Source organism: Parabacteroides sp. PH5-46, assembly GCF_029892785.1.
Taxonomy (GTDB): Bacteria; Bacteroidota; Bacteroidia; order Bacteroidales; family Tannerellaceae; genus DFXE01.
Genome location: NZ_JARXXA010000015.1, coordinates 1 through 57,671 on the forward strand (window position 1 = coordinate 1; position 57,671 = coordinate 57,671).

A 57,671-nucleotide genomic window follows, 5' to 3' on the forward strand; every position below is an offset into this window, starting at 1 on the left:
CAGATAAAGATACTAATTCTTGCAGATATAAACAAGAAATAATCAAACTAATATATTGTCAATCAAATAAATGAAATGCTTTTAAGGATAGACTACTTATTTCCTGCTTTTCCCGAAACGTATTAAACGACTCCAACAGCAGAATGTCTTCCTGCTTAACAGGTGCGTTATTCGGGATATGACTCAAAATTTCATATTTGCACAGCATAACTTGTTTAGCCACCTCTCCAATATATTGCTCAATGCTTTCAGGTACGTACTTAAATAGCTCAACATGATCTCCATGATAGTGTGTATAGAAGATAGCATCCACTCCCTCTGTTAGGTTTCTGATGCTCTCTTTGTTTGCTTTATCATCCTGAGCAGGATTGTCACCTTCAGGAAGATTCTGTCCTAAGTCGATAATTACCTTACACTTATCAGTCGCTATCTCTGTAATACAGCCACCGATTTGATTGATACCTCTGTGAATGGTTATACGCAGCATATTAGTCTATTTTATCAAATTTATATCCCTCATAATATTGATACTCTGTAATATCCTTATATTTATCAGTTGATTTTCTTGTTCTTTTATTCTCTTTTGGCCACACAATTGCGCATGTAACATTGCCATTCCAAGTTCTGTCAGTCATTAGTTTTGCTAATTCCATAAAAAAGTCCTTATCAGACTCTATCACCTCTTTAAAGTCTATCGCTTGGTCTTTCACTTTGTTTACTCTTGATGATTTCAATTCGATTATCACAAGATTATCCTCTTTATCGATAGCTAAAATGTCATTTACTATTTTCCTACCAGCCTTTATCATTACCAATTCTGAAGTTATAAAAGTCAGATTATCACCAAAAGGCAATAAATGGTTGTTATTAATGGCATAAGATATAATCCATGCTTGCAATGATTTTTCAGGAGTAGTACGACCTAAACCTTTGGGTGAAAAGTTCAAAATATCGTTTTCCGAACATTCTTCTCCCAAATCAGACGTTCCTAACTCTGGAGTTTCCGGATTTAGAGATATTAGAGAATATGAATTTTTATTTCCTCTGAAATGTGCCTGTTTTTCAAGTAGCACATCCTTGTATAAATTGTTATACTTTTTCGCTAATTGGAAATACTTAAATTCATTCTTTTCCATGATTCCTTTTTATAATTAGCCTTATTTATATTCCGCAATATAGTTATTTGTGAAATATAAAAAGACAGCCGCAAAGGAATAACTCTTTGCGGCTGCTGATTTATCTAATAGATAGTTGTGTGTAGGATAAATTTGTGTTTATCGAACTACTACTTTTTGGTTAAATCCGCTTTCGAACACTACTATATAAATACCTTTTGCTAATGGAAGGTTTTGTGTTTCCTTCGCTGATAAGACAAGTTGTTTGTACAACTGTCCGGTAAGTGTATAGATGCGTGCTTTATCGGCTTGTGGAGTACAGATGTACAACTGTCCACCTGATGACCATACTTTCTGAGCGTTAGACAATTCTTCGATACCGGTAGGTATGTCGTTGCTTGTCCATGCTGCATAGAGTGTAATATTTTCGGTTACAATAGTAGAAGCTGTATACTGTGTACCTGAAGCGTTTGGTCCGGTAAACCAGCCGTTGAATGTATGGTCTGCACGTGTAGGTACAGGTAATGTTCCTGCAGCAGCACCTTCGGCAACTGTCATTGCAGAAGGAGATACCGAGCCACCGTCCGCATCAAAAGTCAGCGTGTATGTAATGGTTACCGGAGGCTGCGCGCTGGAAATAGTAGTGAAACTATTGCCATTGTTCGGAAGCATTTCATCATCAGCCATATTCTTGAAGCCGGATATCTGTATTGTATACGTTTCACTGTTTGCCAAAGCGCTATACGAAATCGTATAAGCATTGCCAGCCCATATTGCAGCAGCGGCATCTAATGTTACAGGTGTTGTACCATTATCAAGTGTAACGACTCCTGCTACAGTAGTATTCATCGCTTCGTTGAAGGTAATCACGATATTGCCACTGATGGCTACATCGGTAGCATTATTAGCCGGAGAAACAGAGAGTACCATAGGCAATGCTGCAGCACCCGGAATAAATTTAAAGTTTACAACATCTGGCAATGCATTGTATGACGCATCTCTGAAGCCTGTAAAATTAACTGTGTATTCCTGTGTAGGCACAAAATCGTTACACTCTATTGTATAGACGGTGTTATTTTCCGACCAGAATCCCGGATAGTAAAGAGTTAATCCGGCAGGAGTAATTGATATGGATGCAGGAATGTCTGTTCCATCCATTGACTCATTGAAGGTCAATACGATTTTGTCTTTGCCTACTTCCGGAGTAATAACACCAACAAGGCTAAACGACGGTGCGGTGATATCATCTCCACCTGCCGTGAACTTGTTATCCGGGTTGTTATTAGCATCCATGATATTTCCGGCTACATCTCTGAAATCGTGGATAGAAATAGCATACTCCGTACCGCTGGTAAGACCTTCATACCGGATGGTATAAGCAGTAGAATCGGCCGACCATGTACCTGCTAAAGGTAATGTTCCCACACCTTGATCTAGAGTTACCGCACCATAGATAGTGCTCATGGGCTCATTAAATGTAATTGTTATATTCCCGCTGGTAGCGCCGGAGATATAGATACTGTCAGCTGAGTTCGTGTATGTACGCGCTACTCCCGGTTTAATGGCATCTCCCATCGCAGAAGCGGCTGTAAGCGTAGTGAAGCTGTTTTCCTTATTGGTTGTCAATACATTGTTTGCTGCATCCCGGAAACCTTCGATGCGGATGGTGTAAGTCGTATTGTATGCAAGACCGCTATACGGAATCTGGCAGGTAGCTCCTGCAAGAGTAGGTGTGCCTGTAAGTTCGATATCATTCAGGAATACCTTGCCGACAATAGCTATATCTTTACTGAATGTAATTTCAATCGTACCATCAATGGCAAGGTCTAGTGTTGCATTAGCCGGAGTTACAGCCGTAACGATAGGTGCAATCACATCTGCAGCTTCCTGATAAGAAGCACTCAAAGGAGCAACATTATCATCATCTTCTACTACTACTGCCAAATAAGGGCGTGAGAGGTCGATACTTGTGTAAGTCGTTGTTCCCGTCAATGTAGCTTCTGGGGTAGCCGTATTTACATCAACAGGAGAAGTAGCCGATTGATATACTTTGTATGTCAATGCCGAAGCCACCGTTACGTCATCCGATGCTGGCGCCCAGCTCCATGTAACAGAAGCTGCAGCTGCGTCAAAAGCAGCGAGGATTACACCACCGGGAACAGGAGCTGCATTCCCTGCTGCATCTGCGAATGCACCGTTTACATCTATAGCGTTGGCAGGATTAGTAATGATGCGAGAAGTTGTTCCATCAATGTAGTTGGCATAGATGGTAGCACCTGACAATCCATAGTCAGCCGAAGCATCATAATTAAATGCTGGAGTACCAGCTGTTCCGTCTGCTTTTTTCCACAGATTGTTTGTTAAGTCTGCAAAATAAACATTGCCTGAAGCATCTTTAGCTACCAAGGTACCTGCATTGGCAACATTGTTGGTTCCGGTAACACTTGTGATTTCATCCACAAATGTTAATGTTGCTCCAAATGTAGAGTAGGCAGCTTTTGCCTTTACTGATCCCGAGTACCCACTAATATTATCATCAACGTTAGCAGCACCCTCGTTATCAAGCACCCGGCTATTTAAGAGAATGGCACCTTCGTTCCATCTTAGATAAACTCCACCTCCTTTACCGCCTGCTGTATTTTTTTTAATAATCGAATTAGCAATCGTTAAGTTTTTCCCAGTGCCATTAGCGAAAATAGCACCACCGTTTGCTTCTGTTGTATTCTCTTCGAATATGCAATTGACAATAATATCCCTTTTGGCAATGTTACTTGTAGCATTCGCCGTATAAATAGCGCCACCTCCATAGTTGATGCTAGAACCAGTCGTTTTATTGCCTGTAAAGAGGGCATTTTGGACAGTCATAGTACTTGTGCTGCTATTATAAATAGCACCGCCTTGTCCGCTGGTATTATCACTTTTATGGTATGCTTTGTTTTTAGCAAAGGTTCCACCGTCAACCGTTATAGATGTTCCTGCGTTCATAATAGCACCGCCTAATCCAGGAGTAGTACCACCCGCTAAAGAACCTACTTCATTACCGATAAAGTCGGTATTCGTAAGAACCAATATGGAGTTGGCAACATCTATTGCGCCACCATGCTGACCGGCAGCCTTATTGTTCTCAAACAAGCTATTTGTAATCGTGATTTCGCAATCTGTCATACTTGATGTACTTTCAATAGCTCCACCATTGGTTCCGGCTGTATTACCTTTAAACACAGTTCCTGTTATGTTCATCGGTTTTGTACTATTATAGTTGTATATCGCACCACCACTTTCATCGGCCGAGTTACCTTCGAACTTGCCGCCATTGACGGTCAGCACAACATTCTGTCCTTTGAAGTAAACTGCTCCGCCATCTCCTGTGGAGGGAGCCGAATTCTCTATAAAATCTACATTGGTAAGATTTACATTGCCATCAAAATTCTGTGTCCCTACATTTACATAAATCGCACCGCCGCCGAAAGGAGAAGGGTTGGTAAGCGTATTCTTATAAAACCTGGTATCTGATACGTTCAGCGTAGCGCTATAAGTTGCGATGGCGCCTCCTTCGTTTTCGGCTTTGTTATTCTGGAAAACGCATCCGTCGTTTATTGTAAGTACAGTAACAGTAGCATCGGCACTTGCATTACCATCGTTGTATATAGCACCGCCACCGCCAACTAGATTTGTTGTTTCACTAATGTTTCCATTAAAAAAAGAATGGCTGATGGTAAGGACTCCGTTATCGTTGTGAATAGCTACAGCCTTCGTGTTAGCTGAAAAATCGGAGTCTTTGATAACATTCTGCGTATTTTTGCTACTATTATATAATACAGAGGCGAACAGGGTTCCTGTTCCGGTAAGACTATGCGCCTCGAACTTAGTAGCTGCTATATCTATCAAACCTGCATTCCATATAGCTCCACCAAAATTGGTAGATTTGTTGTCAATAAAGGTTGTAACGTTACCCGCAGCTTCTTTTATATAAAGTGCACCACCATTTTCGTTATAAATAGCACCGCCACCTTTGCTTTTGTCATCGCCTCCGGTAAATTTATTAATTGTAAAAAATCCATCATAAATCGTCAACATACCACCATTATAAATGGCGCCGCCGCCGGTAGACGTAGCTTCATTCTCTGAGAAGACTACTCCTTTAAGCTTAAGCTCTGTTTTGTTATAAATGGCACCACCATTTTCGGCCTTCCCTTGAGCAAGAGTGATATTTTCGATGGTTACATTGATAGGATAGCCGTCTGAACCGATAATATCAGGTATATTAAATATACCGCCTTCACTCGGAACGGGCGTAACACCGGAACCACCAATGATTACATCATCCGCTAAAGCACTGCTGTTATAAATCCAGATATGGTTTCCAATCGAAATATTGCCACTGGTTAGCGTGATAGTACCAGCGGTACCGTCAAACACAGATGGATCGAAAGTTATCACAACAGGCCGATCCACCTTTACATCAGGGTTTGTAACCAAAAGATTGGCTGAATCAACAGCTGCACGCAAGGAACCAGGCCCAGCGTCACTTGTGGTTGATACTGTGAACAAATAGGTGTTCTTATCCGCAGCAGAGGCGGGTATAGCACTAAGGCTAATCAATAAAAACAGAAAAGCTCCCCAAAAGAGTTTTTTCTTAAATAACGTTGTAAAATTCATTTCCATACTTCCTTTTTAATTAGTAATTAGTAGTAAAATCTGTTAGAATAGGTTTTTAAAACAAGGGACGAAATTATCGTAGGAGCTCCTAAAAAAGGCGACAATTCGTCTTTTTTACCCGACAATTCGTCCAAAATGAGGAATTTATGGAATAAGGTCTGGATTTAACAGAAGTAGGAATATTTTAATTTCGGCTCATCTTACGATAGTTGCGAGGAGACATACCATATTCCTTCTGAAACTGGCGTTGGAAAGTACGGGCAGTACCGAAACCGGCCATTTCGGCTATTTCTTCCATCGACAGGTCGGAATTTTCTAATAAAGCTATAGCATCTTTTAGTCGCAAACTATTAATGTAAATAGGAAAAGTAGTACCAAAACAATATTGGAAAGCGTCGATAAACATCGTTTTATTGACCCCCAGGCGAGTAATCAAATCATCACGCACAAGATCGGAATTACGATATAAATGCTCTTTGAGGATCAGGGTGCGAATCTCGTTGCATAGTTTATCCCGTCTGCTTTCCGGACAAAGGATGTCACCATCAGCATCAGGCAAAGGTTTGTTCAGGATTTCCTGCTCCTGTGCTTTCCACTGCTCTTGCATTTCCTTGATTTGCTTTACCATAGCGCGATTCTTTATCCGTATCTTCCGCCAGTTGAGTGTTATAAGGATAATGATTGCGAGGAGCAATACCAGTCCAATAGCAGCAGCTATTAATTCTGTTTCACGTTGTTGAAGAGCCGATTGCGTTTTCTGGATGAGCATTTCCTTTTGATTGGTTTCATAGATGACAGCCATTTCTAAGGCATCACTCTCTTTTTGCAAGATACGCATGCTGTCTGTAACAGCAATTTGTTTTTGCGCATAGTCTAATGCCGTCCGGTAATCATTCAGTCCGGTATAAACAGAGGATAATAGCGAATAGGCTGTTTCTCGGGCTTCTCCACTATTTTCATTTCTTTCTTGCAAGTAAATTTCATGTTCTTTCAGTGTTGCCAGCGCTTCATCGTATTTTTTTGTACGGATAAGATAATCAACAATAAGTCTTGTAAAATAGAGGTGGTTGCCCGTTTCATGATACAGCTTTTCGTCCGCAATATTCAAGGAACGGAATTTCTGGTACCATTGTTCCGCCTCGTTTTCTCTTCCCATGATATGCAAAACTGTTGTCATTCTCGGGATATATTCGCCTTGTAGTACCTGAACCGCACTTCTGTGGTTAGGTGAATCTAACCGGATAAGCTCCGTCACAGTCGAATCTACTACCAGGAGATAGTGACAGGCTTGCTCATATTGCTCCATTTCCATCAGCCATTCCGCTGCCCTGGTCCATAGGGACGACTTGGTAACCAAGGCATAAGGAGCATCTCCACTGATCATCTGAATGCCTTTATTAAGGTACTCTTCTGCCTTATCCTTATCACCCAGTTTGAAATGCGTCTCGGCTAAATGAGAAAGTGCCCGTCCAATGTAAGGCTGGTGTCGAGGGTCTGTTTCATCGGCCAGTTCCAGTATATATTCGGAATAGCGCACCACATTTTCGTAGTCCTCCAGGTTATTATAATTACTCAATAAGGCTGAACCGATAAATATCTGTGTCCAATTGGCTTGGGGTGCGGTTTCCAAAGCCCGTTTATAATAATGAAGGCTTATTCTGTACTTCCCCTGGTCACTATAAATCCGGCCTTGTAAATAGTCTATCTCATATGAGGTGCACAATTTTCGTTCCTTCATTATATTCAACAGTTTCTGAGCCTTATCTGAAGTATCTCTAATTGCAGCTCGTACGGTGGTAGGAGTAATTAAACTATCAGGAAGGCTTTGGTAATCTATCTCTACTGTTTCTTTTTGTTCTTGTGCAACAGCACAATAGGAGACAATAAGTAGCAGAGATACATATATATATCTACGAAGAAGAGTTTGCATTTCTATCATTTTTGGCAAATTTTGGCAAATGTACAAAACTTCATAAAAGTTTAACAATTTTTTCTTAGCTTTGTGTGGAATCATCTATCTGTGAAATAAAAGCTCAATATATAACCTTATAATCATACATATGGAAACACGCAGACAATTCCTGAAAACGTCGGCAACTGTCCTTGCTGCCGGGGTAACATCATCTACTTGGGGAAATACGCTCTTGAATTTTCAAGGGAATGGGGCTAATGATAAGATTCGTGTAGGTCTTATCGGGTGCCGGAATATGGGGTGGGCTAATCTTTCTGATTTCTTGCTTCATAAAGATGTGGAGTGCATCGCTTTATGTGATATTGATCGTAATATACTGAATGAAAAGGCGGCTGAGTTGGAAAAAACAACTCAACGCAAGCCTCAACTGTTCTCAGACTACCGGAGAATGCTTGAGATAAAAGAGCTGGATGTTGTGATTATCGGAACTCCGGATCATTGGCATTGTTTGCAATTTACAGATGCTTGCTCGGCCGGGAAGGATGTGTATGTGGAAAAACCGATTGCCAATTATATTGCCGAATGTGACGCGATGGTCAATGCTGCCCGCAGGTATGGACGTGTCGCCATTGTGGGACAGCAGCAACGGAGTGGTAATCACTGGAAAGCGATGGTAGACTACCTCAAAAGCGGCAAGCTGGGAACCATCGCTTCTGCCGATATATGGGCAAACTTTAATTATGGGGCTTTGAGCCTTCCCGTTCCAAACACTGCTGTTCCGGAAGGAGTAGATTATGATATGTGGCAGGGGCCGGCACAGGAAAGGCCTTTCAACAAACAACATTTTCATGGTTCCTGGCGGATGTTCTGGGCATACGGAGGGGGATTAATGACAGACTGGGGTGTACATTTACTGGATATGGTGCTCTGGGGGATGGATATCAAACGAATGCCTCAACGTATCGTAGGACTGGGGGGCAAATTCGCTTATCCCGAAAATTGTCCGGAAACGTTCGATACCCAAAAAGTAGTGTATGAATTTGATTCTTTCCTGATGAGTTGGAGTCATGTCGGAGGTACGGAAACAGGCCCTTACAACCGGAATTATGGTATTGCATTTAAAGGAACCAACGGTACGCTGGTAGCCAATCGCGATAATTGGGAAATTATACCCGAATGGGATAACGCCAAGAAACTCAACAAAGCTGAGGTAATCAAGGTTGAGGCCGATTTCCAGGATCATAAAGACCACGTCAGCAACTTCCTTGAATGTATGAAAAACCGGCATTTCGAGACGGCCTGTACCATTGAGAATGGTAGTCTTTGTGCCAAATACGCACACCTGGGGAATATTGCGGCTCGCACTGGTTCGGCTTTGGTTTATGACGATTTCAACCAATGTTTTATCAATAATGCAGAAGCCGATAAATACCTGCGGCCTTCTTATCGCTCACCATGGAAATTTCCTAACACCTAATAAAGAAACGATATGAACAGACGACATTTTATCAGCACAACGGCCTATTTATCCGGTCTTTGCCTTTTGCCTAAATTCTTATCGGCTTGCAGTATGCAGGCAAAACTACCCTCTTTTGGGATTATTACAGGGAATACAGCAGGCAAATGGCTGGAAGCTGATCCCCAAAAGGCCTTGGAAACAATCGCTTCCCTTGGTTATAAAGAACTGGAGTTTGGGGGCACAATGGGTATGCCTTTAGACAAATTAAAAGCCCTCTTAAAAGACTTGAAGCTTCAGGCGCTGATCGGGCCTACCAGCATGGGGGCAATGAACAATCCGGAGCAATTAGCCAAAGACATCAATGCCTGCCACGAAAGGGGACAGAAATTCATTGTTTGCTACTGGCCCTGGACAGACGACGGACAAAACAAACAAGCGGATGACTGGAAAATAGTAGCCGACAACCTGAACCGTGGAGGAGAAATCTGCCGGAAAGAAGGACTTACGCTTCTCTACCATAATCACGATATGGAGTTTTTGCCGCTGCCTGACGGTCAGATACCCTTTGACGTATTGATGCCCCAGCTCAATCCGGACGATGTATCTATCGAACTCGATCTTTACTGGATTGCAAAAGGAAACCAATCTGCCGTAGAGTACATTCAGAAATACCCCGGACGCTACCCCGTTTTCCACATAAAGGATATGGACAAAACGGCTGAAAGGAGTTTTGAATACGTGGGCGAAGGCTGTATAGATTTCCCGTCTATTTTCCGTCTCAACAAAGTAGCCGGAGTTAAGCACTTTATCGTCGAACACGACAATCCAGCCGATCCGGAGCTATGCGTACGGACAGCCGCTAACTACCTGTCAAAAATAACTTACTAGCAAAAAATAACAGGACGTATCTTATTATTCTTCACATACGTCCTGTTTTATAAACGATCATTTATCCTTCATCATACCTTTTTAAGTTTTAAATTGAAACCACAATTGCTAATTTCAGCCTGTTTTTTTGTTTTTTTGAGGTAATATCGGCTTGTTTATCGCTTTTACAAAGTAATATATTTCAAATTATCACACTATTAAATTACTGAATACTAACTATTAATTAGAGTTTTGTCGTATATTTTAGGAATATTTGCGAAAATTATTAATGAAATATTTCTTTAATTGAATATAATAACTATATTTACACCGTTATGAACTTATAACTCAACTAAATCATTTAGCGATGAAGCCAAAATTGAAAGTAAGGGATCTGACCCTTCGTGACGGACAACAATCTTCGTTTGCCACCCGAATGACACAACAACAGATTGATCGTGTTTTACCATTCTATAAAGACGCAGGTTTTTATGCAATGGAAGTATGGGGTGGCGCCGTGCCCGACTCAGTAATGAGGTATCTGAATGAGAATCCGTGGAACAGACTGGAAAAAATTAAAGCTGCCGTAGGGGATGCTTCCAAGCTGACAGCTTTATCGCGTGGACGTAATCTTTTTGGTTATAATCCGTATCCTGATAGTGTGATCGACGGATTCTGCCGGGAAGCGATAGACTCCGGGCTTGGAATCATGCGTATTTTTGATGCTCTTAACGACATTAATAACATCAAGTCTACGATCAAATCAGTCAAAAAATACGGAGGAATCGCTGATTGTGCCGTTTGCTACACCATCGACCCCCATTTCTCTACAGCAGAACGCTTGAAAGCTCAGCTGAAAGGGAAGAAACTACCGCATAAGATCTTCACCAATGAGTATTTCCTCAACAAGGCAAAGCAGATGGAGGAACTGGGCGCTGATATGATCACCATCAAAGACATGAGCGGATTGATACCCCCCAGCCGGGTAGCTGCCCTGATCAAACTTTTCAAGAAACACTTATCCATTCCGATTGATTTTCATACACATTGTACGCCGGGTTACGGATTGGCATCTGTCCTTTCCTCTATCGTAAACGGGGTTGATATAGTAGATACCAACATTTGGTATTTCGCTGGTGGGCCAGCAGCTCCGGCTATAGAACTGATCTATGTTTTCTGCCAGAAAATGGGTATTGATCTCGACCTGGATATGGAAGCCATCGAGAAGATAAACGGCGAATTGATCTATATACGGAAAGAGTTGGAAGCCTACGATGTAGTGAAGCAATTCCCGAATAAGTTTTCCCCACTGAGAGACCAACTGCCGAAGCATATCGAGCAACAGTTTGATGCTGCCATAAAAGCCGCCCGGGAAGACCATGAAGAGGCCTTGATAAAAGCCTGTCATGCGATTGAAGACTATTTTGGATTCCCCAAACCCGATGAATTGGTAAAGAAAGCCGAAATACCCGGTGGCATGTACACCAATATGGTAGCCCAGTTGAAACAGTTGAAAAGCGAGTTCATTCTGGAACGTGCGATGGAACTGATCCCTCGCGTACGCCTGGATGCCGGTTTGCCTCCGCTGGTTACACCTACCAGCCAGATTGTAGGTGTACAGGCTGTAAACTGCGCACTGGACGAAAAGAACGGAAAACCCAAATACAGTAACGTTTCCAACCAGTTCAGAAACCTCGTAAAAGGCGAATATGGCGAAACACCCGTACCTATCGATCCTGAGTTCAGACTGAAGATAGCAGGCATGCGCGAAGAAACGCCTTACGATACCTCCTCCTACGAAATGCAGCCCAATCCGGTACTGGAAGACTGCGGAGGCGTAAAACTGGCTGAAAACGAAAAAGAACAGCTTTTATTGGAGCTATTCCCCATCGTAGCGAAAGACTATCTGACAAAGTATAAAAAAGAAGCGTATCAAAAGGCTCATGCCGACACAGAAGAAAAGGGGCAAAATGCAGCTTCTGATACCAAACAAACAGATAAAATAACAGGCCATGTGATCTGTTCACCCATGCCCGGACGCATTTATCAGTTCCTGGTAAAACCGGGAGATATGCTGAAAGAAGGAGAGAATGTATTGGTGCTTGAAGCCATGAAAATGGAAAACAACATCACCACTCCATACTCCGGTAAAGTAAAACAGGTATTAGTCAATCTCGGTGATTTCGTGACAGAAGAAACGCCTATGCTCGAAATCGAATAGCAAGCAAGAGGAGAGGCTGTCCGGCCGGATAGCCTCTCTTTATTTTCTATAATTTGGGAGCGGGATTGGATATGGCTACACGATAGCTCTGAAGGGTAACCGTCAGTATAGTAAGGATGGCTATTGCCGCCAAGGCAATAAAGAATACCCACAGGTAAAGAGGAGTTTTGTAGGCAAAGCTTTGCAACCACTGATTGACACCATAATAGGCAATAGGAGCCGAAATGATAAAGCCTACCACTACCACCCGTAAAAAAGATGAATTAAACATCCAGAGTATCTGCCGGATAGTTGCTCCAAACACCTTGCGTATGGCAATCTCCTTTTCGCGTCCCTGGGATTCAAATATAACCAAGCCGAATACGCCTACCAACGACAGAATAACAGCCAGCAAACAGAGTAAAGCTACCAATAAGCCTTGCTGATGGCTTTTGTTGTAAAGCTCGTCTAATGCCTTGTCGAAGAAATGAACGTCGGCAGGATAGCCCGGATTTAGCTCGTTGATCACTTCCCGAATGTGGTTTATCGTTTCCGGAATATTCCCTCCGGCTATTTTTACATACGAATAGTTCTCCGGCAACACGCGGCGATATTGGTTCTTGGCAGATACCCAGAAGCCGAGAGGGCGTACTTCCTTATACAAAGACTCGTAATGAACATCCTTGAATATACCGATAATTTGCACCGGTATGTTATTATCCTCAATGCTTGTTCCTATCAGGTCGGAGATGTCTCCTATCTCATCGGATGTAAAGCGGGAAGCGATCTCCCGTGCGGCAGTTTCATTGATAATACAAACAGCCCGTGTATTATCCGGCGCTTCATCCAAGGCACGGAAATTACGCCCTGCAAGCATCTTGAAATCCATCATCTGAGGAAAATTAGGAGATACTCCCAGCCAACTCATATAGTAATGCTGCCCTTTGTAGTTGTACCCAATATTGGAACGGGATTCGTCGGAAACAAACTTAAATTCATTAAAGGCTACCTCTTTAATGTCGGGATACTCCAGCAAACGTGTTTTATACAAGTCGCTTTTAGCCAAGGCTGTTCCCATGCTCAGCTTTATTTCCAGGACGTTTTCCTTTTCAAATCCCAGATTGACATTGTCTATGTATTTGTTCTGCAGGAAGACAAACAGCGAACCTATTATCAGGGTAATGGAGATAACAAACTGAACGCCTATCAATAGTTTACGGGTATTCTTAGCTCTTCCGCTTAATGAAAAAGATCCGTTCAGAGCCATCACAGGAGGGAAAGAAGTAATATAGAAAGCAGGATAAAGGCCGGCTAGCAGACCGGCTCCTGCGATCAATGCAAAGGTCCAGGCAATGATCATCCAGTTTGCATACAGATTCACAGGATGCCCAAGCATGTCCGTTACCCATTGTGTGTCTTTTAGCAAGACAAGAAACATAAAGGCAACAAGAAAGGCAAGAAAAGAAATACCTATAGACTCTGAAACCAGGTATTTACGAAGAACCGTCTGCGAGCATCCCAGCACCTTTTGAGTGGTGATAGACTTCATGCGTACCGGAGCCAATGCGACGGAAAGGTTGATATAATTGACTAATGCTATTACAATGATCAATATGGCAATGAAAAGCAACATATTGGTTCGCAGTTTATTGCCTGTAGGAGCGGCATCTGCCCGGACTTGCTTGCCGAAATACAGATATGACAAAGCCCTAACCCTGATATCATCAATGCCGAAGTTCCTAAGGAAATCCGCATTTTCGCTCGCATATTCTTCAACAGATGCCGGAGCTGTTTTCGGAGACGACATCAACAGGTAACAATAGTAAGGTCCTGTGTTCCAATCCTCCATCATTTCTTTCTCCTGGATTGGGGTGTACAAGGCGTTCTTCACACGCGTATTTTCCGGGAAGTCGCGATAGACTCCGCCCACTGTATAATGAGGCCCGAACTCAAGTCCATACATCGCAAAGCTATCCACTCCCTTAAACTCAGAAATATAGATGGACTTCCCTATCGGATCCTCTTCGCCGAACAGCTTTTTGGCCGTATTTTCCGAAATCAACATACCATTCGGTTGCCTGAGGCAATCGGTACTACCGGCAAGTATCTCAAAGCCAAACACCTCGGTATAGCCCGGAGTAATCCGGTCTAATGCCTCAATATAGCTTACGGCATCCGGCCCGGAACTCGTTGAAACGCCAAAGCGGAACGACGTATACGATAAATTATTCGTAATACCGGCAGCTTCTATATAGGGCGAAGCAGCAATGAAACGCTCCAACTGCGGACGCGAGAAATTAGACTCCCATATCCCGTCGTCGCGTAAATTTTCAAGCTGAAAAACCCTATCCTTATCTGCAATCGAAGCATCAAAGCCATATTCATAATTCACATGAATGCTAATCAGCATAAACAGGAAAAAAGAAAGACTCAGCCCGACAAGGTTAGTAACCGATGCCAACTTAAAACGCCTGAGTATATGAAACAAGTTTCTAAATGTGCTACCCATAATTATACCTCATAATATAAAAACATTTCAAAATCCATGCCACAAACATATCCACCTGTTAATAAATAACATACAATTATTTCAAATGTAAATTCTGTCCAAAAACTTAACACCTCTGTCTAAATATTTGACAATTTGACAATTTGTTAATTCAGCCCCTTGTAGCAGACGATATTTCGGAGCAAGCTATGGAAAGCGCGTAAAAAACGGCTGGAATTGATACTTCAGGTTTATCAAAAAGTCCTCCAAATCCTCTATTAGCAGGGCTTTTTGATAGTTCAAATAGAATCGCCTTTTAGGCTGCATTTTTAGTTAACAAATCCTTCGTATTATATTTTTCGGACAGTACTTTTCGGATTGGCAAGAATGTGTAAGAAAATAACCAAGGCCATTCTATAAATGATCTAAATGACTTGACAAAATCACTTGGATAATTTAGTAAAATGACCTTGATGAATCGGAAGAAAACGCTCGATTTAACCAAATAATAGTTAAATCCGATTTGATTTCTATTAATATTTGTTTCTTTTCTTATTTTTCCAACACTTCCTGACAAAATAGAAGTTAGCTAAAAATACCATTTTCCGAAATTATGCATCGATATAAGGTATTTTAACATCAAAAAGATCAGCTACCATGTTTCATTACTTCGTTTATGGCTTCCGAGGGGAGGTGCTTGCCTACTTCTTTGTCGAAAGAGATCTTGAAAGCGTAGGCGTATTCGCAGGGTTTGTATGGGGGGAAACGGAGTTTTAAGCCTTCGTTTGTTTGTTCCCAGCTGATTTTTTCGTCTGAGCCTAACAAGGTAACGTTTAGTATTTTTGCATCTGCAATAGCTTCTTTATTTAGTGATTTGATGAGGGTTCCGGCATCGTCCCAGTTAAGGACAATGGCGTAAAAATCGTTACCTTTTGTTGTAAAGCGGATGTCTTGTGCCGTATAGGCGGTTGCCTCATTGTCGGTAAAGGAGCCCTTGGTGGGTTCGGCATTGCCTTCGCCGAACTTCTTCCAGCAACGGGTTCCATAGATAGCTTCTCCATTCACTTTCAGCCATTCTCCGATGGATAGTAATACCTCTTTTTGTCCTTTGGTGATTGTTCCGTCGGCACGGGGACCGATATTCAATAGCAGATTTCCGTTTTTGCTGACGATGTCAATCAGGTCGTGTACAATCTGTTCGGGGGTTTTGTTTTCTTCTCCTTCAACGTATGACCAGGACTTCTTTCCTACAGAAGTATCTGTTTGCCAAGGGAATTGCATCATCTGTCCAGACTTGCCACGTTCTACGTCCCATACATGCACATTGGTAGGATAGCCTTGCTTGGTGTTCACTACTACGTGCTGCCCCCAGTCCAGGGCATTGTTGTAATAGTAAGCCATAAACTTGTTGAAGTAGGGCATCAGAACAGGGTTGTTTACCGTCCAGTCAAACCAGATCAGTTTGGGTTCGTATTTGTTTATCAACTCATAGGTATGTGTAAGCCATTCCCTGGCCAGTTCTTCGGTGTAGGATTCGTCGGCATACCTTCTGCCATACAAGGAGATATTCATGTCTTGCACATCGGAAGGGAAGTTCATTCCCCCGTTATAAAACCAGGCATTCTCTGCCCGGTGGGTAGACAGTCCGAATACAAGTCCCTGCGCTTCTATCTCTTTCTTCAGCAAGCCAAGGATGTCTTTCTGAGGGCCTTTTGCAACAGCATTCCATTCATTCAATTCGCTATCATACATTGAGAAGCCGTCGTGATGCTCTGCCACAGGAACAACATACTTCGCTCCTGCTTCCTTAAACAGGGCAGCCCATTCGGCGGCATCAAACTTTTCGGCCTTGAACATCGGGACAAAGTCCTTATAGCCAAACTCATCATGAGGCCCCCATTTCTCTATATGATGCTTATATGCCCGGCTGTCTTGCTGGTACATATTCCGTGGATACCACTCGCTGTCAAAGGCTGGTACAGCGTACACTCCCCAATGGATAAAAATACCGAATTTAGCATCTGTAAACCAGGTAGGAAACTGATAGTTTTCAGCAATATTCTCCCAAGTGGGCTGAAAAACAGCTGTTCCTTTGGGTGAAGCAACAGAATCGATATCATAAACCGTCTTACCCGCCTGCTGGCACGAGGCACACAATAGTATCAGAAGTAGATAAACAGATTTTTTAATCATACTATATTATTTTAAAGTACATAGAATCAAAGAGGGTGTGCCCAACTGTGAGCACACCCCAAAAGTATAGAATGATTCCTGTCTTTTTATTATTCCTTATCGACCTTAAATAGTACTATATCGATAACTTTACGATTTCTTTTCTACAATAGCTTGCATTACGTTAATGATATAGTCGCCCATTTTCTCGCATTCGGAGATAAGGTCTATGTAATACACGCCGTCCTGATAGTCGTATTTTTTGTTGTTTACATCTTCCAAGTTGTTAAGTTTCAACTGGTTGCGATAATTGTTGATTTCGTTTTCCAGGTTGTACGAGGGATTGATATCATCGGGTACAATCTCTATTTTGTGAAGAACGTTATTCATCTGTGCAAGAGCCTTGTCTACCAGTGAAAGCATATAGTCGAAATTGTGGTTCAGCTCATCCGTGAAGACCGATTTGCCTTCGTTGCGCCTCTTGATGCCACGTGCCAGGTTATGGCATGAATCCGCTACGCTTTCTATCTCAGTTACGGCACGAAGCATTACCCGTATTTCTTCCTTACTTTCAGAACTCAGGCGTCCTTCCGATACCAATGTCAGGTAGTTGGCTATCTCTATCTCCATCCTGTCGCAGATATTCTCATACTTTACGATGCGGTTGAATATATTCAGGAACTCCTCCTCATTTTTTTCATAGAACAACTGTCGTACCATTCCGAGCATGCGATACGTCCTATCACCGTATACCGCTATTTCCTTCTTAGCTTGCATCATCGAAAGCTCGGAAGTAGAAAGCATGGAAGATGTGATGTAGGTAAGCTGAAACTCTTCTTCTTCGCCTTCCTTACGAGGTTTGATCAATGCCGAGCAAATATATACATAGAACTTCACAAACCAGATCATAATACATACATTACAGATATTGAACAACGTATGGAAAAGTGATAATCCATAAGAAACAGAGACCTGCAAGGATGTTAATTGGCTCTGATATTCAAGCAGTTTAGGATCGGTAAGCTCTTGACCGGAAGTGATCTGCGCGATTGTATTGGAGTCCAACGTAGCCAGAAAATTCGTTATTTCATTAGGATTACCCGGACCGTAGTTGGTTACTATCCATGAAACCAAACTGGTAAAAGGATAGAACAGGAGCAATACCCAAAATACCCCGAATACGTTAAACATCAAATGCGCCAGTGCGGCACGCTTTGCAGAAACATTGGCTGAAAAAGCCGCCAGATTAGCTGTAATCGTCGTACCAATATTTTCGCCCAGAATCATAGCAGCTGCCATTTCAAAAGGAATCCAGCCCTTTGTACACATAATCAGCGTAATGGCTACCGTAGCACTGGAGGATTGCACAATAACGGTAAGAATACTACCCAAAGCCAGAAATATAAACAAAGAAGGATAACCTAAATTGGTATAATTCTGAAGAAAAGCAAGCGCTTCGGGGTTTTTCTGAAGGTCGGGCACATTCTCTTTCAGGAAAGAGAGCCCCAAAAATAAAAGAGCAAATCCTATTATAAACTCACCCCATGATTTCCGCTTGCTCTTTTGTGAAAATACCAACGGAAGAGCCAATCCGACAAGCGGAAGAGCAAACAAACTGATATCTACTTTAAAGCCAAACAGTGAAATAATCCAGGCTGTTACGGTAGTACCCACATTGGCTCCCATAATCACACTGATGGATTGGGTTAAGGTAAGCAAACCAGCGTTTACAAAACTAACTACCATTACAGTAGTAGCACTTGAAGACTGAATTAAGGCGGTTATTAATACACCGGTCAATACTCCCGTAAACCGGTTTGTAGTCATGGCGGACAGGATACTCCGCATTTTATCTCCTGCGACCTTCTGCAATCCTTCGCTCATTATCTTCATTCCATACAGGAACATACCTAAAGAACCAACGAGAGTAAGAAAGTCAAAAAATGAGTATTCCATTTAAAAAAAGTTGTAAGGATGGTCTATCCAATTAATATTCTTATTTTTATCCGGCAAAACTACAAATAATAAGTGAAAAACTATGTCTGCAACTATTACAATTTATTGCAAAAACAATAGCCAATACAAAGAAATTCCGGTAGGATCATCATTATTGGAAATTTATCAGTCGTTCGGGTCGCCATTGGATTACCCCCCAATGAATGCCTTGGTTAATAATAAGGTAGAAGGCTTGAATTATCGCTGCTGGCAGCCTAAGGATATGGAGTTTATGGACTATACCAACCAGTCCGGCATGCGTACATACGTGCGTTCGCTCTGTCACATTTTCTCCAAAGCGGTAAATGATATACTCCCTACCGCCACGTTAAACCTGGAACACCCCATCTCCAAAGGATATTATTGTGTGATCCATAACGGGAAGTCAATCGATGAAGAAACCATCGGCAAGATCAAAAGACGGATGCAAACTATCATCGATGAAGATATCCCCTTCCACCATAAAAGCGTACGTACCTCAGACGCGGCTATCTTATTCCGCGAACGAGGGATGGAAGACAAAGCCCGTCTGATAGAAACAGCCGGTATGGCCTATACCTCTTATTACGAGCTGGACGGTTATATCAACTTCTTCTATGGCTGCCTTACACCTTCATCCGGTTATATTCATTTGTTTGATATCGTGCCGTATTTTGACGGCGTATTGCTGCGTGTGCCTCAGCGGAACAATCCGGCAGAGCTGGAACCGGTTATCAAGCAGGATCAAATGTTCGGAGCTTATAAGGAGCACCTTACCCTTCAGCGGACATTAAACCTCAGCAATGTAGGCGACCTCAACAAAGCCGTAGCCGATGGCTTTACATCCGAAATCGTAATGGTATCGGAAGCTATGCAGGAAAAACAAATCGCTAAAATAGCGGAGCAGATAGCCAATCGTTACGACGAGGGGGTACGGATTGTCCTGATCTCGGGCCCTTCCTCATCCGGAAAAACAACATTCTCCAAACGCTTAGAGATACAGTTGATTACACATTTGTTCCATCCGGTTAGTATCTCGCTGGACGACTATTTCCTGAACCGTGTGGATACCCCTCGCGACGAAAAGGGAGATTACGATTTTGAATCGCTCTATGCCTTAGACTTGCCCTACTTTAACAGCGATATGCAAAAGCTATTGAGTGGCGAAGAGATAGATTTGCCAACCTATAGTTTTACTACCGGGACACGCATCTACAAAGGCAAGAAACTCAAACTAAAAAAGAATTCTCTGCTGATTATAGAAGGCATCCACGCCTTGAATCCTGAACTGACAGCTCATATCGAAAGCAAATATAAATATCGTGTATATGTTTCAGCTCTGACGTCTATTTCACTGGACAACCATAACTGGATACCTACTACTGACAACCGCTTGCTGCGCCGTATCATTCGTGATTACCGTTTCCGAGGCTATTCTGCCAAGGATACTATCTCCCGCTGGGCCAGTGTGCGCAAGGGCGAAGACAAGTGGATATTCCCCTATCAGGAAGAGGCCGACGCTATGTTCAACAGTGCCATGCTATACGAATTGGCAGCCTTGCGGCGGTATGCCGAACCGATTCTTTCTGAAGTAAAGGAATATGACAAAGAAAACGCAGAGGCCTATCGTTTGATGCGTTTCCTGAAATACTTTACCCCTATCACAGATCAGGCATTACCCGGTACTTCGCTGCTTCGTGAATTCCTGGGTGGCGGTAGTTTCCACTACTAAGCAAACATATGCGACAAGCCTTCATTAAACTGCATATCTCTATCCTATTAGCCGGTTTTACCGGTATTTTCGGAAAGATAATCACGTTAAATGAAGGCTTGTTGGTTTGGTACCGTATGCTGATAACCGCGATTATCATGTTATTGGTACTATTCACACCCCCCAACCCCCTGAAGGGGGGGCTTGAGAAACGCCCTTCTTTCCCCCCCTTTAGGGGGTCGGGGGGTGAATCGGGAGGTGGAATGAGCTTTCGCATGTTCGGTGTAGGTGCTTTGTTGGCACTTCATTGGGTTTTCTTCTTCGGCAGTATCAAAGCCTCCAATGTGTCTATCGGTGTTATCTGTTTTGCTCTTACCGGTTTCTTTACAGCCTTGCTGGAGCCGCTGATGAACAAGCGCCGCATCTCCCTCAAGGAAGTAGCCTTCAGTCTGATCACCTTATTGGGCATTCTGCTGATCTTCCATTTCGATGCCCGCTACCGCACGGGGATTTTGCTAGGGATTGTATCTGCCTTGCTGGCTGCTCTGTTTACGATAACCAACAAGCAACTGGGTAAGGAATACCCTTCTTCCGTGATGTTGTTGTACGAAATGATTGGGGGTTTTCTGTTGCTTAGCTTTCTGATGCCTTTTTACCTTTATTTTTTTCCAACCGAAAGTATCATTCCCACAGGGAAAGACTTTCTCTATCTGCTGGTATTTTCTGTCTTCTGTACAGCCCTTCTTTATCTTCTGCAGATTGATGTGTTGAAGACTATCTCGGCTTTTACCGTCAACCTCAGCTACAACCTCGAACCCGTCTACAGCATCATTATAGCCATGCTTTTTCTGGGAGAAGCAAAAGAACTCAACCTCTATTTCTATATCGGCTTAGGACTCATTATCCTCTCCGTCTTATTACAAAGCTGGAATGTCTGGCGCACATCACAGCCTATCGCCAGTATCTAACTAAAGATTTCTTTCTACTTTTGTATTAAAATAAACTTCTAAGCAAAATATGGTAAAAATAACCGTAAAAGACACAGATATAACTGTTATTCAACAAAAAGACATGGATTATGTTTCTATCACTGATATAGCCAAGTTCAAAACAGATGAACCAAATGTAGTGATTGCCAACTGGATGCGAAACAGAAACACCATAGAATATTTGGGAGTTTGGGAATGTCTTTATAACCCGGATTTTAAACCCCTCGAATTCGAGGGGTTTAAAAAAGAAGCCGGATTAAATGCTTTTACCCTTTCGCCTCAAAAATGGATTGAGAAAACAAATGCCATCGGTCTTATTTCAAAATCAGGTCGTTATGGTGGAACATATGCTCACAAAGACATTGCTTTCAAATTTGCAAGCTGGATTTCAATAGAATTTGAATTATATATTGTAAAAGAATTCCAACGCCTCAAAGAAGAAGAGCAGAAGTCGTTGGGGTGGTCGGCAAAGCGCGAGTTGGCAAAAATAAACTATCGCATTCATACCGATGCAATCAGACAAAACCTTATCCCTAATGAACTTACGCCACAGCAGACTTCAATTATTTATGCCAGTGAAGCCGATGTACTGAATGTCGCACTATTCAGCATTACAGCTAAAGAGTGGAGAGATATTAATCCCGATCTCAAAGGCAATATTCGCGACTATGCAACAATAAATGAACTGATCTGCTTGTCAAATATGGAAAACCTTAACGCCGTTTTCATTAATGAGGGTCTTCCACAACGGGAAAGGTTAATAAGACTGAACCAAATCGCTATACAGCAAATGAAAGTATTACAAGAAGTGGAAGAAAGAAAAATATTAAAGTAAATTCTATGTTGGCAATTATCTCACCGGCTAAGACGATGGCCGGAACGTCTAAAATAAAAGCACCTGAGGGTACTACGCCTCGCTTTCTGAAAGAAGCGAAGGAAATAGCCTTGAATATGACACAGTTTTCTGCCGAAGAATTGAGCAGTATGTTAAAAATCAATGCCAAACTAGCAGCCGAGAACTATCTGCGCTTCCAGCATTTCCACTCCGAAACAACTCCTGCATTACAGGCTATACTGGCATATACAGGTGTTGTATTCAAGAATATCAATCCCAAAGATTTTTCGCAGGAAGACTTCCTTTTTACACAGGATATGCTCCGCATTGCATCCTTTGGCTACGGCTTGCTCCGCCCCTTAGACAAGATTAAGCCCTACCGCATGGAAGGCGACATAAAGATACCCGAACTGGGCGACAGCAACATGTACACCTACTGGCGCGACAAGCAAACGGAAACCTTTATAAACGATATCAAACAAGCGGGCAACATCCTGATAAACCTTGCCAGTATGGACATACAGCCTGCCTTCCGGTGGAAAAAAATAGAAGAAAAAACACGCGTAATCACCCCCGACTTCAAAGTATTAAAAGGAGATAAAGCCAAAACAATCGTAATCTACGCCAAGATGGCTCGTGGACAAATGGTACGTTACATCATCAAAAACAAAATTACTCAGCCCGAAGACCTCAAAAACTTCACCTGGGAAGGCTTCAGCTACAACGAAGAAATGTCTACCAAGGACAACTGGGTATTCCTACAAAGCTGACTTATTGTATTATCCCTCATCAACGAACCTATACGAACGAGTGAAATACATTTACTTATATATCAAATGATTATATAAACCAAAAAACGCATGTGTATTTTGTCTAAATCACACCCATGCGTTTTCAAAATTGCACCCATGCGATCGGCAAAACGCACCTATGCAATTTTTCCTTCATATAGCTTATTGTATAAACAGACCCTCAAATACTATAAAAGAAAGGGGCAATCATAGCGAAAAAGCAATATAATAGCTTGATACCTGTTCCCAGAATGAAACCACCGAAAGCGCCCAGAGCAACCTTCAAAGCATTACCGGGACCTTGCTTGGCAAAGAAGAGCTCGCCCAGGAAAGCACCCAGCAACATACCGGTAAGCATGCCAATAGGTGTAAAGAAGATTCCGGCAATCATGCCTATAATGGATCCGGTAGTGGCATACTTTGAGCCTCCCGTACTTTTAGTTATAATAGGAGGCAACAAATAATCAGCTACCGAAATAATAGCCATAATAACTCCTGTCCACACCAAAAAAGACGTAGAAAATTCCGCATACTTAGTCCAATGGATCAACCACAGCCCCAAATAAGAAAAAGGCGGCCCCGCAAGACCCGGCAAAATAGACCCGGCAATCCCCACCAGCAAACAAATAATCCCCAGAATAATCAATAAAATATCCATACGCTAGTCATCTATTTATTTACAGCCGCCTAAGTTAAGAAAAGATTAGAAACGCCTATTATACAAGGTTCATTAAAATTCCGTATCTTTGCATGTTTTTATTGAAAGGTAGGAAGCTGTATGACTAATGAACACAATATTCTGATCAAAGGCGCACGCGTCAACAATCTTAAAAATATAGATGTAGAAATCCCCCGTGACAAGTTGGTGGTTATTACCGGACTGTCGGGAAGTGGCAAGTCATCACTGGCTTTTGATACATTATATGCGGAAGGACAACGCCGCTACGTGGAAAGCCTTTCATCCTATGCCCGTCAGTTTTTGGGACGTATGAGCAAACCGGAAGCCGACTATATCAAAGGAATTCCTCCCGCTATTGCCATCGAGCAAAAGGTAAGCACGCGGAATCCACGTTCAACAGTAGGAACATCTACCGAAGTGTATGATTATCTACGCCTATTGTATGCCCGCATCGGAAAAACAATCTCTCCCGTTTCCGGAAAAGAAGTAAAAAAACATCAGGTAAATGACATTGTACGCTGGGTACTTTCATACCCGGAAGATACACGCTTTGCCGTATTTGCCCCTATTGTGCTGCCGGAAGGGCGCAGCATGAAAGCACAACTGGAAATCCTGCAAAAGGAAGGATATACCCGCTTGTCGATAAACGACGAAGTATATCGTATACAAGAGGTACTTGAGAATAAAACACTCCTCTCCTCCCCTGTCATAGAACTGTTGGTTGACCGCCTGACTGTTTCAACAGATAAAACCTTGAAAAGCCGTCTGGCCGACTCGGCAGAAACAGCCTTCTATGAAGGACACGATACATGTTTTATACGTGTTTATGCCGAAGAAGGTACGATTACAAAAGAATTCTCAAAGCGCTTTGAAGAAGATGGGATTGTATTTGAAGAGCCTTCGGATATGATGTTCAGCTTCAATAATCCGGTAGGAGCCTGCCCGGTTTGCGAAGGTTTCGGTAAGATATTAGGAATTGACGAAAACCTGGTGATCCCGGATAAAAGCCTCTCCGTTTATGAAGGTGCCGTAGTGTGCTGGAAAGGCGAAGTAATGAGTGAATGGCAACGTGATTTTATTAACAACAGCGCGAAGTATGATTTCCCGATTCACCGGGCGTATTATGACCTGACGGAAAAGGAAAAAGACCTGCTGTGGAGCGGTGCGGAAGGACTTCATGGGATTAATGACTTTTTCCAGTTCGTACAAGAAAATCTATACAAAATACAATACCGCGTGATGCAAGCCCGCTATCGCGGAAAAACCACCTGCTCATCTTGCAAAGGAAGCCGTCTGAAGCCTCAGGCATTGTATGTACAGGTGGGAGGAAAAAATATCGCCTGGTTGGTATCGCTGCCAATCACGGAATTAAAAATGTTTTTTGATAATCTGGAATTAGACGAAGCAGATGCTGCCATCGCTAAACGTTTGCTGACGGAAATTAAAAACCGTTTGCAGTTCCTACTCGACGTAGGGCTGGGATACCTTACTTTAGACCGCTTATCAGCTTCCCTCTCTGGAGGAGAAAGCCAACGAATTAATCTGGCTACCTCACTGGGAAGTAGTCTGGTAGGCTCGCTTTATATCCTCGACGAGCCCAGTATCGGCCTGCATTCACGGGATACGGACCTGCTTATTAAGGTACTCCGCCAATTAGAAGCATTGGGGAATACGGTAGTAGTAGTAGAGCATGACGAAGAAATCATCCGGGCAGCTGACTATATCATCGATATCGGTCCGAAAGCCGGACGCTTGGGTGGCGAAGTGGTATACCAAGGGGATGTTGATAACTTACAGACCAATACAGACAGCTATACCGTACGATACCTCACCGGAGAAGACCAGATAGAAGTCCCTTCGATCCGCCGGAAATGGAACAATTACATAGAAGTATTCGGTGCTCGAAAGAACAACCTGAAAGGGATTGATGTTAAATTCCCGCTGAATGTGATGACAGTTGTAACAGGCGTAAGCGGTTCAGGGAAAAGTACCTTGGTGAGGGATATCTTCTACGAATGTGTAAAGCTAAGACTAGACAATTCAGCCCGTTCCAATGTAGACTGTAAAGAGACAAAAGGCGATTTCCACCTGATAAAAGGAATCGAATTTGTCGATCAGAACTCTATCGGTAAGAGTACCCGCTCCAATCCCGTTACCTACATCGGCGCTTATGACGAGATCCGAAAACTATTTGGCGAGCAGCCTTTGGCTAAGCAACTAGGTTACACAGCGGCTTATTTCTCCTTTAATAAAGAAGGCGGACGTTGCGAAGAATGTAAAGGAGAAGGGAAGATTACAGTAGAAATGCAGTTTATGGCTGATATTTCCCTGGAATGTGATGTATGCCATGGAAAGCGCTTCAAATCCGATGTACTGGATGTAGAATACAAAGGCTCGAATATTTACGACGTACTGGAAATGACAGTAAACCAAGCCATCGAGTTCTTTGGCGAATCGAAAGATTCGCAGGCAAAAAAGATAGTCAAACGCCTGAAACCATTACAGGACGTAGGATTAGGATACATCAAATTGGGACAAACCTCCTCCACCCTTTCCGGAGGCGAAAACCAACGTGTAAAACTGGCATCCTATCTAGGACAGGAAACACAACATGCTACATTATTCGTTTTCGACGAACCAACCACCGGTCTTCACTTTCACGATATCAAAACCTTGTTGAAAGCATTTAACGCCTTAATAGACAAAGGGCATTCTGTTGTCATCATTGAACATAATATGGACGTTATTAAATGTGCAGATTATGTGATCGACTTAGGCCCTGAAGGAGGCAATGCAGGAGGTAATCTGGTCTGCGCCGGTACTCCTGAAGACATTGCCGCCTGCTCCACATCCTATACCGGGCAATTTCTGAAAGACAAACTCTAAAAGTCGTTTTTCTGTTATTTAATGTTAATTTATCGTTTTTCGATAAAAATGTTTGGTAGATTAAAAAATTCTATTTTCATTTGCATATCGAAAAACGATAAATAACACATGAATAACAACTAATATTTATTGAACAATGAAAAAACGATTAAACATTATTTCCATGTTGGTACTCCTAACCTTCGGGATGTTAATAGGACAAAATATGTATAAAGGGATCAACTCTTTTATTGAAGGTTTTACCCAGGGGACTAAGCAAGTTCCAGGGGAATCGATAAAAATGGACGGTTATCTGGCTTTCGACGTAAAACCGGTAAAATATACGGTTTATCCGGATACATTGTATAATAAAAAAAGTGATACTAAGGTATCATATAGAAGTTCTTCTGTTGAAGTAAAGATGGAAAGTTCTAAAAAAATGGAAAAGTATACTATATGGTCGATATTTCCCAGTTTGTTTATTTTTGCTTTGGGTATAATTATGATTATAAGATTTGTCAGACTCATTAATACAATAAACAATTCAATCATTTTTGATAGAATCAATATAAAACGTTTGCGTTTTATAGGAATAGGATTCATTATTTTCTTTCTGGTCAATGCTATCATGGAATATTTTTATGTACAATCGCTTAAGGAAATCATAGAATTTGATAATTATAAAATAAGTGGTATTAATATAATTCATACACTTAGTTTAGTATTGGGTTTAGTATCTCTCCTGGTAGCGGAAATATTCGCCATTGGTTTAAAATTAAAAGAAGAACAAGAGTTAACAATCTAATATTTATTAAACAATGGAAAAGAGAAGAATCAATATCATTTTTTTCGCACTACTTGCTTTATTACTTTTCGTTTTAGGTAATGGTATGCATATTGCAATCTCTAACGCTATCAAAGGCGGGACAGAAGTATATAGTAATGAAGAAGAGAGACACTCTAATTTTGTTGAATGTTTAATACAGCCATCAGGAACAGATCAATATCCGGATAAAACGATACGTTTGTCAGATAATCAGACCATAAGGTATAAAACTCAATCTGTCGAAGCAGAAATTGAAATTCCATTATGGGTTTCAGCAAGCAAAGGCATATTAGTTTTACTTATCTTTGTCTTGCTCATTTTCAGCATCGCATATTTTGTAAAATTCATCCGCAACATTAAAAATGGAGCTATTTTTATCAAACCAAATATCAAGTATATGAGGTTTATAGCAATAACCCTTTTAACTAATTTTCTTTATTTCAATTTCTATGACTATATTGAATATTTAATAGCAAAAAAACAATTCTATCTGGAAGGTTATCAATTATCTACTCCCGATTTTCGTCTTGGTCCCCTTTGGGTATCTCTGATATTCTTCTTATTTGCCGAAATATTTGCTTATGGCATCAGATTAAAAGAAGAACAAGAACTAACAATCTAATAATATTGAATGATGAAAAAGAGATTAAATATATATTGTGTATGGTTGATTACTGCTTGTATTATTGCATTACTAAGTAACCACTGGGATACAGCTATGTGGTGTTATAACTTAGGAAAAGGCACTGTAAGCATTAATTTTGACTCGCCATGGGAATTATCCAAAATTGCATTATGGGCATTAGACCTGAATATCATACTATTTGCCGGCATATTATTCGTAATTATTATACGTAATATCAATAACTCTGTTGTTTTTGAGTGGATGAATATCCGTTTCTTTCGCTTTACTGCTTTTGCACTTTTTATCCATTTTATTCTTTCATCGGCAACGAATATGGTAGAGATTTGGGGGATACAAGGTGGAATTGGCGACCCAATAGATTATTACGCGTTAGTTATAACACTCTTTGTACTTGTAATTGCTGAAGTGTTTGCAATAGGGCTACGTTTAAAAGAAGAACAAGAACTAACAATCTAAAACAACTTAGCGATGGGAATTATAGTAAACTTAGATGTGATGATGGCGAAAAGAAAGATATCGCTGGGTGAGTTGGCAGAACGCATAGATATTACTCCCGCTAATCTATCCATATTGAAAACAGGAAAAGCAAAAGCAATACGATTTTCTACGCTCGAAGCCATCTGTGAAGAGTTGGATTGTCAACCTGCCGATATCCTGGAATATAAAAAAGACGAGTAAAATTTTTTCTATTCTGTGATTATTTAAACAGAAAAACAACTAATATATTACAAACATTATTCAAGTACATATTATGCTTGAAGAGCCATAGTTATGCTCAAAAAAAGAAAATAAATACATTAATAAATTAAAAATTAAAATCATGAAAAAGTCAGTATTAAACATCGTAGTAGTAGCATTCGTAGCTTTATTTTCAGTGTCTGTATCAAGTGTAAACGCACAGTCTCTTCCCGAATTTCTTTACAATACGTATGAAGAAAACGGAGTAGTAACATCAAAAGAAATTTGCAAACTGAATTCTTTTGATAATACACACAAACGCCACATTCTGTATGAATACACTTATACGGATAATGGCATGCTGAAAAGCCGGAAAGCTTCCTATTGGAATGAGAAAAGAAATGCGTGGGAACATTCAGCTATTATACTCTATAGCTATAACGAACTGTTGAATGATGTAACCTTGGAATATGCCGAATGGAATGATTCAAAAAATGATTTCGATAGTCCGATAGAGAGAGCTGTTTACCAATTATCTAATGAGCAACTAATATCTTCATATACGCTATATGAAAAAGATAATTCAGAAATAAACTGGAGCATTAAAGAACATTTTTCATTGGATACTCATTTTATAGCTTATAATATGCAATAGACACACTTTTACTTTGCATTATTTGATTGAGTATTACTCCCCCTCCGGCTTGCCGGAGGGGGTTTTATTTTTATCGTTTAATAGCCTTTATTATACAGGTTTCTTTGTCGGTTGTCAAACGGAACAGGTAGAAGCCTTTGGGTAGTGACTCTGTATGAATAAAGCCTTGCGGGCGTTCTATCCGTTTGTGTAACTTGCCGTCAATCGAGATTATTTCCAGTGTTTTTACCTGCTCAGCATTTATCAGGTTTACATAAGTACTGAAAGATGTAGGAGCAATTGAAACCTTGTTTTGCAGGATATTTTCAACGTCAACAATAACACTTCCGCTTACTTCTGTCTGCGTGCTTTCTACGTTACCATACATCGCCGATACGGCATAGGAATAACTACCGTTTCCTCCCGGTGTTTGGTCTACGTAATGTGTATTTGTTACAAGTGAGCGGTTGATCTTTTGATTGTCTCTGTAAACATGATATCCAGTCAGATTAGGGAAAGCATATGGGGTTGCACTACGGAGTGATACCCCTTCCGTCTGTACCTGCTCAAGCTGTTTCATCAAAGGTTTTAAGGCCGATTTAGTCAATACCAGATCACTTGCAGAAGCGCTCCTTGCCGAATTACCCTCTTCGGAAGTAACAATAGCTGCTACCAGGAAATTATAGTTGAAATCATCCTCGCCTTCGCCATCGTATAAGGCTTCCCAATTTACGCCATCTTCAGATATCAGGTTTCCTCTTTCATTCGCAGCAGGCCCTCCGTCACAATACGCCGGATAGTCTGATTCACTAAATTCAGATGCATATATAGCAACAATCAGATCGCTATTATTGCTGATCGTAAATGGAGTAGTCAACTCTATTGTATTGAACTTATTGTACGTCAAATTACTTACATTTTGTGTGTATTTACGCTTGCCCTGCGTAATCAGTATAGAATATGTAACATTTTTGGCCGGGAAGAAGCGTACCGCTTTCAGCAGCTTATTATTAAAAGGAGCTATCTCTTCATGGCTCCAGCTTTGTCCGAAATAGAACGGGCTTCCGTCAAGAGTTACTATATAAACCGGAATTTCTGTTCCCCAGTAAATCGTTTGCTGGTAAATAGGGGCATCCCAGTTGAGAAGCACTCCCTGAGAAGCTTCATAGCGGGCTGTAGGATTAGAGGGGCCGAGATATTTCATTACATAAACAGACTTACTGGTAGGCATAGACTCCGTATTATTGGCATATACGGCTGAAACACCATAGTTTGTAGTTCCGCTCTTAGGCGAGTTGTCTACATAAGACAGACCGGAAATATTCGCTTCAAAAATCCCGCTTTTATATACATTATAGCTGAGAGGCTGTTGAGTAGCCGGAGCATCCCAGCTTAGCAATACTTGTCCGTCAACATAATTGCCCTGCAGATTGGTTGGCTTTTCTATCACCACAGGTTCAACCTGATAGGTTCCTTGCAGAGTTTCTACACCCGAACCGAGCGGATCCAGCCAGATATCCATTCGCCCGATACTATCCCTGCTATATTGATTCCAATGATAATATAGCTTTCCATAGAGGTTCAGACCATTTGAATCTTCACAGCTTGAATTACCACCACTCAAGGTACCTACAATCAGCTTATCCTGGTTAAAAAGAGGTGAGCCGGAAGAGCCACCCTCTGTTACTCCATGCCCGTTTACTGTTTCTGTAAAGAAAACATTCCAATGGGCGCCTCTGGCGCCTTTATTTCCATCTTCATCTTCCCAGCCAATGGTTGTAGACTGGCTTGTAAAGGTAGATATCTTCTTATAATCACCCTGAGGATGATGAATTCCTACTCCCGATTTAGCTCCTGTATTTGTTCTGTTCCAGCCGTTATAATAGGCATAATAATTTTCCGGTATATGTTGGTTCAGTAATAATAGCAAGCCATCGGAACCGCCATTCAGCGGAGTGGCAGCTATCCTTTTGCAACCCGTCATTGTTTGGGTTGAAAGATGTCCCGAAAGATTATCACATCCTTTTTTTTCATAATGAAAATAGAATACCCACTGATTATAATCCGATTCGGAAGCTACTGCTTGTGTACCTTCCGAACAATGGTTGGCCGAGAGGATATAAGGCTTAAAATCCTGCGCTGTATTATTAACCAGTGAAGCCGAGCATATAAACGACTCCTTTCCTATCCGTTGGAGCATTTTACAAACACCTGTTTTTTGTGTCTGCCACTCTTCCCCTTCTTCGCAGTTTATGTTTACTTCACAAGTACCGGAAGAACTCCTCAGCGAAGGGGTATTACTTACTGTCAGGTGGTTATATCCATAGCCTACTGCTTCTATTTCGATCAAAGGTTGCTCTCCGCTTACAGCAGCTACATATTCCAGGATAATATCATCTCCGGCAACAAATTCTGTTGCAAATTTCTCGGTTTTCGGGTTGGTTTTATTTGTATAAGCTCCCAAAACCTGTGTTTTATCCGCATTATAAATAAATAGTTTTCCTCCTTCCGGAATATGGAAAGCCCTGTAATAAAGCATCAGGGCAATGGCTCCGTCTGCTTCTATATTCAGTTGCCATATCCTTTCTCCACCCGGCAATGTTTGCCAGGCACCATCATTGCTTATACTCAGGTTTGTTTCTATTAGTCTGGCTACTTTCAGAGGCTGTCCCTGGCTTAGCTGCCAGGCATCCACCAGTTTCATATCTTCTACATTAAATGTGATGGGAAGCTGTATGGAAGGGATTGTACTTCTCAGTGAACTTTCATAGTTAAAACTGGGTGGTAATCCTCCTTCACTGATTTGGGCATATAATTTACCGAAAGACAAACATATGACTCCAAACAAAATAATAAGACGGTATTTTTTATTCATATCATTTAAATATATCCATATATAAAAATAGCATAAGAGGAAGAAAACATATATCCTCTCTCTTATGCCTATTCCGAACGAAAGTATATAATTTTTCGGTTCAAACAACTTATTTCCCTGTTTTTTTGGAACTTGTTCAGAATTTCCATCGCAAAAGCGTATACATATCTGTCTTCTTGTTTCCCTCTATTTCTTCCAACTCTGATCCGATTATTTCTCTGTCTGAGTAACAGGTATGCCCTACTTTGGCAGACAGGGATAAGCGATTTGTTATGTTCCATCGAAAAGTAGCCGCCAAACGATAGCCACTCCCATAGAACGAAGGCATGGAAAAGGCATATAATATGTTCTTTTCGTATGAACTAAGGCGGCTTGCATAGTCTTCAGTACAAAACACAGCAGCGTGCAAATCAAGCTGAAAAGGGATCGTCTTTGGCTTCCACCCCAGGCTTTGAGCCAGCATAATGCCTTTACTTCCGGAACGTTCCTTTTCCTTATATAGCACGCCTTCCAGCGAGGTTTTCAAATAAACAGCTACTACTTCAGACTGTACCTGCATGCGCAATCTGTGCTGATTATAAGGCAGTACGGAAACAGTATTTTTATCAGGAACTGATATGTTTTTCTCTTTTTGCCTGTATTTGTATCGTATATAAAAAGAAACCTTTTCTATTTCTGAATAGTCCAGCCGGAGCATATACTCACTTCCTGATGAGGGCGCATCTACCCCGTATTTCAACCAAGGGAAGCGGAAATGGTCTGCAGAGGCTGATACCTTCCAATGTGCAAAAGGGCTCAATTCAAGCCCTATATACAGGCCTTGTTCATTCTGGGGTGTTGTATTTTGTGAGAAGGCATTTCCGTAGAAAGCCTGATAAGCCGGGTCGTAATAACGGTATAACAGCAATAGTGATATATAGGATACCGGTGTTAACTGCAAGGCATTCAGGGTAGAAATAGCTTTGTTTTGAGAGATAGCCGTTTCACCATAAAATTTCAGGTATCGGTTTTTCAACAGGTAATCCACACTTGCGTTCACATTCTTATTTCCTCTGAAATAGAAGTAATTATAAGGTTTTGGATCCGGATTTATCGTATAATTGCCAAAGGAATAAGAAAGCACCGTAAAGCCCAGACAAACATTGGGTGTAGCATATCGGATATTCCCGCCAAATGTACGTAGCGGTAAGATTTTTCTTTTCTCCCTCTCTCTTGGCAAACGATGTAACCCGTTCGTAATAATAGAAGTAACTATATTACTATCAGCTATTGAAGCATCCGTTTTCTTATAGGAATAAAAGAAGCTGATATCCATTTTTTTGCCGGCAGATACAGTAGCGGCAGCTCCACGGAAAAAGTCGTTTTCGTTGGTTGAAAAGTGCCTCCGGAAGCCGTTGAACCTTCTCTCTGCCTGTGTAACAAAGGTACCTTTTCCGGGAGTAAACTCCTGGCTGACAACCAATCCCTGCCCGAAAGACATCTTGTAATCACCAATCGCCAAGGTTTTCAACCATTTCAAATCTTTCAATAAAAAATGGATTGAGTAATAATCATAGCCTTTATGATGCCGGTTCCAAAAGGGCTCTCCTGCATCTTTTTCGGCAACAAAACCGGCTTGCAGACGATCATCAAACGTATAGGAATATCGCAAGGAATGATAGAACGGCTCACCAAGGTATTGGCGGTTCGGATATTTTTCAAGCAGACTATCAGGCTGTGTACGATAGCCTTTCTTTTGTTGAAAACAATTATCATACCTCAACTGTAGCTCATTTGAACCATATTTCAACAGGTTATGAACCGTAAATGGACGCTTTTCAACTTTTAATTCACCAATATATGTGAAAGAAAGTAATAAGTCTATCGTTTGAAAATCAAGCTGTTCTATATTTTTTAGTTCATAGATACTAACAAGTTTTCCATATCGCTCGCGATAGTTTATGATCTGTTCAATCTGCAGATCGGATAAGAAAGGTAATCGTCTAAGTTGCTCTGCTGTAATTAAATTCAAATCCAAAGGATGATCCGCCAGATAGGATAACTCATTGTATAGCGTCTCTATTTCTTCTGCATTTTCAGCCTCCAAAGCTAATTCATCAACATATTCCATCCACTTATCAACAGAAAATACATATTGTGCTTTGAGTTGATAACAACTTATCAACAGAAGTATAAACAAGTTTATGAACAATTTTTTCATCTGTAAGGCTTTTAAAAAGAAAACATAAGGCCTACCCCTGAACTAATCCCTAACACCGGATGATAAACCGCCGCTACATCTATCCTGAACAAGGAAAAACCATACCCTATACCAAACGAAGGGAGTAAAGGGTTCCCTCTTATTCCAGCCCGCAGGCTAAATTGATCAAATGGTATATATTCTACCCCTGCTTCAGCTGTTACAGCCTTTTCATCATTGCTCTCCAAGGTAGCAGATATAAACAGTTTGTTGATAACTTCCCATCTAAATCCAATTTGCAATAAATAGGCTGTAAAATCCTTTATTTCAAATGATTTATCTCCTATAAAAACTGCCGGACGATCCATTATCAACATACCTATCAACAAGTTTTCAAAAGGAGAGTAACTTATCCCCACATCTGTAGATAAACGTCCCAGCCTGTCTTCCATCAACTCAGTCTGCAACATAGCATATTGAATGCTTATACCCAATGAAAAACGGCTACTCAACTGTTTTCCAAGCGATAAGCGAAACATACTCTCTCGATACGCATCATAGCCGAAAGACAATACATCCAAACCAAAGGACAGTATATCATTCGGGAAATGAAATCCTCCATTAATAGTAGCTAACTCCTTCAGTCCGTATCGATTGAAGTAATTAAGATGAATGTTACTTTCGCCGGGAATGGCTATCAGGGCAGGATTAAACAAAGGAGATCCGGTTACACCGTTTCCACCCATACCCATACTACGTATATCCAGCATACGCAAATTATTCGCGGCGTATAACGTACAGGTACTCAGAAAAAAACACACAAAATACAGCTGTATTTTTACCAGCTTCTTCATAGAAAGGTTTTTTGGGTTATTGCTAAAAATCAGTCGCAAAGGTACTAATTAAGTATACACCTGCCAAATCCTTTATTTATGAGGAAGTTGCTGGGTCACAGTTGTGACCCACGTGGTTCACGGCTGTCGACCAGCTGGTTCACAGTTGTCGACCAGTTGAGTCACAGCTGTGAACCAGCTGGTCTATATATGTAACCCAGTAAAAATATTGAAAACAAAATACCTGATAGTCGCTATCGCATTGTATCAAGACCTGTAAATCTTATAAATAGTGTGAAAAGCGAACAATTAATCAGTAAATCAGTTATTTTTGTATGTTATGAGTGATCTGAAAGGGTATATTATTGGTATTGTATTCCTGTTTTGTTGCTTTACGGGAAAAGCCCAGCAAATAAAGATGAATGCAATACCTGCAGATGTACAAAGAGCCGTTGTTGATGAGGGAGATACAATAGCTATTGTACATTTGAGGAACATATATGTATATCCCGAAGTAAAATTCAAAAGCAAAAAAGAACAGGAAAAATATACCAAACTGGTACGGGATGTAAAACGCACCCTACCCTACGCCAAGATGGTGTATTACACCTTAATAGAAACATACGAATATATGGAAACACTTCCGGACGATAAATCCAGACAGAAACACTTGGAAAAAATGGAGAAGGAACTGTTCAAACAATACAAACCGGAACTGAAAAAACTGACTTTTTCGCAAGGAAAGTTACTTATCAAACTGATAGACAGGGAATGTAACCAATCCAGCTACAACCTCCTGAAGGCTTACCTGGGGAGTTTCAGAGCCGGATTCTGGAACCTTTTCGCCGGTATGTTCGGCGCCAGCCTGAAGTCGGAATATGATCCGAAAGGGAACGATAAAATGACCGAAAGAATTGTTGTATTGGTAGAAAACGGCTTAATCTGACAACTGCTTAAACAGATCCCAGATTACAATTCCGGCCGAAACAGAAATATTCAGCGAATGTTTGGTTCCGTACTGAGGTATTTCAATACATAAATCGCAGTTATCAACAACTGTTTGCTGAACGCCTTTTACTTCGTTTCCAAAAATAATAGCATACTTCTTTTCTTTGTCTAACAGCAACTTATCAAGCATAATACTTCCTTTCGCCTGTTCAACGGCACAAATAGTATATCCCTCTTTTTTCAACTTATCAACCGCTTCAAGCGTATCAGAAAAATAAAGCCAATCTACCGTATCCTCAGCTCCCAGAGCCGTCTTATGTATCTCAGGATGAGGCGGGCTGGCTGTTATCCCACACAAATAAACGGCCTCTACACGAAAAGCGTCAGACGTACGAAATACCGAACCTACATTATTAAGGCTTCGTACATGATCCAATACCACAATAAGTGGTATTTTTTCACTCTGTTTGAACCCCTCAGGAGTAAGACGATTTAACTCTGTTATCTTAAGTTTGCGCATATTTTAGTATATTTGATACAAAAGTAAGCTTTTCATGTTTATAGTATGTTCAAAGCTCGTTCAAAAGAATTGAATAAGTCGTGAAATCAAATAAAGGAAAAAACTTGTATAATTGAAATTCTTGCTTATACCTTACATGAAACGTAGTAAACAAAAAAAGTTTGAAGGAGTTTGTTACCCAATATCAACATTAGATATGCACAGAAAAGAGCCTTTTAACAGCCATATTTTTTAGGCTCCCGTTCTTATCAATACTATGTTGATAACAATAGAAAAGAACTGATAAACAAGTAGAAAAGTAAGTGATTAATTGTTGATAACCCAATGTAAGGAACTAACAACTTAAAAAGCAAGGATTGTCTCTGAAAAGTATGAACGGTTTCAACACTACATCATCATCATCTTAGATTTTTTAAATTAAAAGTTAAAAGAAATAATAATAATAAATGGTGGATAACTAAATTTCGGGAGGTTCCGTTTCATAAAGAAGAATGTTATAACTTTGCATATTATGAATAAAGACATGAAACAAGCAATCGATACATTGAGAAAAGAGAAGAATGCTATCATCCTGGCCCATTACTACCAAACGGGCGATATACAGGATATAGCGGATTTTGTAGGTGATAGCCTGGCATTGGCCCAATGGGCGGCCAAGACAACTGCAGATATCATTGTACTTTGCGGGGTTCACTTTATGGGTGAAACAGCCAAAATCTTATGTCCCGATAAAAAGGTACTTGTTCCGGATCTGAATGCAGGTTGCTCCTTGGCGGACAGCTGTCCGGCCGATCAATTTGCCGAGTTTGTCAGTCAGCATCCCGATCATACGGTTATTTCGTATGTGAATACAACAGCAGCTGTAAAGGCTGTAACAGATGTTGTAGTAACCTCTACCAATGCCAAACAGATTGTTGATAGTTTTCCGAAGGATACCAAGATCATATTCGGGCCCGATAGAAACCTGGGTAACTATATAAATAGTATCACAGGACGCAATATGTTGCTTTGGGACGGTGCCTGCCATGTACATGAGCAGTTCTCATTGGAAAAGATTTTGAAACTGAAAGAAGAATATCCGGAAGCTGAAGTAATCACTCATCCCGAATGTAAACAACCCATTATAAATATTTCAGATTTTGTAGGTTCTACAGCTGCTTTAATAAGGCATACGACTCAATCAGAGAAGCAACAGTTCATTGTTGCTACCGAAAGTGGAGTGATCCATGAAATGAAGAAAAAAAGCCCTCAGAAAGAGTTTATTCCGGCTCCTCCGAATGATAGTACTTGCGCTTGTAACGAATGCAACTTCATGCGCTTAAATACCATGGAGAAGCTATATAACTGCCTGAAGAATGAAACTCCTGAAATACTGGTAGATAAAGATATCCAACAAAAAGCTGTTCTTCCTATTAAACGGATGTTAGAATTATCAGAAAAATTGGGTTTATAATTCTTTTATCGTACAACAGCTATTTTAGTAACGACACTTTCTTTCGCTTCCGGGGTAGATGCTAATACCAGATATACGCCGGGAGCTATTTTTTTGTTGTTTACATTTCTGCAGTTCCAACTGATTTGACCTCCGACTGATTTGGTTTGATAGATGATATTTCCTTTGGTGTCTGTTATTTTTACATTGGAATTTTCCATCAATCCGGTAATGATTACTTTGTCGTCAAAATCGGGACGTACAGGGTTAGGATAAGCATATATATCGGAATAACTTTCACTGCCTGCTGTTGCATCTCCCCAATAGGAAATCAGCCCGGCATCGGTTCCAAAGAATACTTCGCCGGATTTATTATGAATGGCTATACTTTCAATAGAGTTGGATAATAAAGGAGAGTTATCGGTTGTAAAATGTTCTATAATGCTGCTACCATCTTCATTTACAAGGTATACACCTGAGTTTTCCGTTCCTATCCACTTACGGTTTCCTCCGTCTACAGCAATGGCTTTTATACGTTCATCTCTCAGAAAGTAACTTAAGTTTCCGTTTTCGTCTGTCTGAACAATCCTTTCAAAATTAGTATTTTCCTTGTTTATAAGCACATTGGAAGGATTGGATACAATAACCGGTCCCCTATTGGTTCCTATCCAGATATTGTCGTTTTTATCTTCTGTTATGCAAATATATTCACTGGCTCCCACACTACCGTTACTGTCATTTAATGAACTGAAATAATGATAAGTATCATCGGATGTATCATCAATAGTGCCGTTTTCGTTAAATACAAATATGCCGGCTTTTTTTCCTCTTACCAAGTTAAGCCATTTGTCACCATTATTTCTAATCAGTATTTTGTCGGCCAGGTTAGGAGTACCTATATCGGAAAAGCTTATTTTGCTCCAACTGCCGTCTGCTTTCATTACTTTTATAACGTCTGCTATATCACTGTTTGTCATCCATAAATTGCCTGCATTATCAAAGCAAAGACCCTCTATACGAACGTAAGAATCACTATTATTTACCCCTTCCAATATACTGTTATGCCTATCATATTTTGTAGCAAATTCGTAGTTTTTAAATTCGTATACTCCTTTACCCCATGATGATACATAGAAATGGCTATCATCCTTCGGATCAATGGCAATAGAGGTTGCATCTGTAAATCCGCTGATATCTTCAATATTATTCCACTTATTATCTTCCGTATTATAGATCATAACTGTTCCTGTCCGGTAGAATCTATCATCCCATCTACCTCCTCCTACAACGTATAATTGGTTATTATGCATTGTAAGATTAAAGGTATAATTCCGTTTTGGTCCATCATTTTTTATTTCGTTTTCTATAATCTCGTACTTATTGGCAGCTGTTCGTTTGATACCTGTAATACCTGAAGTACCGGTAGCCAGCCAGAAAATATTTTCATTCTTAGTAGATGATACATCGCTGATACCACTGAAGCTTCCTTTTTCACTCTCTGTAAGTGACGAAAACAGGTATAAAGTACTGTTTGAAAAAGCAACTAATTTTTCATTCTCTACTTTCATATTTGTAAGAGAAGTACTACTTAATATGCTTCGTAAATCATTTCCTGACTGGTAATAAATACCTTTTCCTTTGAGAAGAAAACATAATGTATTTTTAAAAATGCAAAGCTGTTGTACTTTATCATTTTCTGTTCCTACAGTGTAAGGATGCCAGTTTCCCGGATCAATTAGATTATCACTCAATGAACCCTTTAATACACCATTAGAAGTAACAGCATAAATATCATTTCCAAGTATGGAAACAGATGTAACAGAGGTTCCTAAGCGATATGTTTCTTTTATTTCTTTTCTGGAAAGATTGATTACTACAATACCAAAAGCAGTTGAGAGATAAGCTGTTTCGTTATAATTATAAATATTTTTTATTTCTTTATCCTGTATGCTTGTATTGTTTTTCAGGTATGGGAGATTAATCAGTTGCTCTCCTAACAGATCTATATTACCATTTTTATAGGCTACAATTAATACTTTTTGATTCTTATTGAAACTTATACTTGTGATATTATTATCGCTTAAAGCAGGATTTGTTTCTTTGGAGTAATATTTAATGCTTCGGTCATCTTCATTATAACTATATAAAGAACCGTTAGCAACACCGAAAACATAGTTATTTCCTTCTGCAACACCTGTTGTATTGTAGTAAGAAAGATATGATTTCCAACTACCTACGCTTTGAGAAAAACTGCTTTGAATAATGCTTGATAAGCAAACGATTATAATAAATAGTTGTTTCATTCTATAATCAGGATATAGTGGATAAAAATGTTGCTAATTTTTGAACGGCTAATGCTCTGTGACTGATTTTATTCTTTATATTAGTACCTAATTCGGCAAAGGTTTCCTTATAGCCGTCCGGGATAAAGATAGGATCATATCCAAAGCCCTCTCCTCCCCTTTTTTCCGTAATAATAGTACCGTTTATGATACCTTCAAATGTATATTCTTTATTGTCTGATATGAGGGCTACAACCGTGCGGAAGCGGGCTTTTCTGTTTTCTATTCCTTCGAGTGTATCTAAGAGTTTGTTCATGTTGGCTTCGGCATCATGTGTATCTCCTGCATAGCGGGCAGAATAGACGCCCGGTGCATTGTTCAGGGCTTCTACTTCCAGTCCGGTATCGTCGGCAAAACAGTCATAGCCATACTTCTCTTTTATATATCTGGCTTTAAGTAAGGCATTTCCCTCTAATGTATCGGCTGTTTCCGGTATATCATCCTGACAATTAATCTCTGATAAAGAAAGGACTTTTACTTTATCAGAGATTATATCTTTTACTTCTTCCAGTTTATGTTTGTTGTTAGTAGCGAATACTAATGTCTTCATTCTGTTGTTTTTTTATTATATCAGAACATATTCCTTTCAGTATTTATTATATGGTTGTCAGGTTTTAATCTGATCAAAGCCTTCTCCATAGACCCCTCGCACAATACTTTGTGAAATAAAGGCTTGGTTATCTATTTCTTTTATTAAGCGGAAAATAGTTACTGATTCTGATTTTTTGGCTAATAGTACTACTACTTTGGTTGGTTTCTGGGAATATCCCCCTTCTCCGTGCAGCAGTGTACAACCTCTTCCCAGGTCTATAAGGATCCGTTCTTTTATTTCATCATACTTTTGAGTAAAAATAAGGAATTGTACAGATTGGCGGTTCGCATTAATAATACGATCAAGTACATAGTTATTGACTCCCATTTCTACAAAACCAAAGACAATTTTGTCTATGTCATGGAAAAGAATGTAAGAAGAACTGATAATGAAAAAATCAAAAAGCAATAAACCCGTACCAATAGATATGTTTTTATATTTATTGATAATAGCTGCAATAATATCTGTACCACCAGTACTTCCGTTGGCTGAAAATATCAGTCCCAATCCTGTTCCACATATACCTCCTCCAATAAGAATAGCCATAAACGGTTCACCTTTAACAATAGGAATACCGGCCAGTAACCACTCAAAAAACGAAAGAGAAAGGGATAATGAAATAACACCGAAAACGGTTTTAATCATAAACTTAAAACCTAAAACCTTGAAAGCAAAGCCTAATAGAACGATGTTAATTAGAAAGTAAGAAACAGAAACCGGAATACCGGTAGCAAAAAATATCAATGCACCTATACCACTTACGCCTCCGGTTATTATTTCGTTGGAAAGAATGAATCCATTGAAACCAAACCCATAAAGTATGGTTCCAATGAAAATCATTAAATAATCTTGTATGTAATAAAAAGCTCTTCTGATCTGTTTTTGCATTTAAATAACGATGTTTACAATCTTTTGTGGTACAACAATAATCTTTTTAGGAGTTTTGCCATCCAACCATTTAGCTGCGTTTTCATCTGTTAGAGCAGCTTTTTCAACATCTTCGCGAGGCATTTCTGCCGGCAATTCTATACTAAAGCGTGTTTTACCGTTAAATGAAACGGCATACGTTACCATATCTTCTTTCAGATATTCTTCATTATATATAGGCCATTGAGCATTTACGATTGTTTCTGTATTGCCTAATACATGCCATAATTCCTCTGTGAGGTGTGGAGCAAAAGGTGATAAAACAATCAGTAATGACTCCAATATATCCCGCTTATTGCATTTAAGAGATGTCAGATCATTAACACAAATCATAAAGGCACTTACAGAGGTATTGAAAGAGAAATGTTCAATATCAAAAGATACCTTTTTAATCAGCTTGTGAAGTGCTTTTAATTCGTTAGCAGAAGCTGCATCATTTGTAACCTGTAAAATCTCTGTATTGCCATAGAACAGTGCCAATAGCTTTCTCAGGAAGCGATGTACACCGTCTATTCCGTTGGTATCCCAAGGTTTGGACTGCTCCAATGGTCCAAGGAACATCTCATACAAGCGCAAGGTATCAGCTCCAAATTTATCAACGATAACATCCGGATTCACTACATTATACATAGACTTGGACATCTTTTCAACAGCCCATCCGCAGATATATTTTCCATCTTCCAGGATAAACTCAGCTGTTTTATATTCCGGATTCCAATTGCGGAAAGCCTCTGTATCCAGTATATCATTGCTCACGATGTTTACATCTACGTGTAAAGGAGTTACCTCGTATTGATCCTTCAGATTCAATGATACAAAGGTATTTGTTCCGTTAATTCTGTACACAAAATTGGAACGTCCCTGTATCATCCCCTGATTGATCAGTTTTTGAAAAGGTTCCTGATCTTTAATGACTCCTAAATCGTAAAGGAACTTATTCCAGAAACGACTGTAAATCAAGTGTCCGGTAGCATGTTCTGTTCCTCCCAGATAAAGGTCTACATTACGCCAATAAGCATTTACTTTTGCATCTACCAGTCCTTTATTATTATGAGGATCTTCATACCGTAAGTAATAGGCAGATGATCCGGCAAATCCCGGCATGGTATTCAATTCCAGCGGGAAGATAGTTTTATTGTCTATTTTAGATGTTTCAACTACCTCGCCTTTCACGCTATCCCATGCCCATTTATCGGCTCTTCCCAAGGGAGGTTCTCCTGTTTTGGTAGGTAGGAACTTATCTACATCCGGCAACTGAAGCGGCAGTTTATCCATCGGAATAGGTTGAGGTAGTCCGTTGGCATCATAATAGATAGGGAATGGTTCACCCCAATAACGCTGACGGCTGAAAGTTGCATCACGCAAACGATAATTAGTTTTTATTTTACCTAATCCCTTTTCTTCTATGTAAACTTTTGTTTTGGCAATGGCTTCTGCTACTTCCAGACCATTTAATACCAATCCTCCGGTTATTTCTTTTCCTTTTTGCGGAGAGTTCATCATGATGCCTTCTTTGGCATCAAAACTTTCTTCCGAAATGTCACAACCTTCTATCAATGGGATGATAGGCAGATTAAAATGTTTGGCAAAAGCATAGTCGCGGCTATCGTGTCCTGGTACAGCCATAATAGCTCCCGTACCATAACCCGCCAATACATAATCACTGATCCAAACAGGAATAGCTTCCTGAGTCAATGGATTAATGGCATACGAACCTGAGAAAACACCGGTTACTTTCTTATCGGAAATACGTTCCCGCTCTGTTTTCTTTTTAGTTGTTTCCAGGTATTTATTTACTTCTTCGCGTTGTTCACTGGTAGTTAATGCATCTACCAATTCACTTTCAGGTGCCAGGACCATAAAAGTAACTCCGAAAATCGTATCGGCACGGGTAGTAAATATGGTAAATTCTACAGGCGAATCTTTAACTTTAAAGATCATTTCTGCCCCTTCGCTGCGGCCTATCCAGTTGCGTTGTGTTTCTTTTAAGGAGTCTGTCCAGTCGATGGTGTTTAATCCGTCTAACAGGCGTTGAGCATAAGCGGATACACGTAAGCACCATTGGCGCATCATCTTTTGTTCTACAGGATAACCTCCACGTTCGGAAAGGCCGTTGATTACTTCGTCATTAGCCAATACCGTACCCAGGGCAGGACACCAGTTCACCATTGTATCACCCAGGTAAGCAATCCGGTAGTTCATTAATATTTGCTGTTTTTCAACTTCGCTTTTAGCGTTCCACTCATCGGCAGTAAAGGTATATTCTTCGCTGCAAGCTACGTTCATGGGTGCCGCTCCTACTTGCTCAAAAGCTTGGATAAGTTCTTCAATCGGACGGGCCTGTTGTTCGTCATAGCAATAATAGCTGTTGAACATTTTAATGAATGCCCATTGAGTCCAATGATAATATTCCGGATCGCAAGTGCGTATTTCACGGTTCCAGTCGAATGAAAAACCTATTTTATCCAACTGTTCACGATATCGTTCTATGTTTTTGTTTGTAGTAACATAGGGATGCTGACCTGTCTGGATAGCATATTGCTCGGCAGGTAATCCATAGGCATCATAGCCCATAGGGTGTAATACGTTAAAGCCGCACAACCTTTTATAACGGGAATAAATATCAGAAGCGATGTAACCGAGTGGATGTCCTACGTGTAGTCCGGCTCCCGAAGGATAGGGAAACATATCCAACACATAGTATTTAGGCTTACTTTCATCTTCTGATACTTTGTAAACCTTGTGGGCATTCCAGTACTCCTGCCACTTCTTCTCGATCTCTCTGAAATTGTATTCCATTGTTAACTGTATCTAAAATTTATTTGTTATCCGTTTAAGGCCACAAAGTTAGTGATTTTAAATGAAGTAAATACCAAAGCAGGCAGTTGTTTTTCCGGATAGTGGGATATGTTTAGTTAAAATGATACTATTTTTTTACATATTAACGTGCGTTTTATATTATATTTATCTCATAATAATGAAAAAAAAAGAATTATTTATTATTTAGAATTATTTTAACGTAATATTTTTTTGATACTTGTTATTATTTTGTTTATTTGCACGTACTTGATTCATGAAAACAAGGAATTAAATTTTTGCCGTTATTAATTAAAGGTATTATTTGCCATTATAGAAAAAGTTAGTTAAGGTTTTTTATATAGACTAACTTTTGTAACTGCTTTTTAGATTGAGGAATGTATTTTATGAATGTGAACTTTCGGAATTCAATGATGCATGTTGATGAAAATTTTGATTTTAAAAAAACATTTTCCCTATTACATGAACCTGCTTTTGTAAAGAAGTTATTTGGCAAGAATTATGCAAAATCCCTATCTATATTTGAAAAATTAAATAACCTCGTAGCAAAGCATGCTTCGTATGAATATACTACAAAAAACGGAGTATTGTGTTTGCTGGGGGATACCTTTGCAGAATCGAAGAAAGCAGAACAGGCCTTAGATTGCTATCCATTGGCTTATGAATGGCGAAACTTTTTTAAACAGGAAATCGGAGACTTTAGAATTTTACTTCAGCTTGAATTTATTCTATCGGCTACCCGGGATAAAGGGAAGAACTTTGGTATCTACGAATTTATGAATCGTGAGTTTACAGCAGATATAGTTAAATTTTATGGATTCGACTTGTTAGAATTAAAAAATAACCTGAAATCTCTTTCCTATTATGATACTGTTTATGAAATTATCCATTTACTTTCGAAAACTTATTGGGATACGAAATATGCTAATTATGTAGCTAAAAATATATTGATTTCTTTCCTTTCTTTTATAGGTAGAAATAGTATAAAAAAAGAGTACATTTATGACTCTTATGGAACTAAAGAATCACGTACTGTTTTTATCTATCAGCATATAGGTCTGGATTACTGGATGTCGATATATAACGGGCGGATTTCTGATAAAGAATTTGCTGATTTCTTTCGGATTTTTTATCAGTATTATATAAAATCCGACTTTTTTGCAATAAAATCGCCACTTTACTTTTATAAGGGATATGTATCTGTTTTTGATTTCGGCAAAGCCTATGTCATGGGATTGATTCCTGAATCGGAAATGATAGAGGAGTTGACAGTACGCTCTAATGCACAGGAGTATATGAGCCTGGCTTCTGCCTTTTTGTTTGATAAACTGACAGATACACAACAACAGAAACTGGATGTCTTTAAACGAACAGATTTTTCTGCTTTTAAAGAGCTGATACAGCGTGTAATCGATCATATACTGGATGTTGAACTGAAACAGCCGGATAGCTTAACGGATGTATCACCGGTTGCTATGAAACTGGAGCATATAGAAGGGGTAGCTGCTTTTGTTTCACTTCTGAAAGCCTTTAAAAAGGAGTCATTTGCCAAACCGAATTATTACTTCAAATCAGTTCATACGAAAAATGAAGTATTAAGCGAGTTACTTCGCAGGTGTTATCCTTTCAAAATAGATAATGCAGCATCCTTATCGACTCAGTTAAAGGGTGTTCGTATATCTGATAAGCAATTAGCTGGAGCTGCTATGTATGCTCCTCAATGGGCAGAGATTGTAGAAGATTATACGGGCTGGAAAGGCTTGACAAATGCCATTCATTTTTTTCATGCCCATCTCGACGAATATAGCGAAAACTGGCAAAAAGCAATCATTGCCCGGTGTACACCCGTTGATCAGGAATACCTTCTGCAAGGCGCTTTCGATCTGAACTGGTTCCGTGAGATTTACAAAGAACTTGGTATGAAAAGGATGGAACTTCTTTGCAAAGCATCCGACTCTATCACTACTGAAAACGGACATGAAAAGATATGCAAATATGCCAGTGCCATTAATGGCAAACTAAAAGCAAAGGATATCCGGAAAGAGCTTGAACGAAAGAGAAATAAAGAACTGTTAATGCTTTATTGCCTTATCCCGCTGAACAAACGCTCTAAGACTGATTTGCTGGAGCGCTACCGCTATCTGAAGCAGTTTTCGGCAGAGAGTAAAGGATACAGCTCCCAACGTCAGGAAAGCGAGAAAAAAGCCGTGGAAACCGGTATACAGAATTTAGCTATAAATGCAGGCTATAACGATGTAAGCCGTTTGATGTGGCACATGGAATCGGAGCTGATAAGCGAAATACAGCCTTATCTTACCCCCAAAGAATATGAAGGAGTAGATATCTACATCCGGATTACAGATGAAGGACACTTTGAACTGAGTTATGTAAAGGGAGACAGGCCTTTAAGCAGTATTCCTGCCCGTTTGCGGAAGCATGCCTATATGGAAGAGTTGAGAGCTGTACTGAAGAACCTGAAAAACCTATCTTCCAGATTTTTAGGAATGCTTGAACAGTTTATGAGGGATGGTATTTCTTTCTATTGGAGCGAGCTTGTGTCATTTATGCAGAACCCTGTTCTCTCTCCCTTATTGAAAAACCTGGTTTATATAACTGAAGACGGGATAACAGGATTTTACTCGGCAGGAGCTTTGTTATTACCTGGTAAGGAATCCGCCTTCCCAGAGCCGAACAGCCGGGTTCATATAGCGCATCCTGTAGAATTATTGAAATCTAACAGTTTACATCTTTGTAGGGAATATATGTCTGCCAAAGAGATTACACAACCTTTCAAACAGCTATTCCGCGAAGTATATAACAACAAGCATACCGGTAACAACCATCTTCGCATGGACGATCTGTCTGATTTATCGAACAATAGCCGTTGGTTACCGAACCATACCGAAGGTTTGCAGCGAATATATTTCGAGTTTAATATAGTAGCTACTGTTTCGGATACGATTGAATTCCGCGACAGAACATCCTATTTACCCATTCCTATACATGAAGTACCTGATATTGTCTTCTCAGAAGTAATACGCGATATCGACTTTGCCATAAACGGCACTTACACCGCTAGCCTGTCAACCACCTACAAAGAAATCGTAAGCTACCCCGTAGCGTGAAAAACTTTTTGATGTTAATAAACCTTATACACTTACATAATTTCCCAAAATAACGATTTTATCTAACCTTACTTTCAATAAAAATGGTTGTAAAAATAAAATACTAAGCACATATTAATAATAAAACAATCATATTTAACGAATATTTAGTTAAATCAAGGATTTTCTCCAAATTCATCCAAGTCATTTAACTAAATTATCAAGGTCATTTCAAAATGTCATCTAGATGATTTACTAAAATGACCTTGATGAATTTTTTATACATTTCTGCCAATCTCAAAAATATTGGCAGGAATATATAATACGAAAGGTTTGTTAACTAAAAACATACCTAAAATGACTACCTATTTTGAAATATCAAAAAGACATATATTTAATGATGAATGTAGAATTATGAATGGAAAATATTAAAAGAATCGTTCTATATGCTCCGTCTTTCTTTTTTAAGCTACAAAACGATAAATCTAAAGTATCAAATTCAGCGCTTTTTTGCAACTCTCCCCTACTCTGTCTCGAAATATGACGTGTCAGAGAGGGGTAAATTAACAATTTGATAAAATGACACAATAAAGAGCTATTTTCTCTGGCTTGCTTCGCTAGACCCACGGCAAACTAAGGGTTACCAATATTTAAGCCTCGCAGCTTTTTTTGTGAGCAAGTTTTATTATTTCTGTTATCTTTGTGTCTCAATTGAAAAATAAGAAAAACTGTGGCAAAGCATATCGTTGAGACACCGCTGATGAAGCAATACTTCGACATTAAAGCGAAGCATCCTGATGCGATTCTTTTATTCCGGGTGGGTGACTTTTATGAGATGTATGGCGAAGATGCTGTCATAGGAGCTGATATCCTCGGGATTACGCTGACGAAGCGGGCTAACGGAGTTGCTCAGCACGTGGAAATGGCGGGTTTCCCCCATCATGCGCTGGATACGTATTTGCCTAAGTTGGTACGGGCCGGAAAACGGGTGGCTATCTGCGACCAGTTAGAGGATCCGAAGATGACCAAGAAACTGGTGAAACGAGGGATAACCGAGTTGGTAACACCGGGCGTTTCCATCAACGATACAGTCCTGAACCACAAAGAGAATAACTTTCTGGCTTCTGTTCATTTCGAGAAGGATCATTGCGGGATTGCCTTTCTGGATATCTCTACCGGAGAGTTCCTTACAGCCGAAGGGACAGTTGACTATATCGATAAGTTGCTGAACAACTTTTCACCCAAAGAAATACTGATAGAACGGAAGAACAGGAAACGCTTTGAGGAGTGTTTCGGTTCGCGTTACTTCACCTTTGAACTAGAGGACTGGGTATTTACTGCCGACTCCGCCAACGATCGCTTGTTGAAGCATTTCGAGACGAAGAGTCTGAAGGGCTTTGGTGTACATCACCTGAAGCAGGGGATTATCGCTGCCGGAGCTATTCTGCACTACTTAGACATTACCCAACATCACCAGATATCGCATATTACCTCCCTTTCGCGCATTGAAGAAGATCGCTATGTGCGGCTCGATAAGTTCACCGTTCGTAGCCTCGAATTGATTGGCACGATGAATGAAGGGGGTACCAGTTTGTTGCATGTCATCGACAAGACTATCTCGCCAATGGGCTCGCGTATGCTCCGTCGTTGGTTGCTTTTTCCGCTGAAAGATGTGAAGCCTATTCAGGAGCGGCAAGACGTGGTAGACTACTTCTTTCGCCATCCCGAGACCAAAGAATCCCTTGAGACCAACTTAGGACAAATTGGTGATCTGGAACGTATTATTTCAAAGGTAGCCGTGGGTCGTGTTTCGCCTCGCGAGGTGGTTCAGTTGCGGATTGCTTTGTCTGCTATAGAGCCGATAAAGGAGATTTGCGAGAACAGCAACGAGCCCAGTTTGTGCCGGATTGGCGAGCAGTTAAATACCTGCGCCATTATCCGCGACAGGATAGCGAAAGAAATTGTTCCCGATCCCCCTGCCCTACTAAATAAGGGCAATGTAATCGCTAAAGGAGTAAGTGCCGAGCTGGACGAGCTACGCGCCATTGCGTATTCCGGAAAAGATTACCTGTTGCAAGTGCAGCAGCGGGAGATAGAAAAGACAGGCATTTCCAGCCTTAAGATAGCTTTCAATAACGTATTCGGCTACTATATTGAAGTGCGGAATACGCATAAAGATAAGGTGCCGCCCGAGTGGATACGCAAGCAAACCCTCGTGAATGCAGAGCGCTACATCACCGAAGAACTGAAGGAATACGAAGAGAAGATACTGGGTGCCGAAGAGAAGATACAGGGCATGGAATCACGCCTGTTTAATGAACTGGTGTTATGCCTGATGGAGTATATCTCTCCTATACAAACCAATGCCAACCTGATTGCGCGTATCGACTGCCTGCTCTCCTTTGCCAAGGTAGCGGCAGCGAATAAATACATACGTCCGCTGGTAGACGAGTCGGATGTGCTGGATATTAAGGCCGGACGACATCCGGTGATTGAAAAACAGCTTCCTCCGGGTGAGCCTTTTATTGCCAATGATGTGTATCTGGATAGCAATAAGCAGCAGATCATTGTCATTACCGGTCCGAACATGGCGGGTAAGTCGGCTCTGCTACGGCAGACGGCCTTGATTACCCTGATGGCTCAGACAGGTTGTTTCGTACCTGCCGAACAGGCACATATCGGCTTGGTAGATAAGGTATTTACCCGTGTTGGAGCCTCAGATAATATTTCCGTTGGCGAATCTACTTTCATGGTGGAAATGAACGAAGCCTCGGATATCCTGAACAACCTTTCTTCGCGTAGTCTGATACTCTTTGACGAATTAGGGCGGGGTACCAGCACCTACGATGGTATCTCTATTGCCTGGGCGATTGTAGAGTACATACACGAACACTCGGTGATGCGTCCTAAAACGCTCTTTGCCACTCATTACCATGAGTTGAATGAGATGGAACGTTCCTTCAAACGCATCAAGAACTACAATGTATCGGTAAAGGAGGTAAACAATAAGGTAGTGTTTCTTCGTAAGCTCGTTCCGGGAGGCAGTGAGCATAGCTTTGGTATTCACGTGGCCAAGATGGCCGGGATGCCTAAAAGCATCGTAAAACGCGCCAATGAGATCTTAAAACAGCTGGAATCGGACAATAGGCAAGGAGGAGGAATAGCTGCCAAACCGGTAAAAGAAATAGCCTCAGGAGGCGAAGGCTTCCAGCTAAACTTTTTCCAGCTGGACGACCCGGTACTCAGCCAGGTGCGTGACGAAATAAAAAACATGGACGTAAATAACCTTACGCCCATCGAAGCTCTTAATAAGCTAAGTGAAATCAAGAAGATTATTCAAGGGAAATAAGCAAAACGCAGAACGGGAAGTTACACACCCTCTACCCCCTCTCAAGAGGGGAAAAACCGTACTGCGTACTGCGTGTTCCGTTCTGCTTCTTTATTTCTCCATTTCTTTCGTTATCTCCTGGATGTCTTGCAGAGTGAAGTTGCCGAGGAGTTGGATAACGGTGAAGCTGCTGTCGGTGTCGGCCAGCATGAAGAGGTCTTTTACTTTGTCGCCTTTCATAGTGGCGTAGAAGGTAGCACGGGTTTTACCGTCTTTTACGCGCATGAGTTCCTGGTGCTGACTGTTTACGAGCTGTTTGAACTCTTTTTTCATTTGTGGTATCTGGTCTGTTCTTTCTGTAGAAACAAGTTGCAGAGACTCTATCTTTCCTTTCATGTTCATCAGGTTGAGGCCTACGTTTTCTATGGTGGGCATCATCTGAAACATAGCTTTTGAGATGTATACAGAGGTTACATTGTCCATGTCGGCATATTTGTCGAACAGTTTGTCTTGTGCAAAGCCTAGTGTTGCACAGAAAAGGCATACGGCTGTAATTATATATTTCGTCTTCATATCGCTGATTATTCTTTAAAGTGTTTGTCTAATATCTGGTTTACTTTCTCCATTTCCTGTCCGGCGTTTTCTACCTGGTCGAGTCCTTTATTGAGCTGGGTAGACATGAAGGCCAGCACTTTCTCGGCTGCAATGGCAGCTTCCGCAGGATCGGTATAAGTATCTGCCATCCGGGCTTGATTGGCTTGCAAATCCGTACCAATAAAGATACCAATGGTAAGCAGGATGACGGCTGCTGCACTTGTAGCCCAATAGGTGAGGCGATGGCGTTTCTGCTTTTTCTCATTTTCGGCCAACTTGTCAATATGCTGTTCCAAGCGTTCTGCCAAGCCTTCCGGTACGGGGATATTCAAGGCCTCGTCAATCATACTGTCAAATTCTTTATCATCCATAACTAGCTAGTTTAAAATATTGTTCCCGGATTATTTTCCGTGCCCGGGAGAGCAACACGCGTACATTTACGGCACTTAGGCCTGTTATCTCTTCTATCTCTTCCAGCGAGCAGTCTTTGATCCCTTTGAGGCGTATTACCTGCCGCTGGTTTTCGGGAAGCTTGTCTATCAGTTGTTGAATCAGCCTGATTTCGTCTTGTTCGATGGCTTCTGTTTCCGGTGAAGCTCCGGTAGCCATCGATAGGCTCTCTACTATTTCTTCGCTTTGCCTGCTGCGTGGCGAACGTAGGAAATCGTAGCATAAATTCTTTACAAGTGTTACACAGAAAGCTTCCGTATTCCTTATTTCACTGATCTCTTTCCGTTTGCTCCAGAGTTTGCAGTAAGCATCCTGTAGGATATCTTCGGCGTCCTGGCTGTTACCTGTCAACGCATAGGCTATCCGGTAAAGCCGGGGGTGAAGCGGGAGATACAGTTGTTTGAAGCTTTCGGCATCCATCAGCTATGCTCGTTTACCAGCTTTTCAATGTCCGATTTCTTGATCTTTCCTTTAATACGTACCATGGCTGCATCGCTTCCCGAGGTAAGCACCACAAGTTCGCGGATCATATCATCTTTGATAAGCAACATAACCTTTGTGCGTTTCCCATCTTCGTTTGCATTAATCATCGTTTCGTAGGACGAGTCTTTCAGGTTCCTGATGGCATTGGTAAATTGCTCTTTTACCTCGTTTCCGCATTCGCCGAAAGAAAGGATTTCTATCCCGTCAACCCCCATTGTATCAGTAAATATCCCGGCCAGCTTCAGGGTCATTTTGCCGATATTTACCTTGTCTGTTCCTGCATGCTTTGAGAAGTCGCTGAATAGTTGGCTTACACTCATCTGCCCATATCCTAACTGGCATACAAGGGCAAGCATCGCTATAACTAATAATTTCTTTTTCATCCTGATTATTCTTATTTGTTACTATTCAAAATAAAGACGGGCAAGCCGGAATAGTTGTTACAAAAATAGAAGAAAAAAATAGGACGTTAGCTGTTTTTATTTGCTAACGTCCTATTTAAAATGGCTCGTGTCTTATTTTTATTTGCTCGTTAGTTCAATCGGTAGCTTACGAAGGCAAATTTTTTGCTGTCGGGTGCCCATGAATTTACGTTGATTGTTCCTTGTCCGCCAAATAGTTGGGTGAGGACTTTGGGCTCGCCTCCTTTGGCAGGCATTAATAGCAGTTCTACGTTTTTGTTAGCCGGATGATCACCGGGTTGTACGTCGCCTTTTTTGTAGGCAATGTAAACCACCAATTCTCCATTGGGAGATACGTGTGGAAACCAGGCGTTGCGTGTTTCGTCGAAGGTCATTTGCGTTTGCTCGCTGCCATCGGTTTTCATGCGCCAGGCCTGCATTAATCCGCTTCGTACGGAATTAAACCAGATATACTTACCGCAGGGTGAATATTCGGCTCCATCGTCCAGTCCTTCGGCTGTTGTAAGGCGTACTTCCTCTCCTCCTTCGGCCGGGATGACATAGATGTCGTAATTGCCGTTACGGTCGGCACAATATGCCAGTTCTTTGCCGTCGGGGCTCCATCCGTGCAGATAACTGGGTGCCAGAGGAGTTATAAGCCGGGGCGTTCCCCCTTCAAAAGGGAGGGTATAGATGCGCGAACGTCCGTCTTCCTTGGTGCCGTGGCTGATAGCAATCTGCTTGCCGTCTGCCGAGATAACATGGTCGTTGTTGCAACGGGTAGCGTATCCGGTATTTATTTCCTGAGGCTCAGCCGCTGTGGTAGGGGAGAGCTTGTAGAGTTTACCTCCGCTGTTGTAGACAAGCCATTGCCCGTCGGGTGTCCAGTTAGGGGCTTCTATCAGGTAAGGAAACTCTTTTACAACGGTTCGTTTGCCTGTTGTAATATCCATTACCTCCAAGGTACTCGTTACTTTGCTGTTCTGTGCCTGCAGGCAGCTCAGAGCGCTTAGCAGGCAGATAGCGGTTAATACATAGTGTTTCATTAGCGTAGTTCGTCTATTTTAGAGAAATCCTGATCTCCGTAGTCGAGGTTCTCACCTCCCATACCCCATATAAAGGTGTAGTTAGATGTCGCTGCCGCCGAGTGGATAGACCATTCGGGAGAGAGCACAGCCTGATTACCTTTCATCCAGATATGACGTGTTTCGTCCGGCTCGCCCATAAAGTGGCAAACGGCCTGTTCTTCGGGCACTTCAAAGTAGAAGTAAGCCTCCATGCGGCGGCTGTGTACATGCGCAGGCATGGTGTTCCATACGCTACCCGGAGCCAGTTCTGTCATACCCATTTGCAGTTGGCAGGTAGGCAATACCTGGTTTACAATCATTTTATTGATATTGCGATGGTTGGAAGTCTCCAATGCTCCCATTTCAGCTACAACGGCATCTGCTTTCGTTACCTTTTTGTCTGGATAATTGCGATGTGCCGTGAGCGAATTGAAATAAAAGAGGGTAGGCTTGGAAGGGTCTTTGCTTTCAAAGTACAATTCACGGTCTCCCGAACCCAGGTAAAGCGCTTCTTTATAGTTCAGTTCAAAGGAGGTATCGCCGATATGTACCACTCCTGTACCGCCTCCTACATTGTAAATTCCGATTTCGCGGTTACGCAGAAATACAGGCTGTTTCAGTGGGTCGATAGCTTCCAGCTGAAGTTTCTCACCGGCAGGCATGGCTCCTCCAACAATCATGCGGTCGTACATAGAATACACCATATTCACTTCATTAGCGGCAAATAGTTTTTCGATCAGGAAATCGCGACGGATTCTCTTGGTATCGTACTGTTTTGCATCTTCAGGGTGCGCTGCATAGCGCAATTCATAATTTGTTTTCATTCCTTTTATTGTTTTACCCCCCAGCCCCCTGAAGGGGGAAGAAGGGTGTTATTTTAAGCCCCCCCTTTAGGGGGTTGGGGGGTTGATTATTAATTACCGATTGCTTTATCGGCGCCAACATCTATGCCTTTCCAAGCTTTCAGGTTTGTCCATTCAGTGAAGGGAGCAGACCAGAAAGGGTGGGAGAGAGGCAGTCCTAAGGGCAGCAGGGCAGACGCGCAAAGATACACGCTTCCTGTGTTGATATAGCTTTCCGACATCCCAATCTGATCACCGGCAAAGCCTACTTTCAACCAGCCGTTGGCATCAAAGTTGGCAGGCGATTTCAATTGGTTGCGCATAACAGCTGTTAGGGCACAACGTACCTGCGCGGGCTCTACTTTCGGGGGCAGTATATCCATCAGACACACCTGGCTTAGTGCATGAAATATACCGAAACGATACACGATAGAACGTCCTACTACCGGAAAGGTTCCCTCGGGAGAGATCATGCGTTCGAGCTGTTCTGCGTAACGGGTATGGCGCACGAGCTGGGTATCCAGGAAGTCAGCCCCTTCCAGCTTATGCTTTTTCAAGACTATCAAGACGTCCGTCAGCATCGGGTGGATAACGAAACTGTTGTAATAATCGGCATGGAAGGCAAGACCGTCTCCATAAATAGCGTCTCCTTTATACCATTCGTTGCGGAATTTAGTAACTCCGTATGTCATTCTTTCCATGTCACATTCGCCCGTAAATTCCAGCAAAGCAGCCTCTACGATGGAAGCAAAGAGCAGCCAGTTGCTTTCCCAAGGCTTGATGACGCGGCTTCTTTTCAGTTCCGTAATCATCCGGGCTTTGCTTTCCTCGTCCAGGTTTCCCCACAGTTGGGTAGGGGCGCGAAGCAGTCCTTGTGCCAGGAAAGCGGCATCTACTAAGGGTTGATACGGTTCACCGAATGTCAGATAGTCGGGAGCGTCCGGATTTACGACGTTTTTCAGCCCGTTTACGGCCAGATCGATGTATTTGGCGCGTAATTGCCCCTCTGCAGATTCATCGGGGCCTAATTCAAGCCAGGGAGCGATTCCGCAGAGTAGCCTCCCAACGGCTTCCAGATAGGAAACCTTTTTGCGGAAAGGATCATCGGAAAGCGATTCGAAAGGCATATTTTGCTTTAAGGTATTATTGCTGAGGTTTGTCAGTACAGGGTCTGCGAGCCTGACTAATGTTTCCACCCAGAATGCCCTATCTTCTTCACCTGTTGGCGGAAGGACTTCTTTTTCTACCTTAGCTGTACAAGAAGCAAGAAGTATGCATACGAATAAAAAAACTTTTTTCATATCACTCCTTGATAAGTTTCTTTAGTCGCAACAGGGCTTCTACGTAGTAATAATCAGCATAGGATAGGGGTACGTCTACTTCCGAGTTGCCCGGTAAATGTCCAGTGCAATGCATGATGGAGAAATAACGGTTGCTTCCTGCTTCGGCAAGGTACTCCGGTGTGCTTAGTGAGCGGATTTGTTGCTCTGCCAAAGCCAGCCATTCTTTGCCTAAGGGGGTGGTATCCAGTTGGCTCAACTCAATAAGTGCGGAAGCCATAATGGCAGCAGCGGAAGCATCGCGAGGTACATTTGGTATTTTCGGATCATCGAAATCCCAATAAGGTATTTTATCTTCCGGCAAATTGGGGTGATTCATTATAAAATCAGCAATATGGCGTGCCAGTTCCAGGTATTTGATATTGCCTGTTTCACGTGCCATTACGGTATATCCGTACAGTGCCCAAGCCTGTCCTCTTGCCCAAGCCGACTCGTCTGCAAATCCCTGATGGGTTTGTTTGATATGCGGTTCGCCGGAAATCGTATCATACGAAACTACATGATAACTGCTAAAGTCGGGACGGAAATGATGTTCTTTTGTTTTCATGGCATGGGAATCTGCCATTTCGCTGAATTGCTTATCGCCTGTTTCTTTGGCTATCCAGGAAAAGAATTCCAGGTTCATCATGTTATCAATGATAACGGGATACTGCCATTTGTCTTTGTTGAAATCCCAAGAACGAATCGCGCAAACAGTCGGATTGTAACGTGTCGCCAATGAATGGGCGCCTGTAATCATGACTTCCTTGTAGTGCGGGTTTTGAGTGATTCGGTATCCGTTTCCAAAACTACAGAACAGCATAAAACCCAGGTCGTGTGTGTTGGTTAGATTCTTGGCTGGTTCTACGCGATCGGTATAGAGCTGAGCATATTTCTTTAGCTCGGGATTCTGCGTATATTCATACAAATACCAGAGTTCACCTGGGAAGAAACCACTGCACCACCAACCGTAATCACTTGTTTCAAGGTTACCATCTTTACCAATAGTCTTAGGGAATTTGCCTTCTTGGTTTTCAAGTTCTTTTGCCATTAGTAAGGCCTGTTCGGTTGAGCGGTTTAAGCCTCGTTCAATGACTGACGATAAAGGTTCCTGATTG

The 57,671-nt window shown here is 41.2% G+C and carries 41 protein-coding genes (1 of these 41 running past the window's edge); 17 read left to right on the forward strand and 24 right to left on the reverse strand.

Annotated elements, in window-relative coordinates; all coding sequences use genetic code 11:
* Positions 1–58: 58 nt before the first annotated feature.
* The 4 genes from M2470_RS14335 to M2470_RS14350 form a co-directional block, all read right to left on the reverse strand.
* Complete coding sequence (locus tag M2470_RS14335) at positions 59–487, reverse strand: MBL fold metallo-hydrolase (RefSeq protein ID WP_280745692.1); 429 nt, start codon at positions 485–487, stop codon at positions 59–61.
* A gap of 1 nt (position 488) precedes the next feature.
* Entirely contained in the window at positions 489–1,136 is a 648-nt protein-coding gene (locus tag M2470_RS14340; protein ID WP_280745693.1) for a hypothetical protein, read from the reverse strand.
* Positions 1,137–1,274: 138 nt separating this feature from the next.
* Positions 1,275–5,774: an Ig-like domain-containing protein gene (locus M2470_RS14345; protein ID WP_280745694.1), complete on the reverse strand. Its 4,500-nt coding sequence runs from the start codon at positions 5,772–5,774 to the stop codon at positions 1,275–1,277.
* A 184-nt stretch (positions 5,775–5,958) separates the two neighbouring features.
* On the reverse strand, positions 5,959–7,713 hold the full coding sequence (locus M2470_RS14350) for a helix-turn-helix domain-containing protein (protein WP_280745695.1): 1,755 nt from the start codon (positions 7,711–7,713) through the stop codon (positions 5,959–5,961).
* 121 nt (positions 7,714–7,834) lie between these two features.
* On the opposite strand from M2470_RS14350, the gene M2470_RS14355 reads away from it, so the two are divergent.
* From M2470_RS14355 to M2470_RS14365, 3 genes are all read left to right on the forward strand, one after another.
* On the forward strand, positions 7,835–9,163 hold the full coding sequence (locus M2470_RS14355) for a Gfo/Idh/MocA family oxidoreductase (protein WP_280745696.1): 1,329 nt from the start codon (positions 7,835–7,837) through the stop codon (positions 9,161–9,163).
* Between the two features lie 12 nt (positions 9,164–9,175).
* Complete coding sequence (locus M2470_RS14360; protein WP_280745697.1) at positions 9,176–10,033, forward strand: sugar phosphate isomerase/epimerase; 858 nt, start codon at positions 9,176–9,178, stop codon at positions 10,031–10,033.
* A gap of 346 nt (positions 10,034–10,379) precedes the next feature.
* Positions 10,380–12,233, forward strand: coding sequence for a biotin/lipoyl-containing protein (locus tag M2470_RS14365; RefSeq protein ID WP_280745698.1), 1,854 nt, complete (start codon positions 10,380–10,382; stop codon positions 12,231–12,233).
* A gap of 46 nt (positions 12,234–12,279) precedes the next feature.
* Here M2470_RS14365 and M2470_RS14370 read toward each other — a convergent pair whose 3' ends face one another.
* The 3 genes from M2470_RS14370 to M2470_RS14380 all read right to left on the reverse strand — a co-directional run bounded on the left by M2470_RS14370 (position 12,280) and on the right by M2470_RS14380 (position 18,828).
* Entirely contained in the window at positions 12,280–14,721 is a 2,442-nt protein-coding gene (locus tag M2470_RS14370; protein ID WP_280745699.1) for an ABC transporter permease, read from the reverse strand.
* Positions 14,722–15,348: 627 nt separating this feature from the next.
* Entirely contained in the window at positions 15,349–16,893 is a 1,545-nt protein-coding gene (locus tag M2470_RS14375) for an alpha-L-fucosidase (RefSeq protein WP_280745700.1), read from the reverse strand.
* A 129-nt stretch (positions 16,894–17,022) separates the two neighbouring features.
* Complete coding sequence (locus M2470_RS14380) at positions 17,023–18,828, reverse strand: Na/Pi cotransporter family protein (RefSeq protein ID WP_280745701.1); 1,806 nt, start codon at positions 18,826–18,828, stop codon at positions 17,023–17,025.
* 82 nt (positions 18,829–18,910) lie between these two features.
* Between M2470_RS14380 and M2470_RS14385 the strand changes: the two genes are divergently transcribed.
* Genes M2470_RS14385 through yaaA form a run of 4 tightly spaced genes read left to right on the forward strand, consistent with a single transcriptional unit; the run spans position 18,911 to position 23,151 of the window.
* Positions 18,911–20,578, forward strand: a complete 1,668-nt coding sequence (locus M2470_RS14385; protein WP_280745702.1) for a nucleoside kinase — start codon at positions 18,911–18,913, stop codon at positions 20,576–20,578.
* An 8-nt stretch (positions 20,579–20,586) separates the two neighbouring features.
* Complete coding sequence (locus M2470_RS14390; RefSeq protein WP_280745703.1) at positions 20,587–21,525, forward strand: DMT family transporter; 939 nt, start codon at positions 20,587–20,589, stop codon at positions 21,523–21,525.
* Positions 21,526–21,574: 49 nt separating this feature from the next.
* Entirely contained in the window at positions 21,575–22,381 is an 807-nt protein-coding gene (locus M2470_RS14395; RefSeq protein ID WP_280745704.1) for a KilA-N domain-containing protein, read from the forward strand.
* A gap of 5 nt (positions 22,382–22,386) precedes the next feature.
* Entirely contained in the window at positions 22,387–23,151 is a 765-nt protein-coding gene (gene yaaA, locus M2470_RS14400) for a peroxide stress protein YaaA (protein WP_280745705.1), read from the forward strand.
* A gap of 202 nt (positions 23,152–23,353) precedes the next feature.
* Here the strand turns inward: yaaA and M2470_RS14405 are convergent, their stop codons facing one another.
* Positions 23,354–23,830 carry a DUF456 domain-containing protein gene (locus tag M2470_RS14405; protein ID WP_280745706.1) on the reverse strand — a complete coding sequence of 159 codons (477 nt, stop codon included), beginning with the start codon at positions 23,828–23,830 and terminating at the stop codon, positions 23,354–23,356.
* Positions 23,831–23,950: 120 nt separating this feature from the next.
* Between M2470_RS14405 and uvrA the strand changes: the two genes are divergently transcribed.
* From uvrA to M2470_RS14435, 6 genes are all read left to right on the forward strand, one after another.
* Positions 23,951–26,737 (forward strand): excinuclease ABC subunit UvrA, encoded by a 2,787-nt coding sequence (uvrA, locus tag M2470_RS14410; RefSeq protein ID WP_280745707.1) that lies wholly within the window; start codon positions 23,951–23,953, stop codon positions 26,735–26,737.
* Positions 26,738–26,873: 136 nt separating this feature from the next.
* Positions 26,874–27,521 (forward strand): DUF2975 domain-containing protein, encoded by a 648-nt coding sequence (locus M2470_RS14415; RefSeq protein ID WP_280745708.1) that lies wholly within the window; start codon positions 26,874–26,876, stop codon positions 27,519–27,521.
* Positions 27,522–27,534: 13 nt separating this feature from the next.
* Positions 27,535–28,164 carry a DUF2975 domain-containing protein gene (locus M2470_RS14420; protein ID WP_280745709.1) on the forward strand — a complete coding sequence of 210 codons (630 nt, stop codon included), beginning with the start codon at positions 27,535–27,537 and terminating at the stop codon, positions 28,162–28,164.
* Positions 28,165–28,176: 12 nt separating this feature from the next.
* Complete coding sequence (locus M2470_RS14425) at positions 28,177–28,644, forward strand: DUF2975 domain-containing protein (protein WP_280746483.1); 468 nt, start codon at positions 28,177–28,179, stop codon at positions 28,642–28,644.
* 12 nt (positions 28,645–28,656) lie between these two features.
* On the forward strand, positions 28,657–28,866 hold the full coding sequence (locus tag M2470_RS14430) for a helix-turn-helix transcriptional regulator (protein ID WP_280745711.1): 210 nt from the start codon (positions 28,657–28,659) through the stop codon (positions 28,864–28,866).
* A 142-nt stretch (positions 28,867–29,008) separates the two neighbouring features.
* On the forward strand, positions 29,009–29,521 hold the full coding sequence (locus tag M2470_RS14435; RefSeq protein WP_280745712.1) for a DUF3836 domain-containing protein: 513 nt from the start codon (positions 29,009–29,011) through the stop codon (positions 29,519–29,521).
* A gap of 70 nt (positions 29,522–29,591) precedes the next feature.
* Here M2470_RS14435 and M2470_RS14440 read toward each other — a convergent pair whose 3' ends face one another.
* The 3 genes from M2470_RS14440 to M2470_RS14450 all read right to left on the reverse strand — a co-directional run bounded on the left by M2470_RS14440 (position 29,592) and on the right by M2470_RS14450 (position 35,408).
* The gene (locus tag M2470_RS14440) at positions 29,592–32,375 is read right to left on the reverse strand and encodes a T9SS type A sorting domain-containing protein (RefSeq protein ID WP_280745713.1); all 2,784 of its coding nucleotides are present in this window, start codon (positions 32,373–32,375) and stop codon (positions 29,592–29,594) included.
* Positions 32,376–32,511: 136 nt separating this feature from the next.
* The gene (locus tag M2470_RS14445) at positions 32,512–34,575 is read right to left on the reverse strand and encodes a helix-hairpin-helix domain-containing protein (protein ID WP_280745714.1); all 2,064 of its coding nucleotides are present in this window, start codon (positions 34,573–34,575) and stop codon (positions 32,512–32,514) included.
* Between the two features lie 11 nt (positions 34,576–34,586).
* Positions 34,587–35,408 carry a hypothetical protein gene (locus M2470_RS14450; protein WP_280745715.1) on the reverse strand — a complete coding sequence of 274 codons (822 nt, stop codon included), beginning with the start codon at positions 35,406–35,408 and terminating at the stop codon, positions 34,587–34,589.
* Between the two features lie 397 nt (positions 35,409–35,805).
* Between M2470_RS14450 and M2470_RS14455 the strand changes: the two genes are divergently transcribed.
* Positions 35,806–36,333: a DUF4294 domain-containing protein gene (locus tag M2470_RS14455; RefSeq protein WP_280745767.1), complete on the forward strand. Its 528-nt coding sequence runs from the start codon at positions 35,806–35,808 to the stop codon at positions 36,331–36,333.
* Here M2470_RS14455 and M2470_RS14460 read toward each other — a convergent pair.
* Positions 36,325–36,855: an RNA methyltransferase gene (locus tag M2470_RS14460; RefSeq protein WP_280745716.1), complete on the reverse strand. Its 531-nt coding sequence runs from the start codon at positions 36,853–36,855 to the stop codon at positions 36,325–36,327. The two genes, M2470_RS14455 and M2470_RS14460, sit on opposite strands and share 9 nt — an antisense overlap.
* 511 nt (positions 36,856–37,366) lie before the next feature.
* Between M2470_RS14460 and nadA the strand changes: the two genes are divergently transcribed.
* Complete coding sequence (nadA, locus tag M2470_RS14465) at positions 37,367–38,308, forward strand: quinolinate synthase NadA (protein ID WP_280745717.1); 942 nt, start codon at positions 37,367–37,369, stop codon at positions 38,306–38,308.
* Between the two features lie 5 nt (positions 38,309–38,313).
* Here the strand turns inward: nadA and M2470_RS14470 are convergent, their stop codons facing one another.
* The 4 genes from M2470_RS14470 to leuS are packed head-to-tail and all read right to left on the reverse strand — an operon-like array spanning position 38,314 to position 44,947.
* On the reverse strand, positions 38,314–40,590 hold the full coding sequence (locus M2470_RS14470; protein ID WP_280745718.1) for a two-component regulator propeller domain-containing protein: 2,277 nt from the start codon (positions 40,588–40,590) through the stop codon (positions 38,314–38,316).
* A gap of 7 nt (positions 40,591–40,597) precedes the next feature.
* Entirely contained in the window at positions 40,598–41,179 is a 582-nt protein-coding gene (locus tag M2470_RS14475; RefSeq protein WP_280745719.1) for a non-canonical purine NTP diphosphatase, read from the reverse strand.
* A 57-nt stretch (positions 41,180–41,236) separates the two neighbouring features.
* The gene (locus M2470_RS14480) at positions 41,237–42,109 is read right to left on the reverse strand and encodes a YitT family protein (protein ID WP_280745720.1); all 873 of its coding nucleotides are present in this window, start codon (positions 42,107–42,109) and stop codon (positions 41,237–41,239) included.
* Positions 42,110–44,947: a leucine--tRNA ligase gene (leuS, locus tag M2470_RS14485; RefSeq protein ID WP_280745721.1), complete on the reverse strand. Its 2,838-nt coding sequence runs from the start codon at positions 44,945–44,947 to the stop codon at positions 42,110–42,112.
* A gap of 404 nt (positions 44,948–45,351) precedes the next feature.
* Between leuS and M2470_RS14490 the strand changes: the two genes are divergently transcribed.
* Together M2470_RS14490 and mutS are read left to right on the forward strand one after the other, a co-directional pair.
* Positions 45,352–48,090, forward strand: coding sequence for a DUF4132 domain-containing protein (locus M2470_RS14490; protein ID WP_280745722.1), 2,739 nt, complete (start codon positions 45,352–45,354; stop codon positions 48,088–48,090).
* A gap of 709 nt (positions 48,091–48,799) precedes the next feature.
* Positions 48,800–51,418 carry a DNA mismatch repair protein MutS gene (mutS, locus tag M2470_RS14495; protein WP_280745723.1) on the forward strand — a complete coding sequence of 873 codons (2,619 nt, stop codon included), beginning with the start codon at positions 48,800–48,802 and terminating at the stop codon, positions 51,416–51,418.
* A gap of 90 nt (positions 51,419–51,508) precedes the next feature.
* On the opposite strand, the gene M2470_RS14500 is transcribed toward mutS, so the two are convergent.
* From M2470_RS14500 to M2470_RS14535, 8 genes are all read right to left on the reverse strand, one after another.
* Positions 51,509–51,970: a DUF4252 domain-containing protein gene (locus M2470_RS14500; RefSeq protein WP_280745724.1), complete on the reverse strand. Its 462-nt coding sequence runs from the start codon at positions 51,968–51,970 to the stop codon at positions 51,509–51,511.
* An 8-nt stretch (positions 51,971–51,978) separates the two neighbouring features.
* Positions 51,979–52,362 (reverse strand): DUF3379 family protein, encoded by a 384-nt coding sequence (locus M2470_RS14505; protein WP_280745725.1) that lies wholly within the window; start codon positions 52,360–52,362, stop codon positions 51,979–51,981.
* On the reverse strand, positions 52,355–52,861 hold the full coding sequence (locus M2470_RS14510) for an RNA polymerase sigma factor (protein ID WP_280745726.1): 507 nt from the start codon (positions 52,859–52,861) through the stop codon (positions 52,355–52,357). Before M2470_RS14510 ends, M2470_RS14505 begins: the two co-directional genes overlap by 8 nt.
* The gene (locus tag M2470_RS14515; protein WP_280745727.1) at positions 52,861–53,307 is read right to left on the reverse strand and encodes a DUF4252 domain-containing protein; all 447 of its coding nucleotides are present in this window, start codon (positions 53,305–53,307) and stop codon (positions 52,861–52,863) included. Before M2470_RS14515 ends, M2470_RS14510 begins: the two co-directional genes overlap by 1 nt.
* A 149-nt stretch (positions 53,308–53,456) precedes the next feature.
* Positions 53,457–54,371, reverse strand: a complete 915-nt coding sequence (locus M2470_RS14520) for a transporter (protein WP_280745728.1) — start codon at positions 54,369–54,371, stop codon at positions 53,457–53,459.
* The gene (kduI, locus tag M2470_RS14525) at positions 54,371–55,216 is read right to left on the reverse strand and encodes a 5-dehydro-4-deoxy-D-glucuronate isomerase (protein WP_280745729.1); all 846 of its coding nucleotides are present in this window, start codon (positions 55,214–55,216) and stop codon (positions 54,371–54,373) included. Before kduI ends, M2470_RS14520 begins: the two co-directional genes overlap by 1 nt.
* An 89-nt stretch (positions 55,217–55,305) precedes the next feature.
* Positions 55,306–56,535 (reverse strand): DUF2264 domain-containing protein, encoded by a 1,230-nt coding sequence (locus M2470_RS14530; protein ID WP_280745730.1) that lies wholly within the window; start codon positions 56,533–56,535, stop codon positions 55,306–55,308.
* Between the two features lies 1 nt (position 56,536).
* Positions 56,537–57,671: the 3' portion of a glycoside hydrolase family 88 protein gene (locus M2470_RS14535; protein WP_280745731.1), read on the reverse strand. The gene runs 56 nt beyond the window's last position; 1,135 of the gene's 1,191 nt are visible here — the last part of the coding sequence; its start codon lies off the right edge, out of view — the gene reads right to left on this strand; the stop codon is at positions 56,537–56,539.

Excerpts from the sequence above, each read along its gene's own strand:
- M2470_RS14335 (WP_280745692.1), bottom strand. The coding sequence starts at position 487 with ATGCTGCGTATAACCATTCACAGAGGTATCAATCAAATCGGTGGCTGT.
- M2470_RS14340 (WP_280745693.1), bottom strand. The coding sequence starts at position 1,136 with ATGGAAAAGAATGAATTTAAGTATTTCCAATTAGCGAAAAAGTATAAC.
- M2470_RS14345 (WP_280745694.1), bottom strand. The coding sequence starts at position 5,774 with ATGAATTTTACAACGTTATTTAAGAAAAAACTCTTTTGGGGAGCTTTT.
- M2470_RS14350 (WP_280745695.1), bottom strand. The coding sequence starts at position 7,713 with ATGATAGAAATGCAAACTCTTCTTCGTAGATATATATATGTATCTCTG.
- M2470_RS14355 (WP_280745696.1), top strand. The coding sequence starts at position 7,835 with ATGGAAACACGCAGACAATTCCTGAAAACGTCGGCAACTGTCCTTGCT.
- M2470_RS14360 (WP_280745697.1), top strand. The coding sequence starts at position 9,176 with ATGAACAGACGACATTTTATCAGCACAACGGCCTATTTATCCGGTCTT.
- M2470_RS14365 (WP_280745698.1), top strand. The coding sequence starts at position 10,380 with ATGAAGCCAAAATTGAAAGTAAGGGATCTGACCCTTCGTGACGGACAA.
- M2470_RS14370 (WP_280745699.1), bottom strand. The coding sequence starts at position 14,721 with ATGGGTAGCACATTTAGAAACTTGTTTCATATACTCAGGCGTTTTAAG.
- M2470_RS14375 (WP_280745700.1), bottom strand. The coding sequence starts at position 16,893 with ATGATTAAAAAATCTGTTTATCTACTTCTGATACTATTGTGTGCCTCG.
- M2470_RS14380 (WP_280745701.1), bottom strand. The coding sequence starts at position 18,828 with ATGGAATACTCATTTTTTGACTTTCTTACTCTCGTTGGTTCTTTAGGT.
- M2470_RS14385 (WP_280745702.1), top strand. The coding sequence starts at position 18,911 with ATGTCTGCAACTATTACAATTTATTGCAAAAACAATAGCCAATACAAA.
- M2470_RS14390 (WP_280745703.1), top strand. The coding sequence starts at position 20,587 with ATGCGACAAGCCTTCATTAAACTGCATATCTCTATCCTATTAGCCGGT.
- M2470_RS14395 (WP_280745704.1), top strand. The coding sequence starts at position 21,575 with ATGGTAAAAATAACCGTAAAAGACACAGATATAACTGTTATTCAACAA.
- yaaA (WP_280745705.1), top strand. The coding sequence starts at position 22,387 with ATGTTGGCAATTATCTCACCGGCTAAGACGATGGCCGGAACGTCTAAA.
- M2470_RS14405 (WP_280745706.1), bottom strand. The coding sequence starts at position 23,830 with ATGGATATTTTATTGATTATTCTGGGGATTATTTGTTTGCTGGTGGGG.
- uvrA (WP_280745707.1), top strand. The coding sequence starts at position 23,951 with ATGACTAATGAACACAATATTCTGATCAAAGGCGCACGCGTCAACAAT.
- M2470_RS14415 (WP_280745708.1), top strand. The coding sequence starts at position 26,874 with ATGAAAAAACGATTAAACATTATTTCCATGTTGGTACTCCTAACCTTC.
- M2470_RS14420 (WP_280745709.1), top strand. The coding sequence starts at position 27,535 with ATGGAAAAGAGAAGAATCAATATCATTTTTTTCGCACTACTTGCTTTA.
- M2470_RS14425 (WP_280746483.1), top strand. The coding sequence starts at position 28,177 with ATGAAAAAGAGATTAAATATATATTGTGTATGGTTGATTACTGCTTGT.
- M2470_RS14430 (WP_280745711.1), top strand. The coding sequence starts at position 28,657 with ATGGGAATTATAGTAAACTTAGATGTGATGATGGCGAAAAGAAAGATA.
- M2470_RS14435 (WP_280745712.1), top strand. The coding sequence starts at position 29,009 with ATGAAAAAGTCAGTATTAAACATCGTAGTAGTAGCATTCGTAGCTTTA.
- M2470_RS14440 (WP_280745713.1), bottom strand. The coding sequence starts at position 32,375 with ATGAATAAAAAATACCGTCTTATTATTTTGTTTGGAGTCATATGTTTG.
- M2470_RS14445 (WP_280745714.1), bottom strand. The coding sequence starts at position 34,575 with ATGAAAAAATTGTTCATAAACTTGTTTATACTTCTGTTGATAAGTTGT.
- M2470_RS14450 (WP_280745715.1), bottom strand. The coding sequence starts at position 35,408 with ATGAAGAAGCTGGTAAAAATACAGCTGTATTTTGTGTGTTTTTTTCTG.
- M2470_RS14455 (WP_280745767.1), top strand. The coding sequence starts at position 35,806 with ATGAATGCAATACCTGCAGATGTACAAAGAGCCGTTGTTGATGAGGGA.
- M2470_RS14460 (WP_280745716.1), bottom strand. The coding sequence starts at position 36,855 with ATGCGCAAACTTAAGATAACAGAGTTAAATCGTCTTACTCCTGAGGGG.
- nadA (WP_280745717.1), top strand. The coding sequence starts at position 37,367 with ATGAATAAAGACATGAAACAAGCAATCGATACATTGAGAAAAGAGAAG.
- M2470_RS14470 (WP_280745718.1), bottom strand. The coding sequence starts at position 40,590 with ATGAAACAACTATTTATTATAATCGTTTGCTTATCAAGCATTATTCAA.
- M2470_RS14475 (WP_280745719.1), bottom strand. The coding sequence starts at position 41,179 with ATGAAGACATTAGTATTCGCTACTAACAACAAACATAAACTGGAAGAA.
- M2470_RS14480 (WP_280745720.1), bottom strand. The coding sequence starts at position 42,109 with ATGCAAAAACAGATCAGAAGAGCTTTTTATTACATACAAGATTATTTA.
- leuS (WP_280745721.1), bottom strand. The coding sequence starts at position 44,947 with ATGGAATACAATTTCAGAGAGATCGAGAAGAAGTGGCAGGAGTACTGG.
- M2470_RS14490 (WP_280745722.1), top strand. The coding sequence starts at position 45,352 with ATGAATGTGAACTTTCGGAATTCAATGATGCATGTTGATGAAAATTTT.
- M2470_RS14500 (WP_280745724.1), bottom strand. The coding sequence starts at position 51,970 with ATGAAGACGAAATATATAATTACAGCCGTATGCCTTTTCTGTGCAACA.
- M2470_RS14505 (WP_280745725.1), bottom strand. The coding sequence starts at position 52,362 with ATGGATGATAAAGAATTTGACAGTATGATTGACGAGGCCTTGAATATC.
- M2470_RS14510 (WP_280745726.1), bottom strand. The coding sequence starts at position 52,861 with ATGGATGCCGAAAGCTTCAAACAACTGTATCTCCCGCTTCACCCCCGG.
- M2470_RS14515 (WP_280745727.1), bottom strand. The coding sequence starts at position 53,307 with ATGAAAAAGAAATTATTAGTTATAGCGATGCTTGCCCTTGTATGCCAG.
- M2470_RS14520 (WP_280745728.1), bottom strand. The coding sequence starts at position 54,371 with ATGAAACACTATGTATTAACCGCTATCTGCCTGCTAAGCGCTCTGAGC.
- kduI (WP_280745729.1), bottom strand. The coding sequence starts at position 55,216 with ATGAAAACAAATTATGAATTGCGCTATGCAGCGCACCCTGAAGATGCA.
- M2470_RS14530 (WP_280745730.1), bottom strand. The coding sequence starts at position 56,535 with ATGAAAAAAGTTTTTTTATTCGTATGCATACTTCTTGCTTCTTGTACA.